Here is a 57671-nt window from a genome sequence, read left to right as displayed (position 1 = left end):
CCGCGCCATTCAATGGCCTCTTAGCTGAAAAAGTGGAAGAGTACTTAACGGGACAAAAAGTAAATGATGATGGTTTCACTGCCGTCCTGAAAGATGTTCCTCGCGTTTTAGCTCGTGAGTGGAGAAAGCTGCTTTACATCTTACCTAAAGCAATAGGCCTATTCCTGTTATTGCTCATCCCTGCCCTTGGACAAACAGTAGGCCCATTTTTATGGTTTATCTTTACCGCCTGGATGCTCGCGATTCAATATTGTGACTACCCGTTTGATAACCATAAAATCCCATTTAACGACATGCGTTACAAATTGAAACAAAAGCAAGGTAAGGCCTATGGCTTTGGGGTATTGGTGTCTGTGTTTACGACGATCCCAATTTTGAACCTCATTGTCATGCCTGTAGCAATATGTGGTGCAACCGCTATGTGGGTCGCGGAGTTTAAGCACCAACGATAGTCGACTAGAGATTAAGGAAAGGGATCTGCGCCAGCTTTTCCCTTTTCTTTTATCGAGTTCTGGGCCAACCTAATAAGATATAACTTTTTAATCCTTTTCCCTTTTTTTCATACCGCATATTCTTCTATCCATATTCACACAACGTGTAATGAAGGAACATCACTATGAGCAAAATCTACGAAGATAACTCTCTTACTATCGGTAATACACCTCTCGTTCGTCTAAACAAAGTAAGCAAAGGCAAAGTTCTCGCGAAAATTGAAGCGCGTAACCCTAGCTTCAGTGTTAAGTGCCGTATCGGTGCAAACATGATTTGGGAAGCAGAGAAAGCGGGGCTTCTTAAGCCAGGTGTAGAGCTTGTAGAACCTACCAGTGGTAACACAGGTGTTGCTCTAGCATTCGTAGCGGCCGCTCGCGGTTACAAGCTAACATTGACCATGCCTGAATCAATGAGCCTAGAACGCCGTAAGCTACTTAAAGCACTGGGCGCTAACCTTGAGCTGACTGAAGCGGCGAAAGGCATGAAAGGGGCGATTGCTAAAGCAGAAGAAATCGTAGCAAGCAACCCTGAGAAGTACCTACTTCTTCAACAATTTGACAACCCTGCGAACCCAGAGATCCACGAAAAGACTACGGGCCCTGAGATTTGGGAAGCGACAGACGGTGAAGTCGACGTATTCGTTGCTGGTGTTGGTACGGGCGGTACTATCACAGGTACAAGCCGTTACATCAAAGGTGAAAAAGGCAAAGCCATCACTTCTGTCGCAGTTGAGCCAGCAGAGTCTCCAGTTATTGCCCAAGCACTTGCTGGCGAAGAAATCCAACCTGCTCCGCACAAAATCCAAGGTATCGGTGCTGGTTTCATCCCAGGTAACCTCGATTTAGACATTATTGACCGCGTTGAACAAGTCACCTCAGAAGAAGCGATTGAGATGGCTCGTCGCCTAATGGAAGAGGAAGGTATTCTAGCTGGTATCTCATCCGGCGCGGCTGTTGTTGCAGCTAACCGACTTGCAGAACTCCCTGAATTTGAAGGAAAAACAATTGTAACCGTTCTACCAAGTTCAGGTGAGCGTTACCTAAGCACAGCACTCTTTGCAGGTATCTTTACCGAAAAAGAGAACCAACAATAATATGTGTTCAAATCAATTTTTAGTTTAAAAAAGCCCCGTTTAGGGGCTTTTTTGTTGATCCCTGCCCTACCTTTGGTAATATCAGGGCGTTTTATTTCTAGCTTCAAAATAAAGAAGCAGAACACAAAAAGGTTTCAAAGTGATTACGCACGCAAACAGTTGCGTAGTTACCAAACTTTTGACTAGTATCAGAACTGACGCGCTTTGAACTCTTCCCGTGCTAGCGCACAAGATGTAAAGCAGTTAAGCTAAAATCTAGTCACAAACTAACAAAAAAATACATTTATTGGGGTATATCACATGTACGAGAAGCAAGTAGAAATCACAGCAGAAAACGGCCTTCACACTCGTCCAGCTGCACAGTTTGTTAAAGAAGCAAAAGCATTCGACGCAGACATCACTGTGACTTCTAACGGTAAAAGCGCTAGCGCTAAGAGCCTATTCAAACTACAAACACTAGGCCTAGTAAAAGGTACTCAAGTAACTATTTCTGCTGAAGGCCCACAAGCTCAGCAAGCAGTTGACCACCTAGTTGCTCTAATGGACCAACTACACTAATCCGGTCTCCTACTCCAGAAGCCATTTTGTGAAAGCAAAATGGCTTCGTTGGAAATAGGCTCAAAACTAAGCTAAAACTATTCGTTAGCGCACCCATTATTCTCCCGTTTTATAAAGTTGACCAAACTTAAGGTAAGGCTATGATTTCAGGCATCCTAGCATCTCCTGGTATTGCAATCGGTAAAGCACTACTACTTCAAGAAGATGAAATTGTCCTAAACACAAACACTATTTCTGACGATCAAGTAGAAGCTGAAGTTCAGCGTTTCTTCGACGCTCGTAACAAATCTGCAGCTCAGCTAGAAACTATCAAGCAAAAAGCGCTTGAAACGTTTGGTGAAGAAAAAGAAGCGATCTTTGAAGGTCACATTATGCTTCTTGAAGACGAAGAGCTAGAAGAAGAGATCCTAGCACTTATCAAAAACGACAAGATGACTGCGGATCACGCTATCCACTCAGTTATCGAAGAGCAAGCATGTGCTCTTGAGTCACTAGATGACGAATACCTAAAAGAACGTGCAACTGACATCCGCGATATCGGTTCTCGTTTTGTGAAAAACGCACTGGGTATCAACATTGTTTCGCTTAGCGACATCAATGAAGAAGTTATCCTAGTTGCTTACGACCTAACACCATCTGAAACGGCACAGATTAACCTAGACTACGTTCTTGGTTTTGCTTGTGACATCGGCGGTCGTACATCTCACACTTCAATCATGGCTCGCTCTCTTGAGCTTCCAGCTATCGTTGGTACTAACGACATCACGAAAAAAGTTAAGAATGGCGATATGCTGATTCTTGACGCGATGAACAACAAGATTGTTGTTAACCCATCAGAAGCTGAACTAGAAGAAGCGAAAGCGGTTAAAGCGGCATTCCTAGCTGAAAAAGAAGAGCTAGCGAAACTGAAAGACCTGCACGCAGAAACGACTGACGGTCACCGTGTAGAAGTTTGCGGTAACATCGGTACAGTGAAAGACTGTGACGGTATCCTCCGTAACGGCGGTGAAGGTGTTGGTCTGTACCGTACTGAATTCCTATTTATGGACCGTACTGCACTTCCAACGGAAGAAGAACAGTACCAAGCGTACAAAGAAGTTGCAGAAGCAATGAACGGTCAAGCTGTGATCATCCGTACTATGGATATCGGCGGCGATAAAGATCTCCCATACATGGATCTTCCAAAAGAGATGAACCCATTCCTAGGCTGGCGCGCTGTACGTATCAGCCTGGATCGTCGTGAAATCCTTCGTGATCAGCTACGTGGCATCCTACGTGCGTCTGCACACGGTAAACTGCGTATCATGTTCCCAATGATCATCTCTGTCGAAGAAATCCGTGAGCTTAAGAAAGCGATCGAAGAGTACAAAGAAGAGCTACGCGCTGAAGGCCACGCATTCGACGAAAACATCGAAATCGGTGTTATGGTTGAAACTCCTGCTGCCGCTGCGATCGCACACCACTTAGCGAAAGAAGTATCTTTCTTCTCTATCGGTACAAACGACCTGACTCAGTACACGCTAGCGGTAGACCGTGGTAACGAGATGATCTCTCATCTTTACAACCCACTATCACCAGCAGTACTAACCGTGATCAAGCAAGTTATTGACGCTTCTCACGCAGAAGGTAAATGGACTGGTATGTGTGGTGAACTTGCAGGTGACGAGCGTGCAACGCTTCTACTTCTAGGTATGGGTCTGGACGAGTTCTCAATGAGCGGCATTTCAATCCCTAAAGTGAAGAAAGTAGTTCGTAACTCTAACTTCGCAGAAGTGAAAGCAATGGCTGAAGAAGCCCTTTCTTTACCAACAGCTGCAGAAATCGAAGCAGTGGTAGAAAAGTTTATTGCTGAGAAAGCTCAGTAATCGGTAGTACCAAGTAATTCAATACTTAATGGCCATTAGACGGCGAAAAAAGTCGTCTAATGCGCTATATTGGTATACTATAATTCGACAGAATAAAACCAAACCTTAGGAGCATGACACAATGGGTCTGTTTGACAAACTTAAGAAGCTTGTATCTGATGACAGCGCTGACGCTGGTGCTATCGAAATCATCGCGCCACTTTCTGGTGAGATTGTAAACATCGAAGACGTGCCAGATGTTGTTTTCGCTGAGAAAATCGTTGGTGACGGTATTGCTATCAAGCCAGCAGGCAACAAAATGGTAGCTCCTGTAAACGGTACTATCGGTAAGATCTTCGAAACTAACCACGCATTCTCTATCGAGTCTGACGACGGTGTTGAGCTTTTCGTTCACTTCGGTATCGACACAGTTGAACTAAAAGGCGAAGGCTTCACGCGTATCGCTGAAGAAGGTCAAACTGTTAAAGCTGGCGACACTGTAATTGAATTCGATCTAGCTCTTCTAGAAGAGAAAGCGAAGTCAACGCTAACTCCAGTTGTTATCTCTAACATGGACGAAATCAAAGAGCTGAACAAGCTTTCTGGTTCTGTGACTGTTGGTGAAACTCCAGTTCTACGTGTAACTAAGTAATTTTTACTTAGCCGAACACGAAAAAACGCTGCCATTGGCAGCGTTTTTTATTACCTGAAGTTTATGCTTTCTTACCAGATTCAACTGAGTAGACCAAGTGCCGAACTTGACCTTTGTTTTGCCTGAGCCAATAACGCAGTTGTCGCATCTTGGAGCACTTGAGAACGCACCATTTCCGTAGATTCTCTTGCGAAGTCTGTATCTCTTATTCGACTCTTGGATTCCGTAACACTCCGATTCACGGTATTTAAGTTATCCACCGAACCATTTACACGATTCTGAAAGCTGCCAATTTCACTTCGGTGCGAATCAACGTACTTGATCGCTGCATCAATCACCCCAATTGAAAGCTGCGCCTTACCAGCCGTCGACATATCGATGTCATCCATTGTGACTAATTGACCAGTGCTTAGATCAAGCTCATCCGCTAAACTGCCTTCTAACTCCACTCCTTCTGGCGTATTCATCGTAGAGGCAAAGAATTGCAGTTCATTGTTTTCCGTTACTGAGGCACTTACTACCGATTGTTGAGCATTGATGTAAGTGGCGACCTGTTCTATGCGATCACCCAATTTGAGCCCAATGGATTCCGTTTGGGTTTGCCCTTTACTGTCTTGGTATTCGACTTTTAGAGTTTGGTTATCTTTAGTGACTCGCCAATCTTTATCGACCGCATCACCAACATAATGCTGCCCTCCCATCTCTGGGATATGGCTACGCATATTACGTAACGTCAAAGAGATTGAATTAGCGTTCGCTCCAATATGGAAACTTTGTGAACCGTAAGATCCATCAAACAGGTTTTTATCCGCAAATGTTGTCGTGATCGCGACACGATCAAGCTCATCCTGCAGCGCTACGACCTCGTATTGGATGCTTTGTCGGTCACTGGTATCGTTACTACCATTTGCCGCTTGAAGCCCTAGAGAGCGTAACCGTTGCAAAATATCACTGCTCTCATGTAACGCGCCTTCCGCGGTTTGCGCGACCGAATAAGCATCGTGCGCATTTCTTAAGGCGACATCAAGCCCTCTCGTTTGCACATGGAGAGTATTGGATATCTGTAAACCTGCCGCATCATCACTCGCCGAGTTAATTCGAAAACCAGAAGTGAGGTTCCGTTGTGACTCGACGTTTTGCGCTGCCGCTTGACTCAGGTGTCTCTGCGCCACCATCGCGGCAACATTGGTATTTAAAGAGACCATCTAATCGATATGAGTGCCTTGTCGAACATCCTATTGGGACGCATCTAAATCGTTATAGCCGATAAGCAAAAAAGCCAGGGATGAGCCTGGCTTTTGTATCTTGTCTTATTAAGGTGATTAACCTAGCAGACTTAGCGCTGAGTTTGGCGCTTGTTTCGCTTGCGCAAGGATTGAGCTTGACGCTTGCGATAGAATTTGTGACTTGGTCATTTGAGTCGTTTCTTTCGCGAAGTCAGTATCTTTGATACGGCTCTTCGACGCGTTCACGTTCTCGTTGATGTTATCCAAGTTGCTGATTGCATGGTTGAAACGGTTCTGGAATGCACCCAGTTCTGCGCGGTGGCTGTCTACGTATTTCAGTGCCGCATCGATGATAGCGACAGATTCTTGTGCGCCACCAACTGAGGTTACGTCAATAGTATCTACCGTCACTTTTTTACCTTCGCCCAAACCTAGCTCGCCAGATAGGCCGCCTGAAAACTCGACTTCGCCTTCGACTTTGTTGTTGCCAGCAAAGATTTGCAGTTTACCATCTTGGTCTACTGATGCTTTCACTAGGTCAGTTTGACCGTTAATGTAAGTCGCAAGCTCTTCGATATCGTCACCCGCTTTTGCGCTGATGTTGATTTCTTGCTCTTGGCCGTAGCTGTCCGTTAGGTTGATTTTTAGGTCGTTCTTACCTTCAGCAACGTTCCAGTCTTTACCTTTACCACTTTCAGCTTGGTAGCTCACACCGCCCATCATTTTGTTGTCTGAACGCATGTCTTTTAGCTCAAGCATCACGGCTTCACCGTTATCCGCACCGATTTGGAACGATTTCGCGCCGTGTGTGCCGTTTAGTAGCTTGTTACCACCGAAAGACGTGGTTTCTGCGATACGGTTTAGTTCGTCATTTAGCGCGGTCACTTCTTCTTGAATCGCCACACGCTCTGATTTCGAGTTTGAGCCGTTTGCTGATTGTAGAGACAAGTCACGCATACGTTGAAGAATGTTAGTGGTCTCGTTCATTGCACCTTCAGCGGTTTGTGCAATTGAGATACCGTCGTTCGCGTTGCGAACCGCCACATCCAAACCACGGCTTTGTACGTTCAAACGGTTCGAGATTTGTAGACCCGCAGCGTCATCTTTTGCGCTGTTGATTTTGAACCCCGAAGACAAACGCTCCATAGAAGTTTGTTGAGCTGAGTTTGCGTTGTTTAGGTAACGCTGAGCCGTCATCGCTGATACGTTAGTGTTTACATTCACTGCCATGGTGATTTCTCCAATTGATTTTCCGGTGTAGCGGTTTCCGACGTCTCGGAAAACCAAGTAGTTCTCTCAAAGTTACCTCTATTAACGACACCAAATTCAGAAGCTTTAGAAAAAAATTTAAAAAAATAACATTGCGAGATTTAGCTAATAAAATTGAAGAAAAGTAAGAAAAAGTGCTCAAGTTTCCACAAATCGAGCCGAGAGGGCCAAATTGTATAGAAAATCAGCAAAAGGAAACAATTGAAGGTAAGTTCGCAGACGATAGACGTGAGAATTAGAAAAGAAAAAGCCCCTTTTCCTTTGAGAGAACTGGGGCTAGGTTGGTCGCCAGAGCCTATGTGGAGATCAAGAGAAATGAACACATTTCCGGCATACCGAGTGCAACTTTACATTGAAAATGATTGGCAGGTGAGAGATGAGAGAGCCGCTCATTCTATTGTAAAGTTGCTTGCCAAAAGCCTGCATTCCCATCCACGTCTGAATGTATTGAGTACAGGCTAAGTAAACTACTGCAATAGTGACATTGCAGAGTTTGGCAACTGTTTCGCTTGAGCAAGAATCGATGTACCTGCTTGTTGCAAAATTTGTGCTTTGGTCATTTGCGTGGTTTCTTTCGCAAAGTCCGTGTCTTTAATTCGGCTGTTCGACGCGTCAACGTTTTCTTGGATGTTTGCCAAGTTGTTGATGCTGTGGCTCAGACGGTTTTGCTTCGCACCCAGATCCGCACGTTGTGAATCCACGTATTTCAGTGCCGAATCCAGCACAGAGATAGCGTTTTGAGAACCTTGTACGGTTGTCATATCAATATCTTGTACTGATGTTCTAAGAGGTTCATCGCTCAAACCAAGCTCAGACGCCAATCCACCCGAAATTGAAATCTCACCCTGAACGTTTGGATGTGCAACAAAAACTTGTAACTTGCCATCTTCACTTACAGACGCGTTGATCATGTCAGACTGACCATTAATGTACGTAGCAAGCTCTTCGATGTCGTCACCTGCTTTTGCATTAATGTTGATTTCTAGATCATCGACATTGCCGTCTTCGTCTTCACCCATACCTGGCAAAGTGATTTTTAGGTCCGATTTAGCAGGGTCAACGCCCCAATCTTTATCTTTACCGTTTTCCGATAAGAAGGTCACACCGCCCATACGAGTATCGTCCGCACGAATGCTGGTTAGCCCCATGATCATTGCTTCACCTGAGCTCGCACCAATCTGGAATGCCGCTTCACCGAATGAGCCGTTCAATAGACGACGGCCACCAAATGACGTGGTTTCTGCAATACGGTTTAGCTCGTCAATCAATGCCATTGACTCTTCGTTGATCGCCTGACGCTCAGCCGGAGAGTTAGTACCGTTCGATGATTGAATAGCAAGGTCACGCATACGTTGCATGACAGATGTTGCCTCATTCATCGCACCTTCAGCGGTTTGGGCAATCGAGATACCATCGTTCGCGTTACGCATTGCGACATCTAGGCCACGAGACTGTGCAGTTAAGCGGTTAGAGATCTGTAGACCTGCCGCATCATCTTTTGCACTGTTAATCTTATGTCCTGAAGATAAGCGCTCCATCGACGTATTTAATTCGTCAGTCGCTTTGTTTAGGTAACGCTGCGCGGTCATCGCGGAGACGTTAGTACTAACTGTTACAGCCATTTTGCTCTCCTTTTGAGTTCGCAAGCTTTTGCGAAGCGGCCAGCTTTACTCTCATTTGGATAAGCACTGACCGTAAAAATTACTTGCTAAATCTGCCTTAAACGCAGGGTTTAGAATCTCGAAATCTGTTCTAATATTTTCAATACAATTTGTGTGCCAACTTACAAAATTTATTTCACTGCTTTTAAAAGAAGTAAATAAACAATAAGTTAGCGTTAGCACCAAACCATTTCAGGATAATGAGGCTCATCTTGTCTCATGTATATTGACCGCTACTCTGTTGCCGCCCGACTTGCCTCTTGCGTCATTGCCGCTTTGGGTAAAATCGTGCCGCATAGCATGACTCTCAATTTACGTCGATTTATCGCACTTAAGGCTTTGCACATAAGGCATCAAAAATCAGACAGTGTGTCTTAAGTCAGACTAAATATAGTTAAACAACGTTAGATCTTTGGTCTTACCGAATGCTTGTTGCGATGCCTGTAACGCTCGTGAGTTTTCACTGAACTCGATAACGGCTTTAGAGTAATCCAAATCCTCAAAGTTGCTCTTCGCTTTCGCCAGAGACAAATTAAAGTCTTCGTGGTTTTGCTCTTGGATATCGAGCGTGCTCAATCGAGCGCCAGCATCAGTACGCGCTTTATTCAAATGGATAAAAGCAGCGTGAAATTCTTCTGTCATTTGGTGCAATTTGGCGGTCGCCGACGTATCCGACACCGATTTATCTGACCACGCCATTGCATCCTTGAAGGTATCGAAAATGCTGAACTCTGCCCGCTTTTCGATCTCGATGCTGTCGCCAGGCGTAATTTGACCTTTTACGTGCACTTTCAGGCCTTTGTACTCAATGCCTTTTTCTGGAGAAAACTCATCGGCATCCACGACTTTACCGTTACGCTCTAGTTGGTAACCAAATTTGCCGTTGTTCATATCGACAAATGTCACGCGATACGCCGCATCATCCTTCGTATCAACGTTAGTGGCTCTGTTTAATAGCAACTCAGAACCGTTTTGTAGATCGTAATTCGGCTGATAATCGCCAAATGGGTTTGGTATCTCCATAAACAGCTTGCTGCCAGGATCGTTCATTGGCATCTCAAGCATGCTGGAGACTTTCATTTTGCGCTGGTAATCGTCTCCAGCGTACTGAACACTACCGTCTTTATCGCGATAGAATGGTTGGCTTTTGGGCTTAGTGCCCGCAAACACGTAGTTACCAGATTCATCTTGCGAGTTCACTAAGTTAAGGAAGTTGTTCGCAATCTCTTCTAGCTCACGCTTCTTTGCTTGTCGGTCTTCCGCAGAAAACGCACCGTTAATCATCTCCATCGTTAAGCGCTTCGACTCGTCGGCAAAATTCTCTGCATTGGCGATATTAACTTCGTGGTTTTCTAGACGATTACGCACCAACACTATCGAGCTAAGATATTGTTGTAGCTGTTCTTGTTGCTGACTAATATTTTGAATGTAATGCGACGCAAGGGGATCGTCGCTAGGTTTCAGTAACTTTTTCCCTGAAGCAAGTTGCTCTTGGTTATGGTGAACCTTATTCTCTTGACGACGCAAATCATTTTGTACGGACTGATAGTTATGGAAACTAGAAATTCGGGTTAGCACTTATCTCTTCTCCTTACCTCAGTTGTAAAATGGTATTGAAGGTGTCATTCGCCGCTTGCATCACACGTGATGAAGCCATGTACGCTTGTTGAAACTTCATCATGTTGGCGGCTTCTTCATCGAGGTTAACGCCAGAAATAGAAGCAACGCGCTCTTGTGCCGCCTCATGCTCTAAGCGAGCGACGGAGGCTAATCGGTTTGCTGTAGAAGATTTCAATCCGACTTCGGTATTGAGGTTGTGATAAACATCAATCAAAGTACTGGATTTTCCGTCCATCATCTTATCTGTTTGGATCTTCTGCATTTTTCTCAAGTTGCCATTACCACCTTCCGAAGGCACCAAGTTCGCGGTGAACTTGTCATTCATCAGCGCACCTTCGCTCAACTCAAACACGGTTGCATCGCCGTTTTTATACAGCGGATGACTTTTCGGCACTGAGATTTCAATCATCGGGTTATCTTTGTCTAGCGGGTATGAGTATTTGTCCGATAGCAAATTGCCTTTGTTGTCCGTGATCTTTAACCACGGCTTATCATGTTTCTCGTCGGCTGGTTGTACGGTGACCTCAAACTCTTTGACATCCCCCGCCTCACGAATTTTGAACTTGGCGTTACCTTGAGCAAAAGTGGTTGAAGCTTCATAACTTTGCGCGGCAATGGCTTTTGCATCGTTGGTTTCCATCTTGATGATGGCTGCGCCACTTCGTGTTGGGCGCAACAATACGCGCTCACCAGCGGCAAGACCTTCACCAATTTGCACTTTCATACCATCCAGAACAAACGAAGAATCCGATTGATCAATGTTCAACGACATTTGCTCACCTTTCGGTGTTGTCACGCTATATTGGTCGCCATCATAACGTAGCGAATATTCACCACCTTTGATCGCTGAAATATCATCAATGTAAACCGCAACATCAGCTTGAGAGTCAGGCGCAGCAAAAACTCGAGATTTTGCCACCAGCTCAGAGTTCACGTCGGTAAATACGTCTTTACCTATCTTACCGTTAAGATCCAGACCTTGAGATTGCAGCTGATTAATTTTGTAGGAAAATCCCGTCGCTAAACGGCCCATTTCATCCTGAAGTTGTGGAATGTGTTTGTCGCGCATTTCAAGCAAGGCACCGATTTTGCCATCCATGTCGTCAGACTTGATCGCTTTAATGCCATCTCCTTCCACCATCGCTAATCGTCTCTGGTGAACATCAGGATAGCCGTCAATCATTTTGAGCTGGCTTGCTTCCGTGCCCGAAACTAGCGTGTGTCCATTGCCAATATGAACATTAAACCCTTCGGCATTTTTGCGTGGGGTTACGGTTACTTTGGTGTACTCAGATAGCTCAGTAACCAGCTTTTCATGCTGGTCCATCAAATCATTGTGTGGACCGGGTGTGCGCATCATTAACCGATGCACATCGCGGATTTCCAACGCAAGTTGGTTCACGCGTTCAATGCCCATATCCAATTTTTTATTGGTCACATCAGATTGCAATCGCACGGTTTCATGGAAGTCATTTAATGTATCAGAGAAGATTTTCGCCTTTTCCAATACCACTTTCCGTGCCCCCAAATCGTTCGGGGTATCTGCCATGGTTTTGACCGCATCGAACCACTCGTTCAAGTTCTCTGGAATTTTCTTCGATGCAACTGAGCTCAACATGCTAGAGAGCATATCAAGATTGTCTTGGTTATCCGTTTTGTTGGCGTTGTTGGTTGACGACAAGTTCAGTTCATTCACGGCAAACTGATCCCACGAGCGGCGAACATTTTCCACATGCACACCCATGCCGTAGGTAGAACCACCAAACATGCGCGGATCATTCGTACCTTGGATAACAGACTGGCGGCTATAACCCTCTGTATTAACATTAGAAATGTTATGACCAGTGGTGTTTAATTGTCTCTGAGCAGTAAGCACACTTTGAGTACCTACATTCAGAAGATCTGACGCCATACATGCCCCCAAAAACGAAATAAAATCGGCAAAACCGATCACCTAGACACATCAAAGCAAAAGGTGTGCCAAATAAAATAGAGGTGTGAATGTTCAGAAAAAGTAAAGGCTTGCACTGTGGCAAGCCTTCGAAAACAACATGAACTGGCGAAGAGTAAATTACATACTTTCGATTTTCTGCTTCACCTGCAGGACTTTGTCTGCGTAATTCGGATCGGTCGCGTAACCTGCGCTGTGGATGCCGCGAATGAAGGACTCTGAATTCCCTCGCTGTTGCAATGCCGTCTCGTAACGTGGGTTGTCATTTAAAAAGCGCACAAAGTCATTAAAGCTGTCTTCGTAATTTGAGTAGGCGCGAAACGCTGCCGTCTCTTTCACTGGCGTATTATCGTGGAACTCTAGCGTTTGAGTCGTCACTTTGTCACCCTGCCAGCTTCGATCTGCTTTGATGTTAAATAAGTTGTTGCTGCTGCCACGCGCGTTCTTCACGACCTTTTGTCCCCACCCGGTTTCCAAAGCCGCTTGCGCAAGTAGCAGAGATGGCTCTACACCTAGGGCTTTAGCGGCTTTCTCCGCGTATGGCTTCATCGAGTTAACAAAAGATTCTGGCGAATCGAATCGAGTTGGTTCATTGCTTGGTCGAGATAGCTGACCAGATTCAATCAAGCGCTGTTCAATCTCACGCGCTTTTTTCGGGTCAACACGACGATATTCCACGGCATTATTTGCCGCATCACGCATTGCCGTTTCACTCTTGTCGTTACCTTGTCCAGCCGTTAATTGCTTAACAATCATATCGGCCAAGCCCATTGAACCAGACGAACTGAGCTCACTCGCCATCTGCTCATCGAGCATTTGTCGATAGAACTTCTCGTTCTGGCTGTTCATCATGTTGGACTCAAAGCCCTCATTGGCTTCTCGCATGGATTTCAACATCATGGAGGTGAAAATAGATTCGAACTGACGAGCTGCTGCACGCAGTGCTTCTTGCTCGCCATCTTTACCTTCCTTCACTGCTTTTTGACGCAAGGTATCCAGCGAACTGATGTCATGAATAAAACCAATGTCGTTAGGATTGTTCATTATACCTACCTCCTAACCATTAAATGATGATCAACTGGCCTTCAATGGCACCAGCTTGTTTCAATGCTTGCAAGATAGCCATCAAATCCGACGGCGCTGCGCCGACTTGATTCACTGCACGGACCAAATCATCCAACGTTAAGCCTGGCTCAAACTTAAACATCTTGCCCTGCTCTTCGCTGACTTCGATATCCGAGTCTGGCACGACAACGGTTTGCCCACCAGAAAAGCCGTTAGGTTGGCTAACATTCAGGTTTTCTTTGATTGCGACCGTCATTCCGCCATGGGTTACCGCAGCAGGTTTAAGGCGAACATGTTTACCAACTACGATGGTACCCGTACGAGAGTTAACGATGATTTTGGCTGCGCCATCTGCTGGGTCGAACTCTAGGTTTTCAATTGCCGATAAGAACGCCACACGCTGGCTGACATCACGAGGGGCACGTACACGCACCGACGTCGCGTCTACTGCACTCGCCATTTGTGGGCCAAGGAAGTTGTTTACCGCATCCGCCATACGTTGAGCCGTTGTGAAATCTGACTCAAGCAAGTTGAACGTGATGTAATCACCACGACCAAATGGGTTTGGAATTTCGCGCTCTACTGTCGCACCACTAGAGATAAGACCAACGGTTGGATTGTTACCTACGATTTTGGAACCGTCAGCACCTTCAGCACTGAAACCGCTCACCACTAAGTTACCTTGAGCAACCGCGTAAACTTGACCATCGAGACCTTTGAGGAACGTTTGCAGTAGCGTACCACCACGCAAACTTTTGGCACTACCGATAGAAGAGACTGTCACGTCTACTTGCTGACCTGGTTTAGAAAATGGCGGCAACTCTGCCGTTACCATGACTGCGGCAACGTTTTTTATTTTCGGCTTTGTGCCCGGCGGCATCTGAATGCCGAAGTTTTGCAACATGGCGGCGAAACTTTGCTCCGTAAACGGGTTCGCTTCGCCTGTGCCAGGTAAGCCTGAAACCAAACCATAACCCACGAGTTGGTTGCTTCGTACACCAGCCACTTGCGCGACGTCTTTGATACGTGCAGCTTGGGCAGCGGTAGAAAACAGAGCAACGCTCATCAGTATTAAAAGGAGTTTTTTCATGCTTACTTATCTCTTGCAGTCAAATTGCCGTCAGCACGGCGTGTTATAGCGCTACATTAAAGAATCGTGCCAAGAAACCCGGCTCTTGCATATCTTGTTGTACACCGGTGCCAGAATACTGAATTCTTGCGTTAGAAACGCGGTTTGATGCAATAGTATTGTCGAAACTAATGTCATCCGGACGAATAGTGCCGCTTAAACGTATGTACTCATCACCCGTATTAAGCGTCATCCATTTTTCTCCACGGATAACGAGGTTGCCATTTGCCAGAACTTCAATCACCTCAACAGTAATGTAACCACTGATGCTGTTACTCTGCTTAGCAGAAGAGTCACCCGCAAATGAGTTTGAGTTATTTAAGTCATAAGAGAAATTGTATTTGCCACCAATTTGCAGCTCTTCTCCGCCCACTTGAAGCGGGTCCATTTGCGCTTCATTGGTTTTCGATAAATCGGCATTGGCGCTTTTCGTGGCGCTGGTAGTCTCATCCAGTGTCACGGTAATAATGTCGCCAATACCACGTGGCTTGGAATCGTCGTAAAGATCGGTAATGTGCTCGGCGCTAAACAGTGAACCTGTTGCAGCAGCATAATGCTCAGGTTTCTTTTTCGGATGAATAGGAGCCCATGCAGGATCACCCGCAACCGGATCGCTTCTGCCACGCAGTGTATCCACGATACCGCTGCTCTCTTCTTTCGATTTATCGCCTTCTACCGCGTCAACCACCGTCGTTGCTTGTGTCACTTCATCCGTTTCAATCGGCTCTAACATGGCACAACCCGACATCGTGGCAATCAAAGCAAGTAGACAAATACGTTTCATCGTGAGCTCCTCAATTCTTGCTCTTAACCGTTATAACTGCTGGTTAACGAAGCTCATCATCTTATCGACTGACGAGATCACTTTTGAGTTCATTTCGTAAACGCGCTGGGCTTCGATCATGTTGACCAACTCTTCCGTTACATTCACGTTAGACGCTTCCAGCATAGATTGACGGATTTCACCCAAACCGTCCAAACCAGGAACACCTTCTTGTGGATCGCCACTGGCACCCGTTGGTAAGTAAAGGTTCTGGCCAATTGGCTCTAGGCCACCTGGGTTAACAAAGTCTGTAATGGTTAGCTGACCAACGACTTGGTTGTCTTGCTGACCACGGACGCGAACCGATACTTCACCATCCGTACCGACAGTGATAGAAATCGCATCTTCTGGAATCACAATTTCAGGTTCTACAGGGTAGCCAGAACCCGACGTGACTAACGTGCCTTCACCATTTAACGTGAACTGACCGTTACGGGTGTAACCGATGTTGCCATCCGGCAACGTCACTTGGAAGAAGCCGTCGCCTTCAACCATCATGTCCAGTGCGTTGGTCGTTGTCTGCGCATTACCATGCGTGTGCACTTTTTGCGTCGCAACCACTTTAGAACCCGCACCTAGCATCAAGCCACTCGGAAGCTCAGTGTTCTGAGATGATTGGCCGCCAGGCTGGTTGATGTTCTGATAGAACAAATCTTCGAATACCGCACGGCTCTTTTTGTAGCCCACAGTAGAGGCGTTCGCCAAGTTGTTCGAAATCGTGGCAATGTTGGTTTGTTGGGCGTCTAGACCTGTTTTACTTACCCATAGTGCTGGATGCATAGTGAACCTCTAACTCTGTTAACTCATACGAAGCAGTGAATCTGAAGATTTATCCATCTCTTCAGCAGTGCTCATCATCTTGACTTGCATTTCAAACTGACGCTGTAAGTCAATCAATGCGGTCATTTCACCTACGGCATTCACGTTACTGCCTTCAATCGCTCCTGTCTGGAGGCTAACACTAGCGTCTGCTTCGTAAGGTTGGTTTGGAGTTTTATGGCGAAATAAGCCATTGGTGTCTTTAAATAAGCTTTGATCATTAGGCTTAACAAGCTTAATGCGATCAACCGCTTGGAATTCTTCCGCCGGGGCACCTTGAGGAAGCACAGAGATGGTGCCATCACGACCGATTTCAATTTTGGAGAGAGGAATAGGCAAAGTAATCGGCGCATCGTTTTCACCCAGCACCAAATGGCCACTTGCGTTAGTAAGCATGCCATTTTGATCGACTTTTAGGTTACCGTTACGGGTCAACCCTTCTTTACCCGTGTGATCGAGTACCGATATCCAGCCGCTGCCTTCAATAGTCACATCCAGATCACGCCCTGTTGTAATCACACTACCTTGAGCAAAGTTATGCCCTGGACGCTCTGTCATGCTGAACACACGTGAAGGATGGCCTTCACCATAAGCCTGCATTGAGCGAGCCTGTGCTAAATCCGCACGAAACCCTGTCGTGCTTACGTTAGCCAAGTTATTAGCACGCAATTGTAGTGCCTGCATATTTTGCTTGGCCCCACTCATTGCGAGAAACAGTACGCGATCCATAAATTACTCCAAAAACTTCTCTGTACACGGAGTAAAAGCAATAGTTATGCCAACACAAAATGAGCTTATTTATCAAACGCTTAAATAAGAAACAAAAGATTAAGAGGGGTTTCAGTGGCAGAAAACTGCAACAAGGGGCAAGGTTTTGATCCACATGGCGGCAACGGCGGCAAATCAGAGATCAAAGCATGCTTAACCTGAACTGAGGTATTTTCAGGCTAAGCATCAGATGAATGTCATGATGTTATCAAGCCAAGTGGCGAAAGCTCGCCTAACTTGATGATGCAGATTATCGGATCTGCAGGATATTTTGTTGTAGCTGGTTGTGCACTTCTAGCGAACGTGAGTTTGCTTGGAAGTTACGCTGAGCAGAAATCAGGTCCACCAGCTCCTGCGTCATATCAATGTTTGACTGTTCCAGCATACCGTTGTTGATGGTGCCGAAAGAGCCTTTGTTAGATTCACCCCAAATCTTGTCACCAGAGAACTGAGTTGAATCCCATTGCGTACCGCCCTTCTTATCCAGACCTTGCTCGTTTGGAACACGTACTAGCGCGACACGACCCAATGTGACGTTTTCACCGTTTGAGTAAGTCCCCATTACGCTGCCGTTTTCATCGAAGTCAACCTTGGTTAGGAAGCCCGTTGTTGCACCGTCTTCATCGAACTTAGTCAGTTCGAACGGAGCAGCAAACTGTGTTGCCGAGCCTAAACCGAAGTTAAGCGTCTGCGCAGGATCGGCACCATTCATATCGACTGGTGTCGTGTTCGTCGCCGGATCGCCCAGTGCCACAGACGTAATTGGCTGACCATTGTTCAAGCTCGCCAACGTACCATCGTTGTTGAACTTCATGGTATGCCCCACATGGCCTGTTGGCGTTTGTGCATCACCTGCCGCAACGTTTAAAGGCTTTTCACCTTCTTTATCTGTCACGGTGTAGTAAGTGTTCCACGTGTTTGGCTGAGTCTGATCTTTCAAGTAGTACGTCGTTAGCTTGTAAGACTGACCCATCGAGTCATAAATAGTCGAAGAGGTTGAACGGTTGTATGTATCTGGGTCTGAAAAATCAAACTGAGTTGGATCTTTCAAATCGCCGTTAGCTGGCAAGTTCACGCCCACTTCAATGTTTGCTGTTTGCTTTGGCTTACCAAATTCAGCAGGAATATTGATAGGTTGTGGCTCGTATGAAGAAACCTCACCAGAGCTTGGATCCACTTGGTAACCTAATAAGAACTCATCGTTCGCGGTCACCATGTAGTTTTCTTTATTTAAATGGAATGCACCATTACGTGTCAGTTCATTCTGTTGTGGAGTCAGACGCTCCTTCGCCACGGCGAAGAAACCTGTACCCGAAACACGCAGATCCATTGGGTTGTTGGTGTAAATGCTTGAGCCTTCATGGAACTGCTGCGCCACTTGGCTTGCTTGCGCACCACCACCCGGCGTGGTTTTTGCGTTAGTAAATAAAGAGTTAGAGTAAACATCAGCAAACTCAGCACGGGACTCTTTAAAGCCGTACGTGTTGGCGTTCGCAATGTTGTTACTGGTGGTGTTCAAATCCAGTTGGGCGGCGGACAAACCGCTTAAAGATACATATGACATTCCAAAATCTCCTAATCTAACGAGCTATGACTACGCTTTGCCGACTTCCAAAACTTCTGCAAGTCGAACTGGCGATTCAAAACCAGCCAGATTGAGTAATACGTTTCCGTCACCTTTGCCGAGCAATACGCTATTTACGTTGGCATATGTCGATACTGGGAACTCTTGCGACTCCCCTTCAACTAAGCCAGACGCTTTCACTTTGTATTTGCCAGCAGGCAGTGGATTTCCGCTTTCATCTTTACCGTCCCAAAGCACACGCGTGTCGCCGGCTGGTTTCGCTCCTACCTCAAAAGTACGAACCAGTTGGCCAGCTTCATCCTCTACACGAACAAACAGATTATCGATAGATTGTGAAAGCTTAACCATTGCCGCCATTGGCGCGTCGTCCTGCTTCACACCTGCCGCTCCTGGGACCAATACGTCACGTCCAACCAAAGAGGAAGCTTGTAACGCTTGGTTTGATGTCATTGACGAGTTCAAACTCTCAAACTGAGTGTTCATCTTGCCAATGCCATCAACGGTCGCAAATGAAGCCATTTGCGCAATCATCTGGTCATTACTTACCGGCTTAAAAGGGTCCTGTTGAGACAATTGCTTCGTGAGCAATGATAAGAAGTCTTCCTGCTTTAGGTCCTGCTTACCCGTGCTCTCTTCCGTCTTCTTGTTACTCTCTTGTAGACTTTTAAGCTGGTCGATATAGGACAAGCCGCTTTGACCAACGTTGTTAATTCCGGCCATACGCTACCTCCTTATCCTTATTGACCCATCTGCAGCGTACGCAGCAGCATTTGTTTACTAGAATCCGCTACTTGCACATTGGTTTGGTATGCGCGAGAAGCTGAAATCATGTTCGCCATTTCTTCCATTACATTCACGTTCGGCTTGTAGATGTAGCCTTCTTCGTTTGCAAGGGGATGGTCTGGGTTGTACTCCGCACTCAGCGGTTTATCGCTTTCTACAATGCCCATCACTTTCACTGGCACCGTATCACCGCCACGCATGGCGTTACTTAACTCAGCTCCAAACACAGCATGGCGCGCTTTATAAGTGTCTTTCGCAGAGCTGCTGACACTGTCGGCGTTCGCCAAGTTGCTTGAGGTAGTGTTCAGACGAACGGATTCAGCGCTCATTGCGGAACCTGTCACATTGAAAACGTTAAATAAGCTCATCTAAATTATTCCCCTTTGATTGCTTTGGTTAAGTTCTTGAATTTGCTGCCTAGAAAATCGAGTGATGCTTGGTGTCTGATTTGGTTTTGCATAAACAAGTTACGCTCTAAATCCAAGTCTACCGTGTTGCCATCACCCGTATCAGGCTGCGTAGGAAGACGATATAGCTTGTCCCCGACCAACGTTGTAGTGGCAGGAATATGCCGACCATCCGTACGACTAAGACCAATGCTTGCCCCAGATGTTGCCGCTTGCAATTCCTTCGCAAAGTCTAAACCTCTTGCTTTGTAACCAGGCGTGTTGGCTTGTGCAATGTTGGTGGAAATCACCTCAGCATTGCGCTCACGTACGCCCACCGTGTGCTGGTGGATGCCTAGTGCATTGTCAAAAGATATAGCCATGTTTGCCTCTACAATTAAGAACTGACCGTGATTGATAACCAAAAAGCAATTAGCATGCCAAAAACATAAAGCGCTCTATCTACTTAATAGCTATCACCCATTGGAATAGCAATAAGTGAGCCAAAGTGACTGGAATGTCATGTCGTTTCACTTTGTTCACTTAATAAAGATACACCGTGATGAGGGAACAAAGCAAAATCGCGCTTCAATTTAACAAGTGAAAACGTGGAAACACTCGAAGGCAGGAAACCAGCAAACAAAAAAAGCCTGACACGAGGTCAGGCTTTTTATCAATGAAGAGATACCGCTATTTAAGCTTGTAAATGATACCCGGATTACAGCGCACCATTTCAAATTTATCAGTCAGACCAGTTAGCGACTCTGATGCCCCTAACAGCAGATAACCACCTGGGTTTAAGCTGCTCGCCATTTGGTTAAGCACTTTTGATTTCATTTCCGGTGAGAAGTAAATCAGCACGTTGCGACAAAAAATAATGTCGAACTTACCCATCAGTGCATAACTGTCCATCAAGTTTTGTGGACGAAAGTTCACCAAACGTTTGACGTTGTCTTTGACTTTCATACGGCCACCGTCCGCATTCTCAAAGAAGGTGCGGCGACGTTCTGGTGAAAGTCCGCGCCCTAGAGCCAAATTGTCATACACACCTGCACGACACATCTCGAGCATACTTGCTGAAATGTCTGTTGCTGTAATAGACACGTTTGGTAACAAACCCGGCTTGCGCTGTTGCGTTTCCAGAATCGTCATTGCAATAGAATACGGCTCTTGGCCCGATGAACTGGCTGCAGACCAGATCTTGATTGGGCGCTTGCTTGCCGCTACTTCAGGCAATAATTTGTCAGCTAAAACTGTGAACGGATAAGTATCTCGAAACCACAAGGTTTCGTTAGTCGTCATCGCGTCCACAGCGGCCACTCGTAATTCACGATTGCGCCCTGTAACAACATCACGTAGCAAATCTGATAACGATGCGAGCTTAAACTTCGTCACTAAAGGACTCAGTCGGCTACGCACAAGGTATTGCTTGCTATCACCTAACACGATGCCACATTGCGATTCTAGAAAACGGCTAAAGTCACGATACTCTTGATCACTGATTGTAATAGCAGTCATTAATGTCTCTTTTATTGTGTTAATGCAGATTTAACCGCGTTACCCAATTCATCTGGGTTAAATTTCGCAATGAAGGTATTGGCACCTACACGCTCAACCATAGCCTGGTTGAATACACCACTTAATGAAGAATGGAGGATAACATAAAGGTCTTTCAAATCGGCATGTCTGCGAATTTCAGCCGTTAAGGTATAGCCGTCCATTTCTGGCATTTCAATATCGGAAATAACCAACGAAATTTGATCGTAGATATTGCCTTCTTGAGCCATTTCAATCAACTTATTGTACGCTTCTTTGCCATCTTTGACAGATACGACCTCGAAACCGATTGATGTAATCGCACGCTCTACCTGTTTACGCGCGACAGTCGAGTCATCGGCAATCAATATACGGCGTACAATAGGCTTTTCTTGTTCTGCTTGCGCGATTTCTTCACCGATAGCAGAATCCATCGTTTCATCAACCGGCGCAATCTCTGCCAGGATTTTTTCAACGTCAAGGATTTCAACCAGCTCGTTGTCGATGTTCGTCACTGCGGTCAAGTAGTGCGCTTTACCCGCACCGTCTGGCGGTGGCAAAATCGCTTCCCAATGCATATTGATAATACGCTCAACCGATGATACCAAAAATGCTTGGATCGTACGGTTAAATTCTGCGATAACAACAAAACATTTATCCAGATCAGTGGTTGGGCGGCCACCAATTGCCAGGCTCAAATCAATAACGGACACGGTATGGCCGCGGATATGAGCGATACCTTTTACCAGCGGGTGTAGATTTGGCATTGAAGTCAGCTTAGGGCACTGCAGTACTTCTTTCACTTTGAATACGTTAATGCCGTAGCGCTGTCGGCCCATCAGTCGAAAGGTCAATAATTCCAATCGGTTCTGACCGACGAGTTGCGTACGCTGATTCACCGAGTCAAGAATCCCCGTCATATGCTCATCTCCATCTCAAACTTTTTGTTTTTAAATGATACTCTACCACTGGCAAGCACGATACCAGGGAGACAGTATGGCGTATTTCACTTTCACTTCGACACCATTGACTATGACAATATGTAGAGCGCTAATTACAAAGTACGCTAAGTCTATCGGCATTTTGCTCAGTATGTTTAGCTTTTTTGTTCATTCAGCTTCAGATAATCAGATCGAGCAAATAAAAACGGCAGCAGAACAACATATTCTTGCTACAGTTGATCAGCCTGATGGTGGCGAGCTATCTGTTAATGCGGCAGATATAGACTCGAGAATAAAAGCAACGGATTGCCCAGTGCCCCTAGATACGTCAGCTTCTTCCACCAGCAGTACTCGAAGCAACATCAATGTTCTAGTGGAATGCCCACCGGATGACTGGAAAGTCTATGTGCCTGTACGGATCTCGGTATCGGTGCCAATGATAGTCGCAACACGAACGCTAGGGAGAGGAGAAATCGTCAGCGCATCGGATGTCACCACTTCTATGATCGAGCTGCAGCGCTTTCGCAAAGATGGCTTTTCTAACTACGATCAAGTGGTTGGCGCAAAGCTAAAACGCAACGTTCGCTTAGGTGATGTTGTTGAGCGTAATGATGTCTGTGTCGTTTGCCGGAATGAAAAGGTCACAATTAAAGCGGTGAATTCTGGCATGACAATCACCACACAAGGCACAGCATTGCAAGATGGTGCTGCTGGCGATCAAGTAAGAGTGAAAAATGATAAGTCACAGCGTATAATAGAAGGCATAGTGACTGGCATTGCGGAAATCACTGTTAATTTTTAATACCCACTGGTAGCGTGTTTAAACTGATCAATAAAAATGCAAAAAATGACTAAAGTTATTTTTGCACTGGTCGATAGTCTGGATACCAGTATTACGATACAAGGCAAAGGTTAAACATGGCAGGTATAGATAATATACGTTCAGGGCAAATGATGACGACGACAAGTCGTGCACCTGCGCGTAACGATTCCAATGCTACCAGCACGACTGAATCGAAAAAAGCACCCGCACAACAAGACGCTGTATCACTCAGCCAGCAAAGCAAAGCCGTTAGCAAACTCCAAAAAGATATGGCAGCTTCTCCGGCCTATGACAGCGCCAAAGTGGCGGCAATCAAAGAAGCAATCACAAACGGTTCATACAAAGTCGATCCTGAAAAATTGGCCGACAACATGATTAAGTTTGAAAACGAATTGCAAGGCAAAAGCTAACTGACTTAGGCCGAAGGTAAGTATTTTATGGCAGCATTAGTCGATCTCGTCAATTTCCAACTAGAAAATGCTAAGGCACTTTCTGCTGTTTTGCGTCAAGAAACACAAGCGATAACTGCGCGTGTCTCTACCGAGATTGAGAGTATTGCCAAACAGAAGATGACACTCATTGATCAGCTTAGAACAACTGATCAGCGAATCGCCTCTCACCCGCACGTCAATCAACTTACTGAAGATGAGCACCTAAGTCAGGTTGTTGCTCAAATCCAATCGATCGTCCTCGACTGTCAACAAGTCAACAAAGTAAATGGTGAATCGCTTAGTCGCGCACAGCTGAGTTTTAATAAACTCAATAACATGCTTCAGCGAACTCATGGCAAAGTAGGCATGACCTACAATGCCGGTGGCAAAACCCACACTATTTCGACACTTGGCACCAATATAAAAGCCTAAACGTCACTCCTACCCCACCATCTCTAGAATGTAGATATAAAAAAGCGACTCATTGTTGCCAATCAGCCGCGGGAAAGATTATCTGGTCTTCTGAAGTAATGCGCTTAGTGCATTAGAACAAGGTTTGTTGACGCTTCTCAGGCACCTGTTGAACTTCTCCGTAATCACGTAGCTTATCCATTTTACGAATATCAAGACGCAGCTCTGTCACGTAACTGTCCTCAACAAGATAACTACGCACAACTTCTGCACCGCGAATCACACCATCAACCGCACCTGTAGTGCTCTCAATACCTAAACGCTGGTCTTGCAGTTCTGCACGTCCACTAACGCGCATGCCATACACTTGTTCTGCCAGTTCACGGTATGCATCAATTTTTGATGCGCGCATTGCTCGTACGCGCTTTTCTTCTACTGTGCGGCCTGTTTGCTCACTGACACTCGCATAACCCACTGCCACTAAGATTTCATCTTGACGCATCTGTTGTAGTGGCTGACACCCCACCAATACCAGTGTGGCAATAATAAATAATAACTTCTTCATGCTTCTATCCTATGGACGCAGAATCACAGTGTACGGCTGACGAATGGTTGGGTCTGAGCGAATCAACACGCCATCTTGCGTACGGATACTGTTTAACGTATCTAAGTCACGACCAATACGGTCAGCCGGAAGGAAACCCTGCGCCGTTGCTACAACCACACGGCTCTGCATACCGACCACACGTGCATTGACCAGCACCCCGCCCTCTTGGCGAAGCATCGTGCCGGTCAGTACATACTGAATTTGTTGCTCTTGCGCCAGATCTTGCCAATCACGGCTTAAAGCAAAATCGCCCTGCTGCGTCACTTGGATAGAGCCCATAGTTTTGAAATCAACCACTTTAAACCCTCGGCGCTGGAACTGATGGATAAAACCTTCCGAGACCGAGTTACCTAACCAGTTTGTTGCATCCATATTTTGTAGATCAACAAACGAGGTAATCGCAATCGGTGTCCGCGCAGATACCGCCACATTAGAAACCATCAGGTCTTCGGTCATGCTTTCAATGAAAAAGTCCATCGTATGACGTGGACTATCCATAAGCATGAACTGGCTTCCCGAGTACGGTTCTTTACCATTGTAAATCGGTGAGTACGCGCACGATGTCAGAAGCGTCATCATCGATGCGGCGACAAGCCACTTTTTCATGGTTTGATTCTCCAGATAATCTTAGGTGATACCGTTCTTGATTAATTCCTTTCTAAGAAAGTGAATATTGGAACAGTCTTTGCTTTTCTTTGTTTGCCTAACGAAGAAAAATCCACCAAACTTCACTGAAATTGTTAAAGCAATATTTATACCCGAACGGTTGTAATCAATGAAAAAAATATTAAACAGTCTGTTTTTAATCACTTTAGTGATGCTTGTGCCTTTTAAAGTAATGGCATCTTGGTATGAAGTAACAGGCGTTGCCACTATCGTTTCTTCAGAAGAGACGGCAAGGCTCCATGCGTTGGAAGACGCGCTGTTCAAAGCCGTCAATTTTTCGGGCGCAGATATTGGCAGTATTAGCAATTTGATGCCGCTGTTAGAGGAAAGCCGTAACGAGTACCAGTTTACCAACCATGAAGTCCGTTACATTTTGGTCGAGTCTGAGCGTAAACGTCGAGGTAAAGTCGAGGTAAAAATTCGCGTCGATATTTATCCATCGGCAACGGGTTGCCACACCGATCAATACAAAAAGACGATCCTTGTCGGCAATATTGAGGTTGCCTCACCACAACAAGCGGTGATGGGACAGATTTACCAAGTGGGTGACGATTTTAGCCGCGTGGTGAATCGCCAGCTGGATCAAACCTCTCGCAGCTTTGTGTCTGTGGGTACAACGGACTATTCAATTAGCAGTAACTATCCCGCTCGTACTCAAATGATCGCACAAGACAACGGCGCACAATACATCATTGGGGGAGTCATTACCGATCTCACTGCGACGGTCGAATCTCAACTACTGCAAGATGACATCATCAATCGTCAGTTTGCGTTAGAGATGAAAGTATTTGATGGTAAAACTGGCCATGAAGTCTTCAACAAAGCCTACCGTGAAGTGGCGCGTTGGCCATTTGCCAAAACGAGCCAAGTAGATACTCGCAGTGCGCGCTTTTGGGCGTCAACCTATGGCGAGATGATGCTACGCGTTAGTCGCAATATAATGCTGGATCTAGAGTCAGAGCTGTCTTGCAAAATTACGCTGCCAGAGGTCGTCGCAGTCTTTGGCAATACGGTAACGATGGATCTCGGCCGTATGCATGGCGTAAAAGAGGGAGACAAATTGCAGCTTTGGCACACCGCATCATTTATCGACCAAAACGGACTACCAAGAAATAAAGTATCGCAAAGTGAAATTACATTGACGGTATCACGTATATACGAACACGAAGCCGAGCTGACGATTGATCAGCCAAATTTAGCGTCTAGTGTTCAAATTGGCGACGTAATGAACAAGATCCTATAAAAGCAAACATTAAGTCTTGAGATATGCTCACTTTTGAATATCATAGGCAGCGCATCTTATTTGATTATACCAATGACCGTAGTGAGTCGTTCAAAGTGATACTGATAAAGACCTAAACAAAGTTACTAGGTTTGCATTCAGTAAAACGGTTCAATGAACTGCAACTATTGGTATTACGCCCCCATGGCACAGCTGGATAGCGCAGTCCCCTCCTAAGGGACAGGTCGTAGGTTCGAATCCTACTGGGGGCGCCATATCATAGCCTTAGCTCCCACTTGAGCTAAGGCTTTTTTGTATCCACTATTTCGAGCTTCACAGAGCGTTTCCAAGTAACGTGTGAAACAATTTCCTCAGTAATCAATATGATCGCCTCGCTCCTTTACTCGACGAGATAAAACCTTTTACTGATCCGATCTCTTCCCCTTGAAATCATTTCAACAAGCCCTATTTACAGTTTTGTATTTTATTACTTTAATTATCTATGAGTTTTGCTTACCCTTTTAGCTATTAATAAAATTATTAGTTAGCACTATGTCTAAGAGCAATTTAATAACTAACACTGGACACCGCTTTATTTCTAAAGGCAAGACTGCCTTTAAGATTCATATCCATACCCCCGAGGACACGGTACTGCACCGCTCGGTTGGGTTTGTTCGTATTGGAGAAAAGAAAGGCTTACAAAAAGCCATTAAGCTGAGAAACGAATTAGGCCGGCAAATGTGGGGCAAATTTTGGCGACGTCTTTTGAAGGATCCTTACCTCATGACCAGACTCCCACACAGCGTTGAGCCAAAAATTGTTCACAAGCCTAACCCCACTCTTGAAAACCCAGATAACCGAGATACGTGTTACATCGCTAAGTGGCGAGAGTTCAATGATGACGGTGACTACAAATACAAAACGGTGGTTCGCTCTATTAGTAAATACGGCAAGCTTGCCGCCTACATGCAAACCAAAAAAGCGTTGTTAGAAGCACATAAAGACAACTTGGAAATCCTAACATTCATGGGGCGCTTAAACAGCATTGACCTCAAGTGATGTTTACCGTTTTTAACTTTTCAGTCCGTTTCAAATAGAAATGAAAAAGCCCCAAAGAGCGAACTCTTTGGGGCTTTCAGCTTCAGTCTTCTATACTGCGGTCGGATAGGAGCTTATTGCTGAACTTGGTATTCAAATTCTGGAACAACGATTTCTACGCGACGGTTTTGCTGACGACCTTCACGAGTGTCGTTTGAAGCGATTGGGTTGTTTTCACCTTCGCCACGCGCTTGAATACGTGATGAATCAATGCCTTTTTCAACAAGTGCGTTAGCTACAGATTCAGCGCGTTTCTCAGAAACTTTTAGGTTGTAAGCTGCTGGGCCAGAAGTATCTGTGTAACCTACAACTTCAACGTTCGCTTGTGGGTGCTCGTTTAGGAAAGCAACTAGGTTATCAAGTTTTGCAGCGCTCTCTGGTTTTAGAGTTGTGCTGTTTAGATCGAAGCTACCAGTACCGATTGTTTGAGTTTCGAATGTTTTCGTTACAACTACTGGCTCTTCTACGACTTCTTCTACAACCACTTCTTCAACAACAACTGGCTCTTCTACGATTACTGGCTCATCGTTGCCACCGAATTTGAAAGAAACACCCAGTGTTGCTGTGTTACCTGTCGCACGAGTTACATCGTTGCTGATATCAGTCAGAGTTTGGTATTCCGCACGAGCAGTTACGTTTTGGCTTAGGTTGAACTCAAGGCCAGCTGCGCCTAGGTAAGAGTAATCATCTTTGCCATCAAACATTACGTAAGCGCCACCCACTTTACCGTAAAGTGCGATGTCTTCAGTGATTGGTAGGCTGAATTTAGGTGCAAGAGTGATTGCTTCTACATGACCACCGAAAGAAGTTTGGTTAAAATCACCGATGTTGTCGAAACCTGCTTCTACTGCGAAGTATTTATTCATTTCGTAACCAACAAAAGCGCCAAGAGTAGAGTCGTCTTTGTCACAAGCCTGGCCCGCTACACACGCGTCTTCCATCCATGACTTACCCATCTTACCACCAACGTATACTTCTGCTTGTGCTGCTGAAGCCATAAGTAGAGACGCTGAAATTACCGCTGCTAATTTTTTCATTATTGATTCCTCTAAAGAAGTTCTTTTGTTAGATGCCGAAATGCGCCGTCTGACTGACGTTGTATTTCAATTCTTTTTATTCATTCCTTGAGTGAGATACTTAGTCAGCTTCTTTTTATGCACATGCATTTTTTTTATGGAAGCTACTTACGTACATTTCCTGTTCAGTGATACATATCGCCATCTCGGTATCACTGACGGGGTGAACTATAACGCTAAGAAATCGCGAGAAAAATCCCAATTCTGTCAATTTATTGTCATCAAAAATCTCAACAACATGTGATCTTAAGCAAAAAAATCCCCACACAATCACGACGCAAACGTTTGCTTTATTTTCTGGAACACTACAACTTAAGCAAAGATTTTTCTTAAAAATGAGACAACAAAAAGGGAACTTTAAGGATCATGGATAAAAATCATACATATATTTGATATATAACCGTTCACTTTTTATTCACAACAAAGATATTTGGATTAAAAAATCTTATCCATACCTAGGTGAATTACGGTCCTAAATACCACATCCTTCACCGACATATGAGAAGGTTTCTCATTATCTAAGGTTCAGATACAAAAAAGCCGCGGGTGTTTACCGCGGCTTTGTGACTATTTATTCAAAAGAACGTTTAGTTCAAAGCAATTATGCGTTTGCTTCACGCTCAGCAATGAACTCAAGCGCCATCTTAATACGAGCAACACAACGCTCTTTACCAACCAGTTCCATTACTGCATCGACAGAAGGAGACTGACCGCCGCCTGTTACAGCAACACGTAATGGCATACCGATTTTGCCCATGCCGATTTCTAGCTCTTCACAGACTGCAGCGATAACGCCATCTTTGATGTTTGCTGTTGTCCACTCGGTCAGTGCTTCAGCTTTCGCTAGAGCAAGCTCTAAAGGCTCTTTAGCCACACCGCGTAAGTGTTTCTTCGCTGCGCCCGCTTCAAACTCAGAGAAATCTTCGTAGAAGTAACGGATTTGCTCAGCTAGCTCAACCAGCGTGTTGCAACGCTCACCCACTAGCTTGATCACGTCAGTGATAGCAGGACCATTCGTTACGTCTAGTTTTTGTTGATCTAGGTGCCATTGTAGGTGCTCTGCAACGTACGCAGGATCTGAGTTTTTGATGTAATGGTTGTTCAACCATTGCAGTTTGTCCGTGTTGAAGGCAGACGCTGACTTAGATACTGCGTTTAGGCTGAATAGGTTGATCATCTCTTCTTGAGAGAAGATTTCTTGGTCGCCATGAGACCAACCTAGACGCACTAGGTAGTTGTTTAGTGCTGCAGGCAAGTAACCCATATCGCGATATTGCATGACCGATACAGCACCATGACGCTTAGACAGTTTCGCACCGTCATCACCCAAGATCATTGCACAGTGCGCAAACGTTGGTACTGGCGCACCTAGTGCTTCGTAGATGTTGATTTGACGAGGCGTATTGTTGATGTGGTCTTCACCACGAACAACGTGAGTGATACCCATGTCCCAGTCATCCACTACTACACAAAAGTTGTAAGTAGGTGAACCGTCAGTACGACGAATGATTAGGTCATCCATTTGATCGTTGCGGATTTCAATGCGACCACGGATTTGATCATCAAATACTACGCTGCCTTCTTTCGGGTTACGGAAACGGATAACACATGGATCGCCATCTTTTGCCGCTTCGTTTGCCGCTTTGATTTTCGGATGGTTCGCATCGTAACGAGGCATTTCTTTGTTTGCTTCTTGCTCTGCACGGATTTCATCTAGCAGCTCTTTAGACGCGTAACATTTGTAAGCTTTGCCTTCTGCCAACAGCTTATCAACCATTTCGTTGTAACGGTCAAAACGTTGAGTTTGGTAGTAAGGACCTTCATCCCACTCCAAGCCTAGCCATTCCATGCCTTCAAGAATTGCATCAACCGCTTCCTGAGAGTTACGCTCAAGGTCTGTATCTTCGATACGTAGAACGAATTCACCACCTTGGTTTTTAGCGTATAGCCAAGAGTAAAGTGCAGTACGCGCACCACCAACGTGTAGATAGCCAGTTGGGCTAGGAGCAAAACGAGTTTTAACCGTCATTTGAGTTCCTTAGGGGTAATGAGCAACGAGAGATCTCTCGTTGTAATGTCAAGGATAAAAGTGGCGACATTTTACCACCGTAAGTCAATTCTACAATCGGTTTGACACCAGAAATACAAACAGGGCAGCACCAATAAAGGTACTGCCCTCCTATTTACTGTTAAAGTGCAGAACGAAATTACTTCAGGTTACGCATCGCCCATTGCATAAATTCTTGCTGCTCTTCACGGCTTAACTCATTAAACGATGCTTTGATTGTTTTGGTTTCCGCCGGAGAAGACGCAATGCTTGCCTTGGTCGATTCTTTGTTCATTGCATTGTTATAGTCAGCCACTTCTCGCTCGTAATCACGAAAACCTTGCAAGCCACCTTTACGAAGTTGAACCATAGAGAATGCCACTTCTTTTCCGTGTTTGTCTTTCAATACCACTTTGGGATCGAGTTCAAAAGCTTTCGCTTCTTCGATGGTACGGAACGCTTTGTAAGTCAGCGATAGTTCGGCGTCTTTTTCTGCTTCAAACTCTAATACCAGTGGCTGCGAATCGAACTTACGGCGCTTGCCATCTTCAAAGACAATTTGTCCAACCGTCACCGCCAACTGATTTTCTCCGTCCTTCAGCTCGATGCTGTTATTTTTGGAAATCCACTCAGGGTACACGAACTCACCGTTGAGAACGCGAGGAACCAGTTCAGCTTGCAGAGTCAGTTGAGCAGCAAAAGCAGGCGCAGAAAGCATTGCGCAAAGTCCGAGAAGTGTCGTTGTTTTTTTCATCGTGGTTTCTCACTTTATACCAATTTAGATAAGCCTCTGAAACTTACAGGCCAGTCATTCCAAAGGCTTATTTGAATCAGTATCAAGACAAAAAGGGCGTTTCCGCCCTTTTAGCTTCTTCTTTATTAGAAGTAGTATTCAACACCCACAGAGAACTCATCGTAGTCCGCAGATTTCCAACGCGTTTCTGTTGGTTTATCCAGTTGATATGCACCGTCGCCAAAGTCTAGAGTACGAGCACGTACGTAAAGCACTGCTGATGGGTCTACGAAGTACATAACTTGTGCAGATAGTACATCGTCTGCTGTATCGTTAATTGTCTTACCATCACGCTCTAGATCAAAGTTCGCTGCGTAAGCCAGTTTGTATTGCCAATCACCTGTGGTGTACATGATAGCGGCAGACATTGCGTCTTGCTTCTCACTCACGCCATTGCTTGCGTCAGCTTCCATGTATTTGTATTGCGCGAAGAAAGAAATACCGTTATCAAACCAGCCTTGAGCACCCACCAAGTATGTGTTGTTTTCCCACATTTGGCCTTCCATCTTAATGTTACGGTTACCCTCGTATGCGGCATCTAACTGAATTGGACCAATTTTGTAGTGCGCTGCGATACCACCCCAGTAATCATCACCTTCACCCAGACCCGCTTTGTCACCTGCACCAGCCGCAATATCTAGAGAGAATTTGTCTGCATACATTGGGGAGTCCCAACGAATGGTGTTTGATTGACGGTCTTGATACTTAGCACCACCAATTGCACCACCCCAGTCGTAAACGTCACCGAGACCTGGGTTAGATGCAGGCCAGTCAACCAATTCGTACATCGGTGTTAATACACGACCTAAACGAACTTGACCCCAAGATGCACTTTCAAAACCGACGAATGTGTCACGTTCACCAAGACCTGCACCCTCGCCGCCAAAGCTAGGGTCAACGTAACCACCTTCGATTTGCCAAATAAAAGTAGGACCGAAGTTAGCAAATTGTTTTTTACCGCGGAAACCGATGCGAGATTCGTTGTTTAGCTGCATGCCACCTAGATCATCGTCCGTTGCTTTGTTGCCAGAATCGTAATCGCGGTACGCGGCCTGCATCGCGATGATCCCGTAAACTTCATAAGAGAATGAATCTTTGGTTAGGAACTCTTTTGCTGCGTCACTGTTTGCACCATCAGCAAATGCAGCACCACTGAACATCATGCCTGTGATTGCCGTAGCAAGTAGGCTTTTCTTTAGGTAAGACATTTTTAACCCCTATATTTTTTAGTTTTTTCCATTTTCAAATTCGCTAACTAGGACATGGCAGGAACTTGAAACAATGTTTGGACGGGGCAAATATGACAAACTTTTTTCGCACTAAAAAACTTTCCCTACAGCAATCTGAGCGACTTCAAAATGAGAAGATCAAAAACAATATAAATACTTAATAATCAAATAATTAAGTTCAAATATAAAAAGTTAAAAACGTTAAAAGCACTTCTTGACACTGAACTGACATTGAGAGCATCTTAAAAGCGTGAGCGACTTCATTCATCTTTTAGGTGTTTTAACGGAACTTTATATTCAGAGAGAAAAAACCTTGAGATCACTCGCAAGTAAAATGGCAGTGAACTTTTGTGATTCAAGCGATTTTGACGAAATTGTTGAGAACAAAAAATGGGTATTGACCTTACCCTTGCAGGAAGGTTTAAGCTCAATGTATCACTATTATTGAGGTGCAGATTATGTATCAGTTTGTCATACCTTTATCAGGGCTCAACTGCATGGGCTGTGCGAGAAAAGTTGAGAAGGCTTTACATGCGAATCACGATGTAGAGATCCTCACTTTGTCCCCAACGCAAGTCGAGGTCAAAACCGAGTCCTCTCTCAAAGAGCTTGTCTCATCAATTGAATCTCTTGGTTACCAAGCAGGAAATCAGTACGAGTTAAACCTTTCAGGCTTAAGCTGCGGCGGCTGCGTGAAAAAACTCTCGTCTTTATTAGACTCTCATCAAGACGTTATTTCTTTCGAGGCTTCAACAACGCACTTAGAGATTCGTACCCTACTCTCCGAGCAACAAGTCATTGAGCTAGTTGCTAGCTTGGGCTATACGGCCAACAATAACGCTGTTACTGATAACTCAGTTGCTGAAGAGCAAAAGGCAATCACTCCCGATCAACGCCAAAGCCAGACACATCAAAGCGAAAAAGGCGACCAAGCAACGCCTGACGAGCAACCAGCAGGCACGGCTCAACTACAGATGTTGATTCAAGGTATGACCTGTGCAAGCTGTGTCGCATCAGTAGAAAAAGCCCTTACTAATGTACAAGGGGTTGAAAAAGCTCAGGTAAACCTCGCAGAACAAAGCGCACTGGTGTTTGTGACTGAAGACTCAGATTCGTTACATCAATCTATTTTGCAATCTGTCAAACAAGCGGGTTACCAAGGCGAGGTTTTACAAGACGCCACGACACAGCAAGAAAAGCAAGCGCAGCAACAACGTCAACAGCAAAAACGCTTTAAGTTGGATGCAATTGCCGGCCTTGTTGTGGGTGCCCCTTTGATGATTTGGGGTGTTGCTGGTGGCAACATGATGATTCGCAACACCAATGACCAATTGGTTTGGGGCGCGATCGGTATTGTGTGTTTGCTGCTGCTTGCCACTGCCGGAAAACAGTTCTTTAGTAACGCTTGGTTAGCGGCCACTCACAAGCGCGCCACGATGGATACCTTAGTTGCGCTTGGTACTGGCGCAGCGTGGTTCTATTCTATGCTTGTGGTAATTTTCCCAGATTGGTTCCCAATGGCATCTCGTCATGTTTACTTCGAAGCCAGCGCGATGATCATTGGTTTGATTTCACTTGGCCACTATATAGAAGCCAAAGCGAAAGCAAACACAACGCGCTCGCTTCAGGCTTTGGTGAACTTACAGCCTCAACAAGCGACCGTCATCACTGAGCAAGGTGATAAACAAATCGCGGTAGAAGAAATCACTTTAGGAATGAAGTTACGTATCAAGCCGGGAGAGAAAGTGCCCGTCGACGGTACGGTAATCAATGGTGAATCGTATATCGATGAGTCCATGCTAACTGGTGAACCCGTTCCTGTATTAAAAGCACAAGAGGCTCATGTATCCGCAGGGACATTGAATACCGACGGCTCTCTCACTATAGAGGCTACCGGAATCGGCGCTAATACGATGCTCGCACGTATTATTCGTATGGTGCGCAGCGCTCAGAGCAGTAAGCCTGCCATCGCGAAATTGGCAGACCAGATTTCATCGGTGTTTGTCCCTGTCGTTGTAGGCATAGCAATATTGGCAGCGCTTGTTTGGTTTGCCGTTGGCCCAGAGCCAAAAGCGAGCTATATGCTGGTGGTCACCACAACCGTACTTATCATCGCCTGCCCTTGTGCTCTAGGCTTAGCAACCCCACTTTCTGTTACGGTGGGAGTGGGTAAAGCCGCAGAACTCGGCATTTTGATCAAAGATGCTGATGCCCTGCAGCTAGCGAGTAAAATAGATACGGTTGTGTTCGATAAAACAGGCACGCTTACCCAAGGTAAACCAAGTGTGCAGCAAGTGTTTACTCACACCACCAGCCAAGAAGAGCTGTTGGGGTTAGCGTACGCCGCCGAGCGTCAGTCAGAGCACCCACTAGCAAAAGCGGTATGCGACTTTGCTAATCAGCACGACACACAAGAAGTGACTCTCGATAAATTTGAAAACGTTCGCGGACGCGGCATTTTGGCAACGTATCAAGGTAAACCGCTGCTTATTGGCTCGCTTCAATTTATGCAAGCGGAAAACGTTGCAACAGAGGCTCTTCAGGATGCAATTGACGAATGCGCTCAGAATGCATGGACTCCGGTTTCCGTTGCGCTCGATGGTGAGTTAGTCGGCCTGATCGCCATTGCTGACCCAATCAAATCGGATGCAAAACACGCGCTCTCTGCATTAAAATCGCAAGGCATCAAAACGGTAATGCTAACGGGTGACAACCAACACGTAGCCAACGCTATCGGTCAAGAACTTGGTATTGATGAAGTAATCGCTCAAGTAATGCCAGATGAGAAAGCTCAGCACATTGAGCAACTTCAATCCCAAGGCCATGTTGTGGCAATGGTGGGGGATGGCATTAACGACGCCCCTGCTCTCGCGTTAGCCAACCTTGGTATTGCAATGGGTAGCGGCAGTGATGTCGCCATTGAAAGTTCGCAAATGACCATCCTTAACACGTCACCAATGGCGGTGGTACATGCGATTGAACTGTCGCGCGCTACACTTAAAAACATGAAGCAAAACCTATTTGGTGCCTTCGTTTATAACTCACTGGGGATCCCTGTTGCCGCAGGCGTACTTTATCCTGCATTTGGATTTTTACTCAGCCCAGTTGTCGCAGGTGCGGCAATGGCGCTGTCATCTATTACTGTCGTTAGTAATGCAAATCGACTACGACTTTTTTCAGTAAAATAACCACTTATATTTGAGGCTATTATGAAGTTGAAATTATTGACCTTTGCAATGCTTGCGACCGCATCCGCCAACGTATTGGCAGCTGATGTCATTAACCACAAATCGCCATACTGCGGCTGCTGTGGTGAATGGACAAAACACATGGAAGAGAACGGATTTACGGTCGAAGAGAAATTGCACGATGACATGAACGCCATAAAACGCGATCTAGGCATCAAGAACGAACAGCTTTACTCTTGCCACACAGCAGAAATCAACGGCTATGTGTTCGAAGGTCACATTCCAGCCGAAGACATTAAAGCATTCTTAGAAAATCCACCACGTAACGCAAAAGGGCTCTCGGTACCGGGCATGCCAATGGGTTCCCCTGGTATGGAGTATGGCGATAAAAAAGACAGCTACACTGTTTACGCCTTTAACGAAAAAGGCCAAGTGTTCGAATATAGCCACCACGAAGGCAACGACAACAAATAACAAGAAAGCCCAGCAAATCAATTGCTGGGCTTTTTCTTAATGGACAAATATAAGATTAGAAGCCGTAAGAGGCACCAAATACAAACGCATTGTTAACTAGGCTATCACCACTTGCGTTTTCTGCACCGTGTGCTTGGCTACGGAACTCAAAGTAAGGCTGAACACCTTTACGTGTCCACGTTGCGCGAAGCTCGTGGTCCATGGTTTCCGCTTCAATCATGTAGACGTTGTTGTAGCTTAGCGTCACATCTTCATTCATCACGTAACCAATACGGTTATCCATGCGGTAATCTGTATCCGCATCTGCGTCTGTCGCATCAATATGCGCACGAGTACGGTTACTTAAGGAGATACCGTTATCGAAGTTGTAACCGATCTTAACCAATGGACGGTACTGTACGTTCTCGCCAGCAGAGAACAAATGTTGGTAACCCGCTGCAACCCATAAATGATCGGTAATGTTAAATGACTGCTCACCACCCACAGTGATTGCTGGTGTTGTGTTACCCGCGCCACCGTTTTCTGTTTCCAGTTTACCCAGCTGAATACCATCAAACTCGGTGTAAACCGTAAAGCCACCAAATTGGTTATCAAAAGTATGACCAGCTTCCAGTGTAGACGTAACGTCCGAACCATGGATTCGACCATCATCGTGGAATTGAACGTTACCTGTTACGTAAGAAGAACCAGCAAAAGCGCTAGAAGCGAAAGCGAGAGAAAGAGCACTCAGTGCAAAAATGTTTTTCATAATTACTGCCTTTATTTATTCACGTTATGCGACGGTTTTAAAGGGCTTCTCTTCCCTCTTATCGCAAACTTTGGAATGTGCCTCCTTGGCGATCGCAATATTGTTCCAATTAATTCGCGATGGAAAATAAAACATTTTAAAAAGTGATCTTGTTCAAACCGACGCTCAACAACCCTGATAAAAGCATGGTAAATACAGGCACTTACCGTATTTTTCTATAATAATTCAAAAAATAGAAGTGTGATCATAAACAGGTAATTTGTTGATATTTAGCAGATTAAGTCGATCCAGTTCACAATAACCCTGACCATTACAAGCTAAAACTTATTTATCAATGAAAAATAATTAGACATTGGTCACACTTAATTTCCCTTAAAAATAAAGAAACCCTCAACATAACATTGAGGGTTTGCTTAAATTTAGCTGAGAGGATTAAGGTTATTTCACGCTAGTTACTCGGCTTGCTCTTTCCCCTGTCGCCGATACAGATCGGATAAACACTTCTCCTTTCACACTTGGACGAGCATTGTCTGCGTAAGTCAGCCAGTTTTGACCGTCTAACGAGTATTGTAGTTCAATGCCAGGGAACTGAACGTTCATAGCTAGCTTGCCGTTTTCTACTTTCGCACCAGGAATTGGAAGGCGGTAGTCGATACCAGATTTTTCTAGCTTAGCCAGTTCACGTTGGCCAAGTACGTTCGCAAAGCGGTTGTAGTCTTGGTTTAGCGATGCTTTATCAACTAGGTTAGAGTTTTGCGAGTACTCAACACCCACTTTGTAGTCATTCTCCCAATCTGCACGGTGCCATGCACGCTCTGCGGCTGCAAGTACGCGAGGAAATACCATGTACTCGTATTGCTCGTCGTTACGTACTGTCTCAGACCAAAGCTGTGCTGATAGACCGTAGAAAGGTTTCGCTTCGATTTCACCTTTACCAGTAAAGCCGTTGCCATCGCGGTCTAAAGAGGTTTCTGCGTTCTGAGGCATGTTCTCTGGTGCAAAGCCAAACATCTTACGCGTATCGGTTGCACGTGTTGCCCAGTAGTAACCACGCTCTTTCGGATCAACTTCGTATGGCATGTCCATGTACACATAGTCAGGGTTAGAAACGATCACGTCGTAACCTTTCTCGGACCACTCGTACACTGATGATGTACCACCCCAGTAAAGAACGTCCCAGAAGTTAACACGCGTATTTTCTGTTGCGAATGCTTTCTCACCTTCGCTGTATTTCAAACCATCTTGCCATGCTTGGAAGTTTGGAATGCCTTTCTCAGCAACTAATTTTGATACTTCTTGTGCAAAATGACTCGGTAGGTGAGCAAAATCGCTCACTGTACCGTCTGCGATTAACGCCTGACACTGTGGAGATTGCGCGAATGGCTTGTCTTGTTTCGACAGATCAATCGTGCCTTTCCAGCTTACTTTGTCTTCTGCGTTAACGTCTTGGAAACCAGCGCCAAGCTTAATGTTCTTCGCTTCATCACCACCAAAGTGCCATGTCGTTAGCGGTGCCCCAGCTTCAGCGTGCATTGCTGCCACTTCTGAAATCACTTTATCTACAAAGCGAGTGGAAGATTCCATACACGGGTTGATAAAACTTTGCTTATCGTAGAACTGAACCGTAGTGACATTAGAAGCATCTTGAGGATCCATCAGGCGGTATTCATTCGCTTCAGCTTCCTTACCTTCTTCCATCAGGCGGTCGTAACGTGCTTCCATTGATACTACCGCTGCACGCGCGTGTGCTGGCATATCGATTTCGGGAATGACTTCAATGTTACGCGCTTTCGCGTATTTCAAGATTTCCACGTAGTCTGTTTTACTGAAGTAGCCAGAGCCAAAGTTGTCTGTCGTTGGACCGGAACCAAGCTGAGGCAGTACGCAGCTTTTCTCTTGTGTATCGAAACAACGATTAGCGCCAACCTCTGTCAGCTCAGGTAGGCCTGGGATTTCTAAACGCCAGCCTTCATCATCGGTTAGGTGAAGGTGAAGTTTGTTCATCTTGTACGCTGCCATTTGGTCTAGCGTTGCGAGAATGGCGTCTTTAGAGTGGAAGTTACGAGCCACATCCACCATCACACCACGGTAATCAAAGCGCGGTGCATCTTGGATAGACAGTTGTGGTAGAGAATCAGCATTTTGGCTATCTACCAGGCCAAAGATAGATTGTACTGCGTAGAAAGCACCTGCTTGGTCAAACGCTTTAATCGCAATACCATCGCCTTTGATGCTCATCTCGTAAGCACCAGATTTTGCCAATTCACCGGTGAAGTCTGCAGGAACAACAGTGATGCTTACAGGAAGATCACCACGAACATCCACACCTACCACTTCTGCACGATCTTGAATTGCTGCGAATTGAGTCGCATCGAATGCGTCTATAGGCAGCGCAATACCCGCCGCGATATCTACTGTACCTTTGCCTGCTTCAACCGACATTGGCGTTGGTAGTAACGTGGTTGATACGTCTTGTTTTGCTAGGTCTTCGTTCTTCTCGAAACGAGACACAGCGTTTGCAAATACGTTGTTGTCATCTGGCGTACGTTTTAGGTTGTTACCTTCAAGGCCAGTCACGAAAGATGCAACGTCTTCTGTGTTAAGAGAAGCGATCATCTTAGGTTCTGCGTTTGGTGCAGCCACGAAAGCGCCTGGCATAAAGTCGGTTTCAAATAACTGCCAGTATTCGCCAATTAGTGGAAGTACCACTTCTTCGCCCGCCGCAAAGCCATCAAACTTATCTGTTGGTTCCAGTTTGTGTAGGTCACCCGTTACACGAGAAATTTTGAACTGATCATTATCTACATCCAAAATCAGACGAATGCTGTGGAAATAGATAGCCCAATCTTTAGAGTTAACCGCTTCACCTTGGTTAACTAGCGTCATGTTCACCTTGTTACAAGAAGCCCACTCAGCCCCTAAATCCTGACAAGCAAGACCTTCGTTTGCACCGTGGTTAGTCAACACTTGGTATTGAATATCAAGGCTATTAGCCAGTGAATTTACAACTTGTTGCTCAGAGCTTTGCAGAGCAGAGCAACCTGCTAATGTGGTGATAACAGAAACAGCAATCAGACTAGGTTTAAACATCTTACTTCCCCAAAAAAGTCAGTGGTTCAAAACGACAATGATAAAAATCGCGGCTCCTCAAATGCGAGGGGCCTAACAGTTGCATTCAACATACAACCAGTTATTTCTAAGCGTAAAATAAATAGAAATAGGAAGTGATCTAGTTCAAAAAATGATACTCAGCAAAAACCATAAAAACTTAACTTTCATGAAGTTACAAGCCACGTCAAAATCGAACAACTTGTTTTGACGAGTTTGCTGCGATCTAGGTCACTAATATTCATGAGTTACGACTGATTTTGTAAGATTTGGATCACGCCTAATTATTTTGTGAACCATTAGTAAGCGAATGACCTATTTATCTTTCGTGAAGTGACTCTCATTTATTCATCGTCAAAACTCGTCAATATTTTTAGAAATGACGATTTTGTCGAATATCCCCACTAGAGAAATTGCACTTAACCTCAAGCATTTTTGCGTATAAAGTTTAAAGGTACTTACCTGAGGACCATTCTATGTTTCGTCTCTTGACACTCATATCATCCCTACTTGTTGCCTTTGCTCCCTTTTCCTCTTATGCAGAACCGCAACATTGGTTAGCAAAAAAAGGGGAAACCGAGCTGATGATCATTGGCTCTGTGCATGTGGGCGATAAAACGATGTACCCGCTCCCTAAAACTATTACTCAGCACTTAAGCCAAAGCGCTGGATTGATTATCGAAGCTGATGTCAGAAACTCTGAAGGTTTGGTTTACCCACAAACAACCATTCTTTCTAAAGATGTTTTAGACAAGGCTCAACGTCGCCACTTAGTCGAGATAGCACAAGATTTAGGGTTGCCAGAAACTCAACTTTTGAATTCTCCACCATGGACGGCTGCATTAACCATCCAACTCGCTTTAGTCAACAAACTGGGGTATGTCTCTGATAAAGGGGTCGACATGCACTTAATAGGACTCGCTGATAAAAAACAAATCCCGGTCATTCCACTGGAGTCCGTGCAATTCCAAATTGATTTAATAGCAGGTCAATCAGAAGGCGGTAAAGAGATGCTCCTCTCGTCAATTGAAGAATATGACGGTGGGGAAGAATTGGTTCAGTGTTTGATAGAAAGCTGGAAGAGCGGTGATGGTAGTATGTTGGTCGAGGCATCATTAACCGATCAAGCAACAGAAGATTTTAATCAGGCTTTCTTATATGAGCGCAATCGAGATTGGGCAAAAAAACTTGATACTGGCAGTGTCCTACCTCAACGTTCGGGTCGCTATACCGTTGTTGTCGGCAGTTTGCATCTAGTTGGTAAAGATAATCTGATTGAGCTGCTTAAAAAAAGGGGCTTTGACATAAAACCACTCGGTAAAACCCGCCAAGCTAGGTGCCATATTTAGAAATTTATTTGAAGGCAGCCAGCCTCATCAATGATGAATAGCAAGGCATCACGCTAACACGATCACTGACAATGGTTTACTCCTCTGCTAAAACGACTCTAACCTATGTGGATACATAATAACTCATATGAAATTTAAAGCTTTATTCCTATGCGTGAGCAGTATGATGCTCACTTCATCGCTTGCTTATGCTAAACCGTCATGTAACGTAGAAAATTTTCAAGCTATTGATATAACCCCGGAAGCAAAAGGCGGGGTACTAGATAAAGAGAGTGGCCAGTTTCTTATTACCGAAAAACCAATGATGCGTTGTGCGAACATCACTTTTTCCACTAACCATACCCGAAATCGCGTCGCACATATGATGAATCAAGGCTTTGAAGCTGTTTACTTTGATGGAAGCTCGAGCAAATCTCACTCTGTCACGTTTGATGAAGACGAACTAAAAGCAGGTTACATCAAAGTTGGTCCAAACCATCCAAAGACCGCTTATGTTTGCTTCACAACGTCTGAAACTCCTATCAGCACTATCTCGTGTGACATCAAGTAATAAATTTACTCGCTCTAAAAAATGAAAAGGCCCTACATCTCTGTAGAGCCTTCCTCTCAATACGTGTCGGTGAAGTGCCATATTCTAACGTCAGGTGAACCCATTTGGCTCGATACTATTGAAGTCTAAAATTACTAGCGCTAAAAACGACGAAAGCCTGCTCATTGAGCAGGCTTTCTAAAATTGGTCGGTGAAGAGGGATTCGAACCCCCGACCCTCTGGTCCCAAACCAGATGCGCTACCAAACTGCGCTATTCACCGAGATGTTTAACTGAGGACTTGTCCCCGTCAACGAATGCGTATATTACGGATTCTGAACTGTGACGCAAGTGCTTTTTACAAAAAAACCTTAGGTCTTAATTCGTTTGATGAATAACTGAACACTAGCACGTAAAATGTGACTGATAACTCACAACAAAATACAGTTTATTAACCTTAGCAACATAATTGATCCAGATCAGTGTGCAACAAGGCACTGCCATTTAGTTTTATGCCTGTCGGGAACATCTTGGAGGAAACGTATGGACTTTTGGCTTGATCTCCTATTTGGTAATGCAGTGGGTCTATCGTCAATGATAGTAATCTTTGGGGCAATTGGTCTGATGTTATTTTACGGCGGTTTCTTCATATACAAGATCATGAACGACAAATCTCCTCACTAGATCTCGCTTAGCTCTAGAAACGCTTTGCACCGGAGTCGGTTACTTGCCTACTCCGGTTTTTTATTTGATCTCAATGCACCACTCATTGATATAATCCTATTATTCCTCCCTGTTCTTAATGAGATTACTACTATGTCTCACGATGACGATTTTGATCTGTTCCAACAGATGATGGGCGATGTAAAGCCGATCACTCAAGACACCGCCGAACACAAAAAAGTACACCAAGTAACCGAAGCGCAGCTCGCCAAGAGAGAAGCGGCAATCTGGCTAACAGAAGATGACCCAGAATACCTGTCACTTGATCACGCAGAAATGCTGAAACCAGAGGACTTTGTTGAGTTTAAACGTGATGGCGTACAAGACGGGGTTTACCGGAAGCTTCGTCTTGGCAAATATCCAATCCAAGCACGCCTAGATCTGCATCGTAAAACATTGAAAGAAGCTCGTGATGAAGTCGTAAAGTTTTTAAAACAGTGCCTATCAATGGACATACGAACGGTCGTTATTGTCCACGGCCGAGGAGAACGCTCAAATCCACCAGCACTAATGAAAAGCTTTGTTAGCAGCTGGCTACAACAAATCAGAGAAGTTCAGTGCGTGCATAGTGCGCAACGCTTTCACGGTGGGACCGGAGCCGTTTACGTTCTACTTAGAAAAAGTGCGGAAAAGAAATTAGAAACTCGCGAACGTCACCAAAAACGGTTGGGCTAAATTTCACCCTAATGCTAGAATGCCCGCCCTTATTCTTTCTTCCCTTTCACGGGAAGGAAACTTCATTCGCCGTTGTGAAACGTTAGGAGACAAAAATGTCACAAGACAACGCTAAACGATTAAATAAATTCATCAGTGAAACTGGCTTTTGTTCACGCCGTGAGGCAGACAGACTGATTGAACAAGGTCGTGTCACCATTAATGGAAACAAGCCTGAAATGGGAACAAAAGTACTACCTGGTGATGATGTTTGTGTGGACGGTAAGCCAGTTGCAGCAAAAGAGAAGCCGATTTATATCGCTCTCAATAAACCAACAGGCATCACCTGTACAACAGAACGAGATGTACCTGGAAACATCGTTGATTTTATCGGTCACAAAAAACGTATCTTTCCGATTGGCCGCTTGGATAAACCCTCTGATGGTCTGATTTTTTTGACCAACGATGGCGACATCGTTAACAAAATCCTCCGTGCTGGCAACAGCCACGAAAAAGAGTACGTTGTGCGCGTGGACAAACCGATTACAGGTGAGTTTCTCAAACAGATGTCGAGCGGCGTTAAGATTCTCGATACCGTCACTCTACCTTGTAAGGTAACGAAAGAGACTAAGTTCTCTTTCCGTATTGTGCTCACTCAAGGACTTAACCGCCAAATCCGTCGTATGTGTGAAGCACTAGGTTACGAAGTCTTTAAGCTTCGTCGTGTTCGAATCATGAATATCTCTCTTGACGGTATTCCGAACGGAAAATGGCGTTACTTAACTGACGATGAAGTCGCTGAGATTCTTGCTATGTGCGATGGTTCGGTGGGTACAGAAGAGGCATCTCGTGTTGACTCAAAAGGCCGCAATATTCGTAAAGCGACCGACGCGAAGTTATATGACAGCCGTGAAGAAAACCAAGACTCGGTATCTCGACGAAATCAAAAGCCACGTACCTACCGCGGAAATAACGCAGACGATTTTCGTCATGCTCCAAACTCGAAAAAAGGTCAACAAAAGCGTCGTCAGCGTGACGATGAAGGCGGACGTCCAGCTAAAGAACATTACAAAGCGAAACCACAAGGTGAACGTAGCAGACCGCAAGGCGAGCATGGAAAATCACACCGTAAACCAGATGCATCGAGCAATACGCACTCAGCAAACAAGCCTCAATCACCGAGTAAGCCTAAGCAGCATTACATGAACCCAAATGCCGCGAAGCCAAGCAAACCAGCTAAACGCACCGGTGGTACATTGAGTCTGAAGAAGTAAGTAACGCTTCTCTGACAGGCAAGATCAAAAAAGGACGCTCATGAGCGTCCTTTTTATTTGTCATGAGTTTACAGACAAAGAGGTGCAAACTGACCACGAGTTAATCCAAGCAAATCTTTCGGGGCGAGTTCAATCTCTAATCCTCTCTTCCCTGCGCTTACACAGATTGTGTCTTGCTCTGCTGCACTTTCGTGCAAAAAAGTAGGTAAGGCTTTCTTCTGCCCCAGTGGGCTAATCCCACCAACAACATAACCTGTGGTCTTTTGCGCGATTTCCGGATCAGCCATATCGGCCTTTTTGCCCTTCGCTGCTTTCGCTGCCAGTTTTAGGTTCAGCTTTTGATCAACAGGGATAATCGCAACCGCAAGGTTCTTTGGCTCGCCGTTCAAGCAGAACAGCAAGGTTTTAAATACTGTTTTCGGATCCTGCCCCAGTACTTCAGCAGCCTCCAAGCCATAACTATCGGCTCTAGGGTCGTGCTCATACTGATGAATCGTGTGTGGAATTTTTTTCTTTTTCGCAAGATTAATGGCCGGAGTCATCAAGATTCTCCTCATAAAAACAAAAAGCGCAGATTGAATTGGATCTGCGCTTTTAGTTAATGATATCAGCGAGTTTGAGTCAATCGCTTTTTCTCTGTTGGGTTACTGATCAATCGCCGTATCAACTAAATACGTGATTTCACCTGAAGGGGCATACTCATTAACATCAATAGGGCTGTGTGTTTCTAAATAATCCTTCAAAACCTCAGCATCGGTAAAACCTGTATTTACATACCCTGGATGATCGTCGATTTTAGGGTAACCATCACCACCAGCAGCATTATAGCTTGGTACGGTAAATCGGTAATTACCATCTAAGCGAAGTTGCTTATTACCAATGAACACATTGGTTACCTCACCATTATTGATACTCATCGCAATACCCGCAAACTGCGCGTAAGCTCCAGAGTCGACAGGCTTAGTTGCAACGACATTTAGGTAATCCAGTACTTCTTTGCCCGTCATATCAACGTAAGAGACCATATTGCCAAATGGCTGAACAGTCAGCACATCTTTGTAGGTAATGTCACCTGCTGCAATCGAATCGCGAACGCCGCCAGAATTCATTACGGCGAAATCTGCTTTTGCACGTTCCATATGAGCCGTTGCAATTAATCGACCTAAGTTTGTTTGCTGGTAACGAACCACACTGCGGTCACCCTCAAGCTTACCGTTAGATTCTGCAATCTTCACGTTTAGCTTGCCCTGACCTTTTTCTTGATAAGGACGAAGAAACTCAAGCATCGCTTCGTCTTGTTCAATCTCTTCTTGGATCAAAACTCGTTGCGACTGACCATCAACTTTAATTTTCTTTTTCAAGTTTACTGGGATCAGATCGTAGCTCACCATCGAGAGTTCACCATTACGAAACTCGTAATCGGCGCGTCCCACATATTTCCCCCACTCATGTGCCTGAACAATATAAGCACCATTTTGTTGATCTGGCTGACATTCATCACCCGGTTTAAAACTCTTTTTGATGACGTTTGGACCTTCCATACAAACCGGCTCTTGTGAGTGACCACCGACAATCATATCCAGATCACCTTCATTCAAATAACGAGCTAACGCTACATCACCAGGTGCATTGATGCCTCTATTGCCATTCTCATAGTGTCCCATATGTGTGACAGCAAAAATAAGGTCTGGGTACTCTGTTTCTTTCAGCTCAGCAATTAGATTCTTGGCTTCTTCTTTTGGGTCACGGAAGTCAATTTGTTCAATGAATTCAGGGTTGCCAAGTTTCGCTGTATCTTCGGTTGTAAGACCAATTACTGCAATCTTAATACCCTGTTTGTTAAACATCGCGTACGGTTGGAATAGGCGCTTGCCAGTATTTTTATCGTAAATATTGGCAGACAACATCGGAAAACTTGCCCACTCTTGCTGCTTGAAAAGCACATCCAATGGATTATCAAACTCATGATTACCTAGCGCCATCGCATCGTAACCAATTTTGCTCATGCCTTTAAAATCTGGCTCGGCATCTTGTAAATCAGACTCAGGTACTCCAGTGTTGATGTCACCACCAGAAAGCAGTAACACACTGCCCCCCTCTGCTTGTATTTCTTCACGCAAATCATCTATTAACGTTTTACGTGCCGCCATACCGTACTCGCCGTATCGATTTTGCCAAAAACGACCGTGATGATCGTTAGTGTGTAGCACGGTCAATTTATAGGTTGTATCGGCATTCCATTCTGGTGCAGGTTGCGTAGCACACCCAGCTAACGAGGCCAAAATAGCGGCACTCAACGCAGTTTTAATAATCAGACGCTGCTTCATTTATTTACCTTTTTTCTTATTGGGAGTCACTGATGCACATTCCCAGCGGCCTAGAGCCTTTACAGCAAGAAACTGAGAATGATGCGCCATCTGATAAAAAAATAGCCAACACGAGGTTGGCTATTGCATTTGATCACCAGTCATCTGGCGTTTACTTGATATCGATATCTGCAAAGCTCTTGATCAGATCATCAAGAGATTTCATTTGCGCTAGGAACGGTTCTAACTTGTCTAGCGGCAGTGCAGATGGGCCATCACAGCGTGCTTGGTCTGGGTTTGGATGCGCCTCGATAAATAGACCTGCGATGCCTGTTGCTAGACCCGCTTTCGCAAGTTCAACTGTCTGCTCACGACGACCGCCAGATGCCGCACCTGACGGATCACGCATCTGTAGTGAGTGCGTTACGTCAAAGATGATTGGGCTGCCTTTCGATGCATTTTTCATCACACCAAAGCCAAGCATGTCTACGACTAGGTTATCGTAGCCGTGGCAAGAGCCGCGCTCACATAGGATGATCTTGTCGTTACCGCATTCCGCGAACTTCTCAACGATGTTACCCACTTGACCTGGGCTCATAAATTGAGGTTTCTTCACGTTGATAACCGCACCTGTTTTTGCCATTGCTTCAACAAGGTCAGTTTGACGAGCTAGGAATGCAGGAAGCTGAATAACGTCTACCACGTCAGCGACAGGTTGAGCTTGCGCTTCAGTGTGAACGTCAGTGATGATCTTCACACCAAATGTGTCTTTTAGCTCTTGGAAGATTTTCATACCTTCTTCAAGGCCTGGGCCACGGTATGAATGAACAGAACTGCGGTTTGCTTTGTCAAACGACGCCTTAAATACGTAAGGAATGCCAAGTTTTTCCGTTACTTTTACGTAGTGCTCACAGATCTGCATCGCAAGATCACGAGACTCAAGAACGTTCATACCTGCAAATAGGGTGAATGGCTTGTCGTTAGCAACCTGAATGTCGCCGATATTAACGATTTTCTGTTCCATTTTGATTCTCTTTTTCTGTCCACGATACGCCACAGTTCGGCACATCGATAAAATTAGTGAAGTGTGACGTGCGTTTCACTCATCACATTAACTTGTGATTTTAGTAGCTCAGAAGCCGGATCGTCAGGGCATTGGTCAATAAAGTACTGAAAATCTGACACCGCCACTTGAGGGCACTCTAGCTGTTGGAAAATAAAACCACGGTCACGAATCTCGTATGGGTCATCTGGCACAAAGGTTAACGCAAGGTTCGTACAACGCAACGCCAGCGTGTAGTGCTCTTCACGTAACATCGCGCTTTTGATCAACGCTAACCAGCGACCAATAATGGTTGGATTGTCAGCTTCTTCAAAGTGTTCTGGCTTTAACTGAGCCAACGGTCCTTCTTGCCCAATAAGCCAAGCTTGGAGAATTCTTTCCCCCACATACTCACCATTAAATGGGTTAATGTAGTCTGGCTTTTTATGCATCCAATCGACTTTTAGCAGAAACTGAGTAGGGAAAGTGACTCCCTTCAACGGGAAACCCAGCTTTTTGCCTAGATATAATAAAATCGAACCTAAACTAACCGGAATACCTTTTCGGCGCTCCAACACTTTATCGATAAAGCTGTTGTCCGAAATAAAGTATTCCTGCTCGTCGCCTTTGAATCCCCACTCATGGAAAAACAGTCGTAGGAATGCATCAAATCGCTGCTCTTCACCCGTTTCATGAACAAGCGTGGCTTCCGCATCTTTATATAAACGCTCTAACTCTTGTTTCGCCCAATGTACTTTGGTTTCTGGATTAATCGCTTTATTCAACTCAAGCGCCCCTTCAACCAACGGTATATTGTCAAAATCTTCGTCAAAAAACTCTAACATGACGTCTTATCCAAATAACGTAGGGCTCTTAGACACAGCAATGTTTGCAGCCATGACCAACCAACCTAATGCGCCGAAAAAGCCAAATATCTTCAGTAGGTTGTTTTTCGCAAGCTTCAACGAGAAGAAACCGAGTGCAATGTACGCTAGTACGCAGGTGATTTTGTTTGTTAACCACGGTGCGGCATCAGTAAACGGGATGAAACCAGTAATGAAAATAAGCGCGATACCTGACACTAGCAATGCAGTATCAACGATGTGGGGAAACACTTTCAAAAAGCGATGATTTCGCTTCGGTGAGTTCATCATCATTAACACGAATCGGATCGATAATAGTGTCGCGCTGAGCGCAATCGTCACTAAGTGTATGTGTTTTAGAGCTACGTACATTTTTCTTCTCTTTTTAGTTAGTGTGTGCTGACTTCCGTGATTAACAGGCAAAACAACCGAGCGTTACTCGATCGTTACCGCCGTAATCTTTTTCCGTGGCAACTTGTTGGTAACCAAAACCACGCATTATCTCACGTACGGCATCACCCTGATCATAACCATGTTCGAATGCCAGCCAACCGCCCACTTCAAGATACTGACGAGCAAGATCCGAGATATGGCGGATATCGGCTAAACCATTCTCCTTAGCAACTAATGCAGATTTTGGCTCAAAGCGCACATCACCTTGGGATAAATGTGGATCTTTTTCATCAATATACGGCGGATTGGAGACAATTAAAGCAAACTTCGTACCCTCTGCAATAGGCTCGAACCAACTGCCTTGAGCAAAGGTCACATTTTTGATGTTTAGCTGCTCAGCATTGTACTCTGCAAGTGCTTTCGCTTCTTGCTTGAGATCTACGCCCATCACTTGACGTTTTGGCATTTCAGATGCGAGTGCGATAGCAATTGCCCCCGTCCCCGTTCCAAGATCTAAAATAGGTCCTGTTTGCTCATAGGTCTTATCGAGTGCAACTTCGACCAAACGTTCTGTATCCGGTCTTGGGATCAAGGTAGAGGGAGAAACTTTGAACGGTAGAGACCAAAACTCTCGCTCACCAATAATATAAGCGACGGGTTCACCAGCTAAACGTCGTTCAAGTAGAGCGTCAAACTGAGATTTTTGCTCTGCTTCTAATGCTTTTTCTGGCCAGGTCAGTAGATAAGTTCGTGGTTTGCCAAGGACATGGCAGAGGAGTACAGCTGCATCGAGAGAAGGCGACTCTTTGCCGCCTTCTGCCAGTTTCACCGTCGCACTTTTCAGTGCTTGCTCAATTGATTGAACTTGGCTCATCGATTAGCCGTTCTCTGCGAGCGCCGCAAGTTGGTCTGCTTGGTGCTCTTGAATCACAGGATCAATCAAGCTCTGCAGGTCACCTTCCATCACTTCGTTCAAACGGTAGATGGTCAGGTTGATGCGGTGATCAGACACACGACCTTGTGGGTAGTTGTATGTACGAATACGGTCACTACGGTCACCAGAACCTAGAAGGTTACGACGTGTATCAGACACTTCTGCGGCACGACGCTCTTCTTCCGCTTGAACGATACGAGCAGCAAGAACTGCCATCGCTTTCGCTTTGTTCTTGTGCTGTGAACGCTCGTCCTGACACTCTACTACCGTACCCGTTGGTAAGTGGGTAATACGGATTGCAGAATCCGTGGTGTTAACGTGCTGACCACCCGCGCCAGATGCACGGAACGTATCGATTTTCAGGTCTGCCGCTTTGATTTCTGGCAGATCCGCTTCTGGGATTTCCGCCATCACCGCTACGGTACATGCAGAAGTATGTACACGGCCTTGGGATTCAGTTGCAGGAACACGCTGTACACGGTGACCGCCAGACTCAAACTTCAGTACGCCGTACGCACCGTCGCCGCTCACTTTTGCGATCATCTCTTTGTAACCACCGTGTTCAGCTTCGTTTGAAGACATCACTTCGATGCGCCAGCCACGCTTTTCTGCGTACTTGCTGTACATACGGAATAGATCACCCGCGAAGATACCCGCTTCGTCGCCACCCGCACCTGCACGAATTTCTAGGAAACAGTTACGATCATCGTTCGGATCTTTTGGCAGAAGAAGAATCTGTAACTCATCAGTAAGACGCTCAATCGTCGCTTTCGCTTCTTTGATTTCTTCTTGCGCCATTTCACGCATTTCTTCGTCGTCTTCGTTTGCCATCTCTTCAGCGGCGACAAGATCTTCTTGTGCTTGTTGATAAGCTTGGAAGCACTTGGTTACTTCTTCTAGCTGAGAGTACTCTCTTGATAGAGCACGGAATTTGTCCTGATTTCCAATTACATCAGGATCACCAAGAAGATGTTGAACTTCTTCGTAACGTTCTACTAGCGTTTCTAGCTTAGTCAGAATAGAGGCTTTCATAGTGTCGTTTTCTTAATAAAAAGCGTGAGTTATAGATCATCCAAGCCGAGTGTCTGGCGGATAATCGTTAATTTTGCTGGTTCGCCTTGCTCTGCCGCACTTTGCAATGCGCGAGTTGGAGCGTGAATCAGTTTGTTGGTGAGTTTATTACTCAGCTCGCGCAGCACTTTCTCTGGATCTGCGCCCGCCGCTAAAGATTGCAAACTTTTGCTCAGTAACTCTTCACGAATTTCGTTGGCTGATTTGCGATAGTCGCGAATACTATCGACGGCTTGCAGTGAACGCAACCATGTCATAAACGCAGCGCTTTCTTCACTAACAATCGCTTCGGCTTGAATCGCTTCGACTTTACGCTGCTCAATGTTGCTGTCGATGATAGATTGCAAGTCATCAACCGAATACAAATATGCGTCGTTCAGTTCACCGACTTCCGACTCTACATCTCGCGGCACCGCAATATCGACTAACAAGATAGGTTGATGTCGGCGCTGCTTCAGAGCCGTTTCGACCATACCTTTGCCAATAATAGGCAATGGGCTCGCCGTTGAGCTAATCACGATATCCGCTTTCGCCAAATGTTCAGGAATTTCGTTCAAACTGATCACTTCTGCGCCAAATTGATCCGCTAAGCCTTGCGCACGCTCTTTAGTGCGGTTCGCGACAATCATTTTTGTGCAGCCGTTGGATGCTAAATGCTTCGCGACCAGTTCAATCGTCTCTCCCGCACCAACCAAAAGCACGGTTGAATCAGATAACGACTCAAAAATATGTTTTGCCAATGTACATGCGGCATAAGCCACGGACACAGCATTACCGCCGATATCTGTTTCTGTTCTCACACGCTTGGCGACTGAGAACGTCTTTTGAAACAGTTTATCAATTGAAGCATCGACAGCTTGATGATCTCGCGAGTCAGAAAATGCTTGTTTTACCTGCCCCAAAATTTGAGGCTCACCCAACACCAGAGAATCTAGCCCGCATGATACGCGCATCAAATGCTTAATTGCGGCTTGTTCTTCATGCACATACAAACTCGGCATTAAATCTTCGCGGCTCACTTGATGAAACTGAGCAAGCCAATCGATTAACTTATTTCGCGCTCCTTGCTTAACATCGCAGTACAACTCAGTTCGGTTACAGGTTGAAACAATCACACTGCCGTTAACCGCTTCGTGCTCTCTAAGTTGCTCGAGTGCAGGGCCGAGTTTATCCGGACCAAACGCCACCTTCTCTCGCAAGTCGACAGACGCTGTATTGTGATTGATTCCAATAGCAAGCAAGGACATCTAACGTGGTATCTCTGGGATAGGTTATAAAATAGGTCCAGAATTTTACTGTAAGCACGCATTTATTGAAAGGGTAAGCCGGATTTGTTTTCCTAACTGCGACTTTTCAATGCTATAGTTGTGAGCGATTCCCGACGAAACTGATTAATAAGCCATCAAACATGACGTTACGCTCCTTTATTCTTTTTTTCTTGTCGAGCTTACTGCTCGCTGGTTGTTCCTCCGTTCCTGAAAGTGTTACCAGCGTTGAATGGCAAGCTCATGAGCAACGACTCGAGACCATCCAAGATTTTCAAGCAACGGGAAAACTTGGTTATATTGGCCCAGACCAAAGACAAAATTTAAATTTCTACTGGAAACATTCTTCAGCACTAAGCCAGTTGCGTTTAACTACGATTCTCGGACAAACGGCATTAAAGCTCACCATCACCCCACAAGGTGCCACAGTAGAAACTTACGACGATCAGGTCCTTTCCTCTCGCAGTGCAAACCAGCTAATTTACCGTCTTACGGGGTTAATGATGCCCGTTGACCACATGCCTGACTGGCTATTAGGCCTACCGACCGATGCCGACAAATTCCAATTGTCCCCAACCAATACACTGCAAGCGTTAAACAAACAAATTGGTTTAAATGATTGGCGTATTGCTTATCAACGGTATGGCGATGTTCAATGGCATGAGCAGTCTCTACCACTGCCAAATAAGCTGAAACTCACCACTGCTGACGTCAAAATAAATCTAGTGATCACAAAATGGAACATCACCCAATGATCGAACTTTCAACCCGCTGGCCATCACCAGCGAAATTGAATCTCTTTCTATACATCAACGGTCGCACAGAAAATGGCTACCACGAGTTACAAACCTTATTCCAATTCGTCGATCACGGCGATGAACTGACCATAAAAGCCAACGAGTCTGGCGAGATCACCATTTCCCCTGAAATCGAAGGCGTTCCGCTAAAAGACAACCTAATATGGAAAGCAGCAACCGCGCTTCAAGCTTACTCAAACTGCCCTTTTGGCGCGCATATTGAGCTACAGAAAGTGCTGCCTATGGGTGGGGGCATTGGTGGGGGCTCATCGAATGCAGCTACAGCACTAGTGGCACTGAACTACTTGTGGCAACTGAATCTAACTGACGATGAACTGGCTGAAATTGGTTTAAAGTTGGGCGCAGACGTGCCCGTATTTGTGCGCGGATTTGCAGCTTTCGCTGAAGGTGTTGGCGAGAAACTCTCCCCCGCTTATCCAGAAGAAAAGTGGTATTTAGTCGTCAGACCGAATGTTTCTATCGCAACCGTCGACGTTTTTTGTCATCCAGATCTAACGCGAAACACCCCAAAACGAGATCTAGAAACACTTTTAAATACGCCAAGCGTAAACGATTGCGAAAAAATTGTACGAATGCTCTACCCAGAGGTTGATAAGCAACTTTCTTGGCTGCTACAATACGCGCCGTCAAGATTGACGGGGACAGGATCTTGCGTTTTTGCTGAATTTTCGAGCAAATCTGAAGCAGAAACTATCCTTGCACAACTCTCTGATAAAGTCTCGGCATTTGTCGCTCAAGGGCGCAATATTTCGCCATTAAAAGAGACTTTGGCTGAATACCAATCAGCCTCACACCGACCTATTTAAACTGGACGCAAACCCGAGGTTTCCACCGTGCCTGATATGAAGCTATTTGCTGGTAACGCAACACCTGAACTAGCCCAACGTATTGCTGATCGTCTTTACATCTCTCTTGGTGATGCATCTGTTTCTCGCTTTTCTGATGGCGAAGTTGCAGTTCAAATCAATGAGAATGTTCGTGGTAGCGATGTTTTCATCATTCAATCCACTTGTGCACCGACTAACGACAACCTAATGGAATTGGTTGTTATGATTGATGCAATGCGCCGTGCTTCAGCAGGCCGTATCACTGCAGTTATCCCTTACTTCGGCTACGCTCGCCAAGACCGTCGTGTACGTTCTGCGCGTGTGCCAATTACTGCAAAAGTTGTTGCTGATTTCCTATCTAACGTTGGTGTTGACCGCGTTCTAACTATCGACCTACACGCAGAGCAAATTCAAGGCTTCTTCGATGTACCTGTAGACAACATCTTCGGCACGCCAGTGCTACTTGAAGATATGCAGGCTCGCGGTCTAGATAACCCTGTTGTGGTATCTCCTGACCTAGGTGGCGTTGTTCGTGCTCGCGCAACAGCAAAAGCACTAGGCGACATCGACATCGCAATCGTAGATAAGCGTCGTCCACGTGCAAACGTTTCTGAAGTAATGAACCTAATCGGTGATGTTGAAGGTCGTGACTGTGTGATCGTTGATGACATGATCGACACAGGTGGCACACTATGTAAAGCAGCTGAAGCACTAAAAGAGCGCGGTGCTAAGCGTGTATTCGCTTACGCTACTCACGCTGTATTCTCAGGCAACGCTGCGGACAACATCAAGAACTCAGTTCTTGACCAAGTTATCGTAACTGACTCTATCTCTCTATCTAAAGAGATGGCTGCAACAGGTAAAGTGACAACACTAAGCCTATCTCGCATGCTAGCTGAAGCGATTCGTCGTATCAGCAACGAAGAGTCAATCTCTGCAATGTTCAACTAATCCGAACATTTCAGTTATACTGATTTCAAAAGCACCCCTCTTTGGGGTGTTTTTTTATTTGTACTGATAACTAGAAAATCCCTTGGTCGCCCACCGCGAGAATTCTGTGCTATCATACTGCGCTTTTTGAGATTCCAGAGAGATCCTAACCTTGAGTCAACAAATCAAACTTCTTGTTGGTCTTGCTAATCCAGGACCAGAATACGCCAGAACTCGTCACAATGCGGGCGCTTGGGTTGTAGAAGAATTAGCACGCGTTCACAACGTTACACTGAAGAACGAACCAAAGTTTTTTGGTCTAACAGGACGCATTATGGTCAATGGCCAGGATCTCCGTTTGCTTATCCCAACCACCTTCATGAATCTATCAGGTAAATCGATCGCAGCGCTTGCGAAATTTTATCAAATTAAACCTGAAGAGATCATGGTTGCTCATGACGAGCTAGACTTACCGCCAGGTGTCGCTAAGTTTAAAAAAGGTGGGGGTCACGGTGGACACAACGGTCTGCGTGACACCATTAGCAAACTGGGCAATAACAAAGATTTTTATCGTCTTCGTATTGGCATTGGTCATCCGGGACACAAAGATAAAGTGGCGGGTTTTGTATTAGGTAAAGCGCCAGCTAAAGAGCAAGAGCTTTTAGATGCAGCAGCTGATGAGGCTGTTCGTTGTCTAGATATCCTGATTAAGGATGGCCTATCTAAAGCACAAAATCGCCTCCACACGTTCAAAGCTGAATAAGGTTACTATCATGGGTTTTAAATGTGGCATCGTTGGTCTACCTAACGTAGGTAAATCAACTCTGTTCAACGCACTAACTAAAGCGGGTATCGAAGCAGCAAACTTCCCGTTCTGTACCATTGAACCAAACACTGGTGTGGTTCCTGTGCCAGATCTACGTCTAGACGCACTAGCTAAGATCGTTAACCCACAGAGAGTTCTTCCAACGACGATGGAGTTCGTGGACATCGCTGGTCTTGTTGCTGGTGCATCACGTGGTGAAGGTTTAGGTAACAAATTCCTAGCTAACATCCGTGAAACAGACGCGATTGGCCACGTTGTACGCTGTTTTGAAAACGAAAACATTGTTCACGTTTCAGGTAAAGTTTCACCTATCGAAGATATCGAAGTGATCAACCTTGAACTTGCAATGGCTGACCTTGATTCTTGTGAGCGAGCGATTCAACGTAACGCGAAGAAGGCAAAAGGCGGCGATAAAGACGCAAAATTTGAACTAACCGTACTAGAAAAACTGTTACCAGTACTAACTGAAGGCGGCATGGCACGCACAGTTGAGCTATCTAAAGAAGAGTTAGCAGCAATCGGCTACCTAAACTTCCTAACACTGAAGCCAACTATGTACATTGCAAACGTAAACGAAGATGGCTTCGAAAATAACCCATATCTAGATGCGGTTCGTGAGTTCGCAGAAAAAGAAAACAATGTCGTTGTACCTGTATGTGCAGCTATCGAATCTGAACTATCTGAACTAGAAGATGAAGATCGCGAAGAATTCCTAGCGGATATGGGGATCGAAGAACCGGGGCTGAACCGTGTAATTCGCTCTGGCTACGAGCTACTGACTCTACACACCTACTTCACGGCGGGTGTTAAAGAAGTACGTGCGTGGACAATCCCTGTTGGTGCAACTGCGCCTCAGGCGGCAGGTAAGATCCACACTGACTTCGAGAAAGGCTTTATTCGTGCAGAAGTAGTCGGTTACGACGATTTCATCCAATTCAATGGTGAAAATGGCGCAAAAGACGCAGGTAAATGGCGTCTAGAAGGTAAAGACTACATCGTAAAAGATGGTGATGTTGTACACTTCCGCTTCAATGTTTAATTAAATGAATGAATTTTAAACACTTCATTCACACTAAAAGCCAGCTGCTAAGCTGGCTTTTTTAATACCTTAAGTAAATGAGCAAAAATAAATTACCTAACTGCAAGCTAATTTATTTCCAGTTTTAGATCATAAACACGCCTCTTTGTTTAAAAAGGAAGCGAACGAGGTTTTTTCCGAAATTTATTAAAAAAAACTGTTGACGGATCTCACTCAACTTCGCATAATGCGCGCCGTTCCCAACGACAAGGCAACAAAGCGTTGAGAGCAAAAAATATGGTTTTGGCTACGTAGCTCAGCTGGTTAGAGCACATCACTCATAATGATGGGGTCACAGGTTCGAATCCCGTCGTAGCCACCATTCCTAAGTGTTCTTTTTATCAGAGCAATTAGGAATAGATGCGGAAGTGGCGGAATTGGTAGACGCACCAGATTTAGGTTCTGGCGCCGCAAGGTGTGAGAGTTCAAGTCTCTCCTTCCGCACCATATTTTAAATAGTTAAAGATGGCTACGTAGCTCAGCTGGTTAGAGCACATCACTCATAATGATGGGGTCACAGGTTCGAATCCCGTCGTAGCCACCATGAACAACGTTATTTAGGTTTTTACCAATTACCTTGATAACTACAGAATAAGTTGCGGAAGTGGCGGAATTGGTAGACGCACCAGATTTAGGTTCTGGCGCCGCAAGGTGTGAGAGTTCAAGTC

The 57671-nt window shown here is 45.2% G+C and carries 54 protein-coding genes and 5 tRNA genes (1 of these 59 running past the window's edge); 26 read left to right on the top strand and 33 right to left on the bottom strand.

Annotated elements, in window-relative coordinates; translation table 11 throughout:
• From cysZ to crr, 5 genes are all read left to right on the top strand, one after another.
• On the top strand, window positions 1-452 hold the 3' portion of the coding sequence (cysZ, locus tag NDJ01_RS09935) for a sulfate transporter CysZ (protein WP_031780324.1). The gene continues 292 nt to the left of window position 1, outside the view; only the last 452 of its 744 coding nucleotides appear in the window; its start codon lies beyond the left edge, outside the window; its stop codon occupies window positions 450-452.
• Window positions 453-616: 164 nt separating this feature from the next.
• Entirely contained in the window at window positions 617-1585 is a 969-nt protein-coding gene (gene cysK, locus NDJ01_RS09930) for a cysteine synthase A (protein ID WP_256965283.1), read from the top strand.
• 300 nt (window positions 1586-1885) lie between these two features.
• Entirely contained in the window at window positions 1886-2143 is a 258-nt protein-coding gene (locus NDJ01_RS09925) for an HPr family phosphocarrier protein (protein ID WP_005382043.1), read from the top strand.
• Window positions 2144-2283: 140 nt separating this feature from the next.
• Window positions 2284-4008 (top strand): phosphoenolpyruvate-protein phosphotransferase PtsI, encoded by a 1725-nt coding sequence (gene ptsI, locus NDJ01_RS09920; protein ID WP_005393100.1) that lies wholly within the window; start codon window positions 2284-2286, stop codon window positions 4006-4008.
• A 121-nt stretch (window positions 4009-4129) separates the two neighbouring features.
• On the top strand, window positions 4130-4639 hold the full coding sequence (gene crr, locus NDJ01_RS09915) for a PTS glucose transporter subunit IIA (protein WP_005382041.1): 510 nt from the start codon (window positions 4130-4132) through the stop codon (window positions 4637-4639).
• A gap of 80 nt (window positions 4640-4719) precedes the next feature.
• On the opposite strand, the gene NDJ01_RS09910 is transcribed toward crr, so the two are convergent.
• The 16 genes from NDJ01_RS09910 to NDJ01_RS09835 all read right to left on the bottom strand — a co-directional run bounded on the left by NDJ01_RS09910 (window position 4720) and on the right by NDJ01_RS09835 (window position 22180).
• Window positions 4720-5844, bottom strand: a complete 1125-nt coding sequence (locus NDJ01_RS09910; RefSeq protein WP_257889167.1) for a flagellin — start codon at window positions 5842-5844, stop codon at window positions 4720-4722.
• Between the two features lie 117 nt (window positions 5845-5961).
• Window positions 5962-7095, bottom strand: coding sequence for a flagellin (locus NDJ01_RS09905; RefSeq protein WP_005393103.1), 1134 nt, complete (start codon window positions 7093-7095; stop codon window positions 5962-5964).
• Window positions 7096-7601: 506 nt separating this feature from the next.
• The gene (locus NDJ01_RS09900; RefSeq protein WP_006743025.1) at window positions 7602-8756 is read right to left on the bottom strand and encodes a flagellin; all 1155 of its coding nucleotides are present in this window, start codon (window positions 8754-8756) and stop codon (window positions 7602-7604) included.
• A 423-nt stretch (window positions 8757-9179) separates the two neighbouring features.
• On the bottom strand, window positions 9180-10373 hold the full coding sequence (flgL, locus tag NDJ01_RS09895; protein ID WP_005393113.1) for a flagellar hook-associated protein FlgL: 1194 nt from the start codon (window positions 10371-10373) through the stop codon (window positions 9180-9182).
• Between the two features lie 13 nt (window positions 10374-10386).
• The gene (gene flgK / locus NDJ01_RS09890; protein WP_258430348.1) at window positions 10387-12327 is read right to left on the bottom strand and encodes a flagellar hook-associated protein FlgK; all 1941 of its coding nucleotides are present in this window, start codon (window positions 12325-12327) and stop codon (window positions 10387-10389) included.
• 159 nt (window positions 12328-12486) lie between these two features.
• On the bottom strand, window positions 12487-13413 hold the full coding sequence (flgJ, locus tag NDJ01_RS09885; RefSeq protein ID WP_046874278.1) for a flagellar assembly peptidoglycan hydrolase FlgJ: 927 nt from the start codon (window positions 13411-13413) through the stop codon (window positions 12487-12489).
• 16 nt (window positions 13414-13429) lie between these two features.
• A complete protein-coding gene (locus NDJ01_RS09880) occupies window positions 13430-14521 on the bottom strand; it encodes a flagellar basal body P-ring protein FlgI (RefSeq protein ID WP_006743028.1) in 1092 nt (363 codons plus the stop codon).
• A 43-nt stretch (window positions 14522-14564) separates the two neighbouring features.
• On the bottom strand, window positions 14565-15344 hold the full coding sequence (gene flgH, locus NDJ01_RS09875) for a flagellar basal body L-ring protein FlgH (RefSeq protein WP_006743029.1): 780 nt from the start codon (window positions 15342-15344) through the stop codon (window positions 14565-14567).
• 30 nt (window positions 15345-15374) lie between these two features.
• A complete protein-coding gene (gene flgG, locus NDJ01_RS09870) occupies window positions 15375-16163 on the bottom strand; it encodes a flagellar basal-body rod protein FlgG (RefSeq protein WP_005382032.1) in 789 nt (262 codons plus the stop codon).
• A gap of 18 nt (window positions 16164-16181) precedes the next feature.
• On the bottom strand, window positions 16182-16931 hold the full coding sequence (gene flgF, locus NDJ01_RS09865; RefSeq protein ID WP_258586643.1) for a flagellar basal-body rod protein FlgF: 750 nt from the start codon (window positions 16929-16931) through the stop codon (window positions 16182-16184).
• 289 nt (window positions 16932-17220) lie between these two features.
• Complete coding sequence (gene flgE, locus NDJ01_RS09860; protein ID WP_005393123.1) at window positions 17221-18534, bottom strand: flagellar hook protein FlgE; 1314 nt, start codon at window positions 18532-18534, stop codon at window positions 17221-17223.
• Between the two features lie 30 nt (window positions 18535-18564).
• Complete coding sequence (flgD, locus tag NDJ01_RS09855; protein ID WP_005393125.1) at window positions 18565-19275, bottom strand: flagellar hook assembly protein FlgD; 711 nt, start codon at window positions 19273-19275, stop codon at window positions 18565-18567.
• A 17-nt stretch (window positions 19276-19292) separates the two neighbouring features.
• Window positions 19293-19706 carry a flagellar basal body rod protein FlgC gene (flgC, locus tag NDJ01_RS09850; protein WP_005393132.1) on the bottom strand — a complete coding sequence of 138 codons (414 nt, stop codon included), beginning with the start codon at window positions 19704-19706 and terminating at the stop codon, window positions 19293-19295.
• A 5-nt stretch (window positions 19707-19711) separates the two neighbouring features.
• A complete protein-coding gene (flgB, locus tag NDJ01_RS09845; RefSeq protein WP_005382026.1) occupies window positions 19712-20107 on the bottom strand; it encodes a flagellar basal body rod protein FlgB in 396 nt (131 codons plus the stop codon).
• A gap of 307 nt (window positions 20108-20414) precedes the next feature.
• A complete protein-coding gene (locus tag NDJ01_RS09840) occupies window positions 20415-21242 on the bottom strand; it encodes a protein-glutamate O-methyltransferase CheR (protein ID WP_005382024.1) in 828 nt (275 codons plus the stop codon).
• 11 nt (window positions 21243-21253) lie between these two features.
• Window positions 21254-22180: a chemotaxis protein CheV gene (locus NDJ01_RS09835; protein WP_005382022.1), complete on the bottom strand. Its 927-nt coding sequence runs from the start codon at window positions 22178-22180 to the stop codon at window positions 21254-21256.
• 76 nt (window positions 22181-22256) lie between these two features.
• Here NDJ01_RS09835 and flgA point away from each other — a divergent pair, with 76 nt between their 5' ends.
• From flgA to NDJ01_RS09820, 3 genes are all read left to right on the top strand, one after another.
• Window positions 22257-23003, top strand: coding sequence for a flagellar basal body P-ring formation chaperone FlgA (flgA, locus tag NDJ01_RS09830; RefSeq protein WP_005393139.1), 747 nt, complete (start codon window positions 22257-22259; stop codon window positions 23001-23003).
• A gap of 116 nt (window positions 23004-23119) precedes the next feature.
• Entirely contained in the window at window positions 23120-23434 is a 315-nt protein-coding gene (gene flgM / locus NDJ01_RS09825) for a flagellar biosynthesis anti-sigma factor FlgM (RefSeq protein WP_005382018.1), read from the top strand.
• 27 nt (window positions 23435-23461) lie between these two features.
• Window positions 23462-23887 carry a flagella synthesis protein FlgN gene (locus tag NDJ01_RS09820; protein WP_046874280.1) on the top strand — a complete coding sequence of 142 codons (426 nt, stop codon included), beginning with the start codon at window positions 23462-23464 and terminating at the stop codon, window positions 23885-23887.
• Between the two features lie 112 nt (window positions 23888-23999).
• Here NDJ01_RS09820 and flgP read toward each other — a convergent pair whose 3' ends face one another.
• The gene (gene flgP, locus NDJ01_RS09815) at window positions 24000-24431 is read right to left on the bottom strand and encodes a flagellar assembly lipoprotein FlgP (protein WP_047009552.1); all 432 of its coding nucleotides are present in this window, start codon (window positions 24429-24431) and stop codon (window positions 24000-24002) included.
• A gap of 9 nt (window positions 24432-24440) precedes the next feature.
• On the bottom strand, window positions 24441-25079 hold the full coding sequence (locus NDJ01_RS09810; RefSeq protein WP_258586642.1) for a FlgO family outer membrane protein: 639 nt from the start codon (window positions 25077-25079) through the stop codon (window positions 24441-24443).
• Window positions 25080-25248: 169 nt separating this feature from the next.
• On the opposite strand from NDJ01_RS09810, the gene NDJ01_RS09805 reads away from it, so the two are divergent.
• The 3 genes from NDJ01_RS09805 (at window position 25249) to NDJ01_RS09795 (ending at window position 27420) form a co-directional block, all read left to right on the top strand.
• Window positions 25249-26382 carry a flagellar assembly protein FlgT gene (locus tag NDJ01_RS09805; protein WP_005393145.1) on the top strand — a complete coding sequence of 378 codons (1134 nt, stop codon included), beginning with the start codon at window positions 25249-25251 and terminating at the stop codon, window positions 26380-26382.
• A 177-nt stretch (window positions 26383-26559) separates the two neighbouring features.
• Window positions 26560-26636: transfer RNA gene (locus tag NDJ01_RS09800), tRNA-Arg, on the top strand.
• A 277-nt stretch (window positions 26637-26913) separates the two neighbouring features.
• Complete coding sequence (locus NDJ01_RS09795) at window positions 26914-27420, top strand: hypothetical protein (RefSeq protein ID WP_031780328.1); 507 nt, start codon at window positions 26914-26916, stop codon at window positions 27418-27420.
• Between the two features lie 113 nt (window positions 27421-27533).
• Here NDJ01_RS09795 and NDJ01_RS09790 read toward each other — a convergent pair whose 3' ends face one another.
• From NDJ01_RS09790 to chiP, 4 genes are all read right to left on the bottom strand, one after another.
• A complete protein-coding gene (locus tag NDJ01_RS09790) occupies window positions 27534-28496 on the bottom strand; it encodes an OmpA family protein (protein ID WP_006743033.1) in 963 nt (320 codons plus the stop codon).
• Between the two features lie 640 nt (window positions 28497-29136).
• A complete protein-coding gene (gltX, locus tag NDJ01_RS09785; protein ID WP_005393148.1) occupies window positions 29137-30564 on the bottom strand; it encodes a glutamate--tRNA ligase in 1428 nt (475 codons plus the stop codon).
• Between the two features lie 178 nt (window positions 30565-30742).
• Window positions 30743-31336, bottom strand: a complete 594-nt coding sequence (locus NDJ01_RS09780) for a DUF2057 domain-containing protein (protein ID WP_012842058.1) — start codon at window positions 31334-31336, stop codon at window positions 30743-30745.
• Window positions 31337-31461: 125 nt separating this feature from the next.
• Window positions 31462-32583 carry a chitoporin gene (gene chiP / locus NDJ01_RS09775; RefSeq protein WP_258586641.1) on the bottom strand — a complete coding sequence of 374 codons (1122 nt, stop codon included), beginning with the start codon at window positions 32581-32583 and terminating at the stop codon, window positions 31462-31464.
• A 479-nt stretch (window positions 32584-33062) separates the two neighbouring features.
• Here chiP and NDJ01_RS09770 point away from each other — a divergent pair, with 479 nt between their 5' ends.
• Together NDJ01_RS09770 and NDJ01_RS09765 are read left to right on the top strand one after the other, a co-directional pair.
• Window positions 33063-35792: a heavy metal translocating P-type ATPase gene (locus tag NDJ01_RS09770; RefSeq protein WP_258586640.1), complete on the top strand. Its 2730-nt coding sequence runs from the start codon at window positions 33063-33065 to the stop codon at window positions 35790-35792.
• Between the two features lie 21 nt (window positions 35793-35813).
• Entirely contained in the window at window positions 35814-36266 is a 453-nt protein-coding gene (locus NDJ01_RS09765; RefSeq protein WP_139060052.1) for a DUF411 domain-containing protein, read from the top strand.
• 55 nt (window positions 36267-36321) lie between these two features.
• On the opposite strand, the gene NDJ01_RS09760 is transcribed toward NDJ01_RS09765, so the two are convergent.
• On the bottom strand, window positions 36322-37014 hold the full coding sequence (locus tag NDJ01_RS09760; protein ID WP_005382004.1) for an oligogalacturonate-specific porin KdgM family protein: 693 nt from the start codon (window positions 37012-37014) through the stop codon (window positions 36322-36324).
• Window positions 37015-37452: 438 nt separating this feature from the next.
• Complete coding sequence (locus tag NDJ01_RS09755; protein WP_258586639.1) at window positions 37453-40104, bottom strand: beta-N-acetylhexosaminidase; 2652 nt, start codon at window positions 40102-40104, stop codon at window positions 37453-37455.
• A gap of 494 nt (window positions 40105-40598) precedes the next feature.
• On the opposite strand from NDJ01_RS09755, the gene NDJ01_RS09750 reads away from it, so the two are divergent.
• Window positions 40599-41471 (top strand): TraB/GumN family protein, encoded by an 873-nt coding sequence (locus NDJ01_RS09750; RefSeq protein ID WP_006743037.1) that lies wholly within the window; start codon window positions 40599-40601, stop codon window positions 41469-41471.
• Window positions 41472-41598: 127 nt separating this feature from the next.
• A complete protein-coding gene (locus tag NDJ01_RS09745) occupies window positions 41599-42021 on the top strand; it encodes a hypothetical protein (protein ID WP_048626110.1) in 423 nt (140 codons plus the stop codon).
• Window positions 42022-42205: 184 nt separating this feature from the next.
• Here the strand turns inward: NDJ01_RS09745 and NDJ01_RS09740 are convergent.
• Window positions 42206-42282: transfer RNA gene (locus NDJ01_RS09740), tRNA-Pro, on the bottom strand.
• A 260-nt stretch (window positions 42283-42542) separates the two neighbouring features.
• Here NDJ01_RS09740 and NDJ01_RS09735 point away from each other — a divergent pair.
• The 3 genes from NDJ01_RS09735 to rluF all read left to right on the top strand — a co-directional run bounded on the left by NDJ01_RS09735 (window position 42543) and on the right by rluF (window position 44650).
• On the top strand, window positions 42543-42683 hold the full coding sequence (locus NDJ01_RS09735) for a DUF3149 domain-containing protein (RefSeq protein ID WP_005382236.1): 141 nt from the start codon (window positions 42543-42545) through the stop codon (window positions 42681-42683).
• A gap of 132 nt (window positions 42684-42815) precedes the next feature.
• Window positions 42816-43397 (top strand): DNA endonuclease SmrA, encoded by a 582-nt coding sequence (smrA, locus tag NDJ01_RS09730; RefSeq protein WP_005393162.1) that lies wholly within the window; start codon window positions 42816-42818, stop codon window positions 43395-43397.
• A 95-nt stretch (window positions 43398-43492) separates the two neighbouring features.
• Window positions 43493-44650, top strand: a complete 1158-nt coding sequence (gene rluF, locus NDJ01_RS09725) for a 23S rRNA pseudouridine(2604) synthase RluF (RefSeq protein ID WP_006743334.1) — start codon at window positions 43493-43495, stop codon at window positions 44648-44650.
• Window positions 44651-44718: 68 nt separating this feature from the next.
• Here the strand turns inward: rluF and ybaK are convergent, their stop codons facing one another.
• The 8 genes from ybaK to hemA form a co-directional block, all read right to left on the bottom strand.
• Window positions 44719-45192, bottom strand: a complete 474-nt coding sequence (gene ybaK / locus NDJ01_RS09720; RefSeq protein WP_085342950.1) for a Cys-tRNA(Pro) deacylase — start codon at window positions 45190-45192, stop codon at window positions 44719-44721.
• A 102-nt stretch (window positions 45193-45294) separates the two neighbouring features.
• Window positions 45295-46977 carry a bifunctional UDP-sugar hydrolase/5'-nucleotidase UshA gene (gene ushA, locus NDJ01_RS09715; RefSeq protein WP_203346573.1) on the bottom strand — a complete coding sequence of 561 codons (1683 nt, stop codon included), beginning with the start codon at window positions 46975-46977 and terminating at the stop codon, window positions 45295-45297.
• 151 nt (window positions 46978-47128) lie between these two features.
• Window positions 47129-47980: a 3-deoxy-8-phosphooctulonate synthase gene (gene kdsA / locus NDJ01_RS09710; protein ID WP_005384095.1), complete on the bottom strand. Its 852-nt coding sequence runs from the start codon at window positions 47978-47980 to the stop codon at window positions 47129-47131.
• Between the two features lie 53 nt (window positions 47981-48033).
• Window positions 48034-48843, bottom strand: coding sequence for a SirB1 family protein (locus NDJ01_RS09705; RefSeq protein WP_258586638.1), 810 nt, complete (start codon window positions 48841-48843; stop codon window positions 48034-48036).
• Window positions 48844-48849: 6 nt separating this feature from the next.
• The gene (locus NDJ01_RS09700) at window positions 48850-49233 is read right to left on the bottom strand and encodes a SirB2 family protein (RefSeq protein ID WP_258586637.1); all 384 of its coding nucleotides are present in this window, start codon (window positions 49231-49233) and stop codon (window positions 48850-48852) included.
• Between the two features lie 40 nt (window positions 49234-49273).
• Complete coding sequence (gene prmC, locus NDJ01_RS09695) at window positions 49274-50128, bottom strand: peptide chain release factor N(5)-glutamine methyltransferase (protein ID WP_258586636.1); 855 nt, start codon at window positions 50126-50128, stop codon at window positions 49274-49276.
• 3 nt (window positions 50129-50131) lie between these two features.
• On the bottom strand, window positions 50132-51220 hold the full coding sequence (gene prfA, locus NDJ01_RS09690; RefSeq protein ID WP_005382222.1) for a peptide chain release factor 1: 1089 nt from the start codon (window positions 51218-51220) through the stop codon (window positions 50132-50134).
• A 29-nt stretch (window positions 51221-51249) separates the two neighbouring features.
• Entirely contained in the window at window positions 51250-52506 is a 1257-nt protein-coding gene (hemA, locus tag NDJ01_RS09685) for a glutamyl-tRNA reductase (protein ID WP_005384104.1), read from the bottom strand.
• Between the two features lie 161 nt (window positions 52507-52667).
• Here hemA and lolB point away from each other — a divergent pair, with 161 nt between their 5' ends.
• From lolB to NDJ01_RS09645, 8 genes are all read left to right on the top strand, one after another.
• Window positions 52668-53279 (top strand): lipoprotein insertase outer membrane protein LolB, encoded by a 612-nt coding sequence (lolB, locus tag NDJ01_RS09680; protein ID WP_258586635.1) that lies wholly within the window; start codon window positions 52668-52670, stop codon window positions 53277-53279.
• Complete coding sequence (gene ispE, locus NDJ01_RS09675) at window positions 53276-54148, top strand: 4-(cytidine 5'-diphospho)-2-C-methyl-D-erythritol kinase (RefSeq protein ID WP_005393173.1); 873 nt, start codon at window positions 53276-53278, stop codon at window positions 54146-54148. The genes lolB and ispE overlap by 4 nt, the downstream gene beginning before the upstream one ends.
• A 27-nt stretch (window positions 54149-54175) precedes the next feature.
• Window positions 54176-55120, top strand: coding sequence for a ribose-phosphate pyrophosphokinase (locus NDJ01_RS09670; protein ID WP_005393176.1), 945 nt, complete (start codon window positions 54176-54178; stop codon window positions 55118-55120).
• A 151-nt stretch (window positions 55121-55271) separates the two neighbouring features.
• The gene (gene pth, locus NDJ01_RS09665; RefSeq protein ID WP_005384112.1) at window positions 55272-55862 is read left to right on the top strand and encodes an aminoacyl-tRNA hydrolase; all 591 of its coding nucleotides are present in this window, start codon (window positions 55272-55274) and stop codon (window positions 55860-55862) included.
• 10 nt (window positions 55863-55872) lie between these two features.
• On the top strand, window positions 55873-56964 hold the full coding sequence (ychF, locus tag NDJ01_RS09660) for a redox-regulated ATPase YchF (RefSeq protein ID WP_005393178.1): 1092 nt from the start codon (window positions 55873-55875) through the stop codon (window positions 56962-56964).
• Between the two features lie 284 nt (window positions 56965-57248).
• A tRNA-Met gene (locus tag NDJ01_RS09655) sits at window positions 57249-57325 on the top strand.
• A 40-nt stretch (window positions 57326-57365) separates the two neighbouring features.
• A tRNA-Leu gene (locus NDJ01_RS09650) sits at window positions 57366-57450 on the top strand.
• A 20-nt stretch (window positions 57451-57470) separates the two neighbouring features.
• Window positions 57471-57547, top strand: a tRNA-Met gene (locus tag NDJ01_RS09645).
• The last annotated feature ends 124 nt before the right edge of the window (window positions 57548-57671 follow it).

The organism is Vibrio sp. HS-50-1 (genome assembly GCF_024747315.1).
Taxonomy (GTDB): domain Bacteria; phylum Pseudomonadota; class Gammaproteobacteria; order Enterobacterales; family Vibrionaceae; genus Vibrio; species Vibrio diabolicus.
Note: the sequence above shows the minus strand (reverse complement) of the source record. Positions and strands in the feature narration are given on the sequence as shown.

Bases quoted from the DNA above. Each gene is read 5' to 3' on its own strand.
- kdsA (WP_005384095.1), bottom strand. From the start codon at position 47,980: ATGGAACAGAAAATCGTTAATATCGGCGACATTCAGGTTGCTAACGAC.
- NDJ01_RS09770 (WP_258586640.1), top strand. From the start codon at position 33,063: ATGTATCAGTTTGTCATACCTTTATCAGGGCTCAACTGCATGGGCTGT.
- rluF (WP_006743334.1), top strand. From the start codon at position 43,493: ATGTCACAAGACAACGCTAAACGATTAAATAAATTCATCAGTGAAACT.
- NDJ01_RS09900 (WP_006743025.1), bottom strand. From the start codon at position 8,756: ATGGCTGTAACAGTTAGTACTAACGTCTCCGCGATGACCGCGCAGCGT.
- gltX (WP_005393148.1), bottom strand. From the start codon at position 30,564: ATGACGGTTAAAACTCGTTTTGCTCCTAGCCCAACTGGCTATCTACAC.
- NDJ01_RS09835 (WP_005382022.1), bottom strand. From the start codon at position 22,180: ATGACGGGGATTCTTGACTCGGTGAATCAGCGTACGCAACTCGTCGGT.
- NDJ01_RS09745 (WP_048626110.1), top strand. From the start codon at position 41,599: ATGAAATTTAAAGCTTTATTCCTATGCGTGAGCAGTATGATGCTCACT.
- flgK (WP_258430348.1), bottom strand. From the start codon at position 12,327: ATGGCGTCAGATCTTCTGAATGTAGGTACTCAAAGTGTGCTTACTGCT.
- NDJ01_RS09780 (WP_012842058.1), bottom strand. From the start codon at position 31,336: ATGAAAAAAACAACGACACTTCTCGGACTTTGCGCAATGCTTTCTGCG.
- NDJ01_RS09805 (WP_005393145.1), top strand. From the start codon at position 25,249: ATGAAAAAAATATTAAACAGTCTGTTTTTAATCACTTTAGTGATGCTT.
- NDJ01_RS09880 (WP_006743028.1), bottom strand. From the start codon at position 14,521: ATGAAAAAACTCCTTTTAATACTGATGAGCGTTGCTCTGTTTTCTACC.
- NDJ01_RS09750 (WP_006743037.1), top strand. From the start codon at position 40,599: ATGTTTCGTCTCTTGACACTCATATCATCCCTACTTGTTGCCTTTGCT.
- flgM (WP_005382018.1), top strand. From the start codon at position 23,120: ATGGCAGGTATAGATAATATACGTTCAGGGCAAATGATGACGACGACA.
- flgF (WP_258586643.1), bottom strand. From the start codon at position 16,931: ATGGATCGCGTACTGTTTCTCGCAATGAGTGGGGCCAAGCAAAATATG.
- flgE (WP_005393123.1), bottom strand. From the start codon at position 18,534: ATGTCATATGTATCTTTAAGCGGTTTGTCCGCCGCCCAACTGGATTTG.
- flgA (WP_005393139.1), top strand. From the start codon at position 22,257: ATGGCGTATTTCACTTTCACTTCGACACCATTGACTATGACAATATGT.
- lolB (WP_258586635.1), top strand. From the start codon at position 52,668: ATGACGTTACGCTCCTTTATTCTTTTTTTCTTGTCGAGCTTACTGCTC.
- NDJ01_RS09705 (WP_258586638.1), bottom strand. From the start codon at position 48,843: ATGTTAGAGTTTTTTGACGAAGATTTTGACAATATACCGTTGGTTGAA.
- NDJ01_RS09925 (WP_005382043.1), top strand. From the start codon at position 1,886: ATGTACGAGAAGCAAGTAGAAATCACAGCAGAAAACGGCCTTCACACT.
- prmC (WP_258586636.1), bottom strand. From the start codon at position 50,128: ATGAGCCAAGTTCAATCAATTGAGCAAGCACTGAAAAGTGCGACGGTG.
- ptsI (WP_005393100.1), top strand. From the start codon at position 2,284: ATGATTTCAGGCATCCTAGCATCTCCTGGTATTGCAATCGGTAAAGCA.
- ispE (WP_005393173.1), top strand. From the start codon at position 53,276: ATGATCGAACTTTCAACCCGCTGGCCATCACCAGCGAAATTGAATCTC.
- cysK (WP_256965283.1), top strand. From the start codon at position 617: ATGAGCAAAATCTACGAAGATAACTCTCTTACTATCGGTAATACACCT.
- crr (WP_005382041.1), top strand. From the start codon at position 4,130: ATGGGTCTGTTTGACAAACTTAAGAAGCTTGTATCTGATGACAGCGCT.
- flgH (WP_006743029.1), bottom strand. From the start codon at position 15,344: ATGAAACGTATTTGTCTACTTGCTTTGATTGCCACGATGTCGGGTTGT.
- NDJ01_RS09840 (WP_005382024.1), bottom strand. From the start codon at position 21,242: ATGACTGCTATTACAATCAGTGATCAAGAGTATCGTGACTTTAGCCGT.
- NDJ01_RS09755 (WP_258586639.1), bottom strand. From the start codon at position 40,104: ATGTTTAAACCTAGTCTGATTGCTGTTTCTGTTATCACCACATTAGCA.
- ybaK (WP_085342950.1), bottom strand. From the start codon at position 45,192: ATGACTCCGGCCATTAATCTTGCGAAAAAGAAAAAAATTCCACACACG.
- NDJ01_RS09760 (WP_005382004.1), bottom strand. From the start codon at position 37,014: ATGAAAAACATTTTTGCACTGAGTGCTCTTTCTCTCGCTTTCGCTTCT.
- flgG (WP_005382032.1), bottom strand. From the start codon at position 16,163: ATGCATCCAGCACTATGGGTAAGTAAAACAGGTCTAGACGCCCAACAA.
- NDJ01_RS09810 (WP_258586642.1), bottom strand. From the start codon at position 25,079: ATGAAAAAGTGGCTTGTCGCCGCATCGATGATGACGCTTCTGACATCG.
- ychF (WP_005393178.1), top strand. From the start codon at position 55,873: ATGGGTTTTAAATGTGGCATCGTTGGTCTACCTAACGTAGGTAAATCA.
- flgP (WP_047009552.1), bottom strand. From the start codon at position 24,431: ATGAAGAAGTTATTATTTATTATTGCCACACTGGTATTGGTGGGGTGT.
- hemA (WP_005384104.1), bottom strand. From the start codon at position 52,506: ATGTCCTTGCTTGCTATTGGAATCAATCACAATACAGCGTCTGTCGAC.
- chiP (WP_258586641.1), bottom strand. From the start codon at position 32,583: ATGTCTTACCTAAAGAAAAGCCTACTTGCTACGGCAATCACAGGCATG.
- NDJ01_RS09910 (WP_257889167.1), bottom strand. From the start codon at position 5,844: ATGGTCTCTTTAAATACCAATGTTGCCGCGATGGTGGCGCAGAGACAC.
- NDJ01_RS09790 (WP_006743033.1), bottom strand. From the start codon at position 28,496: ATGAAAAAATTAGCAGCGGTAATTTCAGCGTCTCTACTTATGGCTTCA.
- NDJ01_RS09905 (WP_005393103.1), bottom strand. From the start codon at position 7,095: ATGGCAGTGAATGTAAACACTAACGTATCAGCGATGACGGCTCAGCGT.
- flgD (WP_005393125.1), bottom strand. From the start codon at position 19,275: ATGGCCGGAATTAACAACGTTGGTCAAAGCGGCTTGTCCTATATCGAC.
- flgC (WP_005393132.1), bottom strand. From the start codon at position 19,706: ATGAGCTTATTTAACGTTTTCAATGTGACAGGTTCCGCAATGAGCGCT.
- NDJ01_RS09735 (WP_005382236.1), top strand. From the start codon at position 42,543: ATGGACTTTTGGCTTGATCTCCTATTTGGTAATGCAGTGGGTCTATCG.
- prfA (WP_005382222.1), bottom strand. From the start codon at position 51,220: ATGAAAGCCTCTATTCTGACTAAGCTAGAAACGCTAGTAGAACGTTAC.
- NDJ01_RS09820 (WP_046874280.1), top strand. From the start codon at position 23,462: ATGGCAGCATTAGTCGATCTCGTCAATTTCCAACTAGAAAATGCTAAG.
- NDJ01_RS09795 (WP_031780328.1), top strand. From the start codon at position 26,914: ATGTCTAAGAGCAATTTAATAACTAACACTGGACACCGCTTTATTTCT.
- flgB (WP_005382026.1), bottom strand. From the start codon at position 20,107: ATGGCTATATCTTTTGACAATGCACTAGGCATCCACCAGCACACGGTG.
- NDJ01_RS09700 (WP_258586637.1), bottom strand. From the start codon at position 49,233: ATGTACGTAGCTCTAAAACACATACACTTAGTGACGATTGCGCTCAGC.
- smrA (WP_005393162.1), top strand. From the start codon at position 42,816: ATGTCTCACGATGACGATTTTGATCTGTTCCAACAGATGATGGGCGAT.
- ushA (WP_203346573.1), bottom strand. From the start codon at position 46,977: ATGAAGCAGCGTCTGATTATTAAAACTGCGTTGAGTGCCGCTATTTTG.
- NDJ01_RS09765 (WP_139060052.1), top strand. From the start codon at position 35,814: ATGAAGTTGAAATTATTGACCTTTGCAATGCTTGCGACCGCATCCGCC.